The following is a 56,885-nucleotide window of genomic DNA, read 5'->3' on the forward strand; positions in this document are numbered from 1 at the left end:
AGGACGATCTTTCGAGCCACGGCAGACTTCTTGCGCTTCTTCTTCTGCCGTGGTTTCGCTCTGCCGCGGCTCGGGAACGGGTCCGACCTCCCCCGCCCCTCCGTTCGGATTTTCAGCCGCCGGCTGAAGGGATCGCAGGGATCAGGGGCGGGGGAGGTCTGGTGAGGTGTTTTGTCGCCTTGCGCTACCGGCCGGCCGCCGGCTTGCGCCGTTCATTCGGCCGCAGGCGTCGAGACAGCGAGAAGTACTCGTCCTTCCCGCAGACCAGTTTGGCCAGGAAGCCGATCGCGACTACGTTGCGTCCGGGTCGATCGGCGGGCGCTCGCCCGGCTTCAGCGGCTCCGGCGCCGACTGGGTCTGGCCGGCCAGGTAGCCGTTCGAACCGTTCGTCCCGTTCGCCGGGGTGCTGCTGCCGTTCGTGATGCCCTTCAGGCCGAGCGGATCGGCGTCGCCGTCGAACAGGTGCTGCGTCACGACTCGCTTCGGGTCGAAGTTCCGCAGCCCGCGGAGGTCTTCCAGGGGCTTGCGCAGCTGGTCGAACTCCGGGCCCATCTCCTCGCGGAGCTGCTCCTTGGCGCCGGTCGCGAACTCGCGGACCTTGCGCACGCTCTTCGCGAGCCAGGACGCCGCCTCCGGCAGCCGTTCCGGGCCGAGGATGAACAGACCGGCGATGATGAGGACGAGGATTTCGCCCCATCCGACACTCTCGAACACCAGTCAACCTCCGAAGAAGAACCTACCCGCCCAGGGTACCCGCCGACCGCCGCGCTCCGGCAGGCCGAACGCGGGAACTCAGTCGGAAGCCAGGGTTACGTCCACGACGAAACTGGCACCGTCGCGGGCCAGCTGCACCGGGACCACTTCTCCGACGTCGTGCGCGCGGACCGCGACCGTCAGCTCCGCGGAGTCGCGGACGAGCCGGTTGCCGATCTTCGTGATGACGTCGCCCTCCTTGATGCCCGCGTTCGCCGCCGGGCCACCGGGCGCGACGTTCTTCACCTGGGCACCCATCGTCGACGAGCCGGCGACCGTCGACGACGCGTTGATGCCGATGTCGGCATGCTGGACCTTGCCGTCCTTGATCAGCGCCTTGGCGATCTTGATCGCGTAGTCGCTCGGGATGGCGAAGCCGATGCCGATGCTGCCGCCGTCCGCGCCCGCCGAGCGGATCGACGAGTTGATGCCGACCAGAGCGCCGGTGGAGTCGACGAGCGCGCCGCCGGAGTTGCCGTGGTTGATCGCGGCGTCGGTCTGGATGGCCTCGTAGGTGACCGGCGGGGCGCCGTTGTCGCCGCCCGCGGTGATCGGCCGGTTCAGCGCGCTGACGATGCCGGCGGTCACCGAGTTCTGCAGCGCCAGCGGCGAGCCGATCGCCATCACGGTGTCGCCGACCTGCAGGTCCGCGGACTTGCCGACCTGCAGCACGGTCGGGTTGGTGACGTTGACCTTCACGACGGCGAGGTCGGTCTTCTGGTCGGCGCCGACGAGCTTGGCCTCGGTGCGCGTGCCGTCGATGAAGACGGCGGTGACCTTGACGCCCGGGTCCGCGGCGGCGGAGGCGATGACGTGTTCGTTGGTGAGGATGTAGCCCTGCGGGTCGATCATGACACCGGAGCCCTGTTCGCCGGATTCGGCGCCGGGCTTGAACACTTCGAGCGAGACGACGGCGGGCGCGACGCGCTTGGCGATTTCGGCGACGGACCCGGCGGGGCGTTCCTTGCCGGCCTCGGCTTCGGCGATGGTGGCGGAGCCGGTGAGCTCGGTGCCGGTGTCGGCGGCCCACCACCCGACGACGCCACCGGCGGCACCGATGAGCAAGGCGACGACGCCGAGCAGGACGAGCGCCTTCGGCTGCACGCGCCGTCCGAAGAGCACCTCGGGCAGGCTGAGCAGCGCGCCGGGAGGCCGGTTGGCGGGCTTTTCCTCGTCTTCGGCGGGCACGGCGGGCCCGGCGAGAACGGCGGCAGCCCCGGGATCACGCCAGGGATCGCGGGTGCCGGTCCACAGGGGCGGTTCGGCGTCGGACGGTTCACCGGTGGCTTCCCGCGGCCGTTCGAGCAGGACGCCCTCGGCCCCGGGCGGCCGCCGGAAGGCCTCGGCGAGCGACTCGGGAGCGGGCGGGGCGAGGTTGACGCCGTTGGCCTTCTGCGGGGAGTAGAGCTTGTCGAACGCCCCGTCGACCCCCTGCGGCCTGCCGAACACGGCGGCCTGCGCCGGATCGACGGCCGGCCGCGCGAGCGGCCGCGGGCCCAGCCGGTCGGCTTCACGCGCGCCGGGCTGCTCGGGATTCTCGTTCGGCTCGGTCATCATTCCCCGGTGCAGAAGATCAGGTGGCTGGGCGTGACGATACCCAAGCCCAGTGCTCCGAGTCTGCCGGTCCACGGGTGAAGTGGCTGTTTCTTGAGCCCCGATCCACAACGTGAGGGTGATGTGGACAAACCGCCTTGGAAGGCTTTCAGCGGCGGTTTCCGTCGGGGGGTGGGGATAGGCTGGACTTGGGGACGCCCCCCAGGGAGGGCGGGGGCCTGCGAGGTCTTGTTGTTTGCGGGTGCCGGTGCTTCTCGAAGGTCGCGAATGACTCATTCGGGACGTCCGAGGTCCCGAATGAGTCATTCGCGGCACCGCTGGCCGCCGCTGTGCACGAGTGGCCCGACTTTGCCGGGGCCCTGCCCAGGGAGGCCTGCGAGGTCTTGGTGGTACTCGCTGGCCCACCACCCCGAAGCCGCGATTGTCACGACGGACGGTGGTACCGCGTCAAGGCGGGAAAGCGTGCCTTGACGCGGCACCACCGTCCGCGTTCTGGCTTCGGATCGGGGTGGCGGGGGAGGTCTGGGTGGGTGTGCCGGTCATGCCGCCAGGCGCCTGAGACGCCACGGCCTTGCCGGAGCCCGCTCGGATGGGCGGAGGGGCTGCGCTGGCCATCAAGCCCTGGGCAGCGCCGCCACGGCGGCTGCGCGCAGGACCGCCACCGCGCGGGGCCGGACACACCGAAGGCCGCCGCGAGGAGGATTCGCAGCGGCCTTCAAAGTTCGCTCAGCGGATGCCCGCCGGTACCGCCACCGGGGTTGTCGTCGCCGGGGTCGAGACCGGGGCCGGTTGCTGGGGCACCGCCATCTGGGCCGGCAGCAGGTTCGCCGGCTGCGGGGCTCCGCCGCCCGTCTCCGGGGCTCCGTCGCCGTCCGCCGATGTGCCCACCAAAGCCAGCGCGCTCAGCACCAGGCCCGACACCACCACTCCGGCCCCCTGCGCCGCGCGGCGCTTGAAGCGGCCGCCACCGAGGACGTTCGGGGACTGGCCCAACGGCGCCGATGATCCCAACGGCGCCACGCCGCCCAACACGCCCGAATCGCGCAGGCCCGCGACGCGGTCGGGGCGCTGGACCGCGACCAGCTGGCCGTCGGCCGTGATGGCCAGGTTGTCCGGGGTGCTCGGCAGCTCCGTCTGCTGCGGGATCGACTGGAGGCTCGCCAGGAACCCCGCCGACATCGACGGCGCGCCCGCGCGGCGGATCGTCTCGACCGTCTGGCGCTGCGCGCGCACCTCGGCCGCGCACGCCGTGCAGCGCGTTATGTGCGACGCCGCCCGGTCGCGTGCGCCGTGGGACAGCTCGCCGTCGACGAACGCCACCACGACCTCCGGCAGCAAGTGCGACTCGGGGAGTGCCCAGCCTCGCGGTGCGGTCATACCGACACCTTCGCAGACTGCGGTGCGTAAGCGCGCCGTCGCTCGAGCGACGCGCGCAGCGCCTGGCGCCCGCGGTGGATGCGGCTGCGGACAGTGCCCAGCTTGACACCCAGCGTCGCGCCGATCTCCTCGTACGACAGCCCTTCGACGTCGCACAGCACGACGGCGGCGCGGAACTCCGGGGGCAGCTCGTCGAGCGCCGCCTGCAGGTCCGGGTCCAGGTGGGTGTCGGTGTAGACCTGCTCGGGGCTCGGGTCGTCGCCCACGATGCGGTCGGTGTCCTCGGGCAGGCCTTCCATCCGCACGCGCGAGCGGCGGCGGGCCATGTCCAGGAACAGGTTGGTGGTGATCCGGTGCAGCCAGCCCTCGAACGTGCCGGGCTTGTAGGACGCCAGCGAGCGGAAGACCCGGATGAAGGTCTCCTGCGTGAGGTCCTCGGCGTCGTGGGTGTTGCCGGTCAGGCGGTAGGCGAGCCGGTAGACCCGGTCACCGTGTTCGCGCACGACCTCGTCCCAGGACGGCGGCGTCCAGGCCGCTTCGTCCAGGGACACGGGCTGAGCCCCGGCGTCGGCTACGGCGTTCTGCATCGTGGGAGCAGGCACCTCCATCAGCGTTACTCCTGTCTGCTCCACCCAACGCGGGCCCTCGACACGGTGTTCCCGTGTGTTCGGATTTCAGTCTCTCCGGACTCCTTATGGTTCTAGTGAGACTGGACTGAGAGCAGGCTGAGAACTTCTTCCCGGGTGCTTCCAGGGAGCCTGCGCGGATTTATCGACAACCAACGCTAACCTCCGTGCGTGAACACGCCCACCCCTGCGGCCGCACCGGCCGATTCCGGGTTCGTCGACGGGTACCTGCCCGACGACGAGGTGCTGTCTTCGGCGCGGGCACGGGCCGAGGACCTGGGCTGCACCCCGCTCAGCGCGGGTGCGGGCGCGACGCTGCGCTTCCTGGCCGCGACGCTGTGCGCGAAGGCCGTCGTCGAGGTCGGCACGGGCGCCGGGGTGAGCGGGCTCAGCCTGCTGCGCGGCATGGCTCCCGACGGCGTGCTGACGTCGATCGACGTCGAGCCGGAGTACCAGCGGGCGGCGCGCGCGACGTTCCGCGAGGCCGGCTTCGCCCCGGGCCGGACGCGGCTGATCATCGGGCGCGCGCTGGACGTGCTCCAGCGGCTCACGCCGGGCGGCTACGACCTGGTGTTCGTCGACTCCGCGCACATCGAGTACCCGGGCTGCTACGAGCTGGGCGTGTCGCTGCTGCGGCGCGGCGGGATCATCGCGTTCCACAACGTGCTGGCGGGCGGCCGGGTGATCGACCCGGCGCACCGGGACCCGGAGACGCTGGCGCTGCGCGAGGTGGCGCGGGCGTTCCGGGAGGACGAGCGCCTGGTACCGGCGCTGCTGCCGGTGGGCGGCGGACTGCTGGTCGGCGCAGCGACCTGACCGCCTGTCCACAAGCCGGCTCGGCTGTGGACAACTGGCTGTCGGCCGGGGGTTTGGTCGGTGTGCGCCGATAGACTGGCCACGGGGACGCCCCCCTGGGAGTGGCGGGGGCTTGGCTGCGGACCGGCGGGGCCCGGCAAAGTTCTGCTGGTGCGGGTCCTGGCGCTCCTCGAAGGTCGCGAATGACTCATTCGGGACCTCGGACGTCCCGAATGAGTCATTCGCGACACCGCTGGCGCGCCCGACTTCGCCGGAACCGGCCGGCAAGGGTGGGAACACACCCGGCCACCACGGCACCCACACCCCCCGCAACCCCGATCCGAAGCCGGAACACGGCCGGCGGCGCCGGGTCAAGGCACGCTTTCCCGCCTTGACGCGGTGCCGCCGGCCGTAGTCACCATCGGGCTTCGGGGTGGCGGCACCCGCTCACCCGACGACTTCGGATACCGGAACGGAACTCCACCAAGACGCGACTCACCCGGCGTTCACCAGCTCGCGCCGCTCAACCCGGACCCGCGTCCCGGCCCCCACCGCGGCCACCGCCAGCAGCAGCCACACCGCCACCACCGCGATCAGCCACGACCACCCCGCATGCCCGTACACCCACGCCCCGGCAGCTCCGCCGACGCTGCTGCCCAGGTAATACGTCGCCGTGTACATGCCGCCCACCTGGCCGCGGGCCGTCTCCGGGGCGTCCGCCGCGGCCCAGCCGTTCGCCACTGCGTGGGCCGCGAAGAATGCGCAGGTCAGCACCAAGAATCCCGCGATGACCAGCGGCAACGAGTCCGGCAACGTCAGGGCCGCGCCCGTCGCCGTCAGCAGCAACGCTCCGATCAACGCCCGGCGGCGCCCCACCCGGGCCACCAGGCGCCCGGCCGCCGCCGACGACACCGAGCCCGTTGCGTAAGCCAGGAAGACCAGCGAAGCCACCGCCGGGGACAACTCCAACGGGGACCCCGTCAACCGGAAACCCGCCGCGTTGTACAGGGCGACGAACGAACCCATCGCCAGCAACGCGACCGCGTACTGCGCCAGCAGCACCGGCTTGCTCAGCGCCGTCAGCAGCCCGCGGCCGACGCCACCGGCACGGCCCGGGCGCGGGCCCGGCGGCAGCGTCACGACCGTCACCGCGGCACACACCGCCCCGACACAGGCCACGACCAGCAAGGCGCCGCGCCAGCCGAGGGGGCCTGCCGTGAAGCCGCTGGCCAGCCGGCCGAGCATGCCGCCGATCGTGTTGCCCGCGATCATCGCTCCGACCGCCGCCGCGACGCCCGCGCGGCCCAGGCGCTCCGCCAGGTACGCGGCCGCCACGCCGGGGAAGCCCGCGATCGCGACGCCCTGCAGCGCGCGCAACACCAGCAGGGCCGGGTACGTCGGCATCAGCGGCAGCAGCAGGCCGAACACCACCGACGCGATGACCGACGTCAGGATCACCGGACGGCGGCCGACCACCTCCGACAGCGCCGCGATCGGCAGCACCGCGATGGCCAGCGCGCCGGTCGCCACGCTCACCGCGAGCGCCGCGCCGCCTGGGTCCAGGTGGTACTGCGCCGCCAGCTGCGGCAGCACCGGCTGTGGCGCGTAGAGCAGGGCGAACGAGGAGATCCCGGCCGCGGCGACGGCCGTCTTGACTCGGCGGGTGGAGGTCACCTCCCGAAAGTAAGCAGGACTAACCAATACGTCTAATGCACCCGGGTGGCACAATCGATACGGTGCCGTATGACTCGCTGTCCGCGCAGGTCGCGCCGCACCTGCCATTGCTCGCCGCGCTCCGGGAGACGAGGAACGTCACACGCGCGGCCGAACTGCTGGGTGTCCCGCAACCGACCGTCAGCCGCCGGCTCGCGGCGCTGGCGGACGCGCTCGGGGCGCCACTGACCGTTCCGGACGGCCGTGGCATCCGGCTGACGCGCGCGGCAGAGCTGCTCGCCGAGGCGGCCGAGCGTGGGCTGGCGGCGCTCGACGCCGGCGTGCGGCTGGCGCGCGAGGAGGTGTCGCCGGAGTCGGGGCACGTCGTGCTCGGGTTCCTGCACCTGCTCGGGCGGTCGCTGGTGCCGTCGCTGCTGCGCGGGTACCGGGCGCGCTACCCCGGCGTGCGGTTCACGCTGGTCCAGGGTTCGCGCCAGGACATGGTCGACCGGCTGACCGGCGGCGAGCTGGACCTCGCCCTGGTGGCGCCGCTGCCCGACGTGCCGGTGTTGGCCGGCGCGGGCCTGGTGGACGAGGAGATCCTGCTGTCGGTCCCGGCGGGCCACCGGCTGGCGGGACGCCGGGAGGTGCGGGTGGCGGAACTCGCCGACAAGGAGTTCGTGCTGCTCGAGCAGGGGTACGGCGTCCGGACGCTGACGGACGAGCTCTGCGCGGCGGCGGGCTTCACGCCGCGGATCGCGTTCGAAGGCCAGGAGTCGGACACCGTGCGCGGCCTGGTGGCGGCGGGGCTGGGCGTGGCACTGCTGCCGCGGTTCGGGCCGGGCACGCCGGCCGGCGTGGCGGAGGTGCCGCTGGCGCCGCCGCCGTTCCGGACGATCGGGCTCGTGTGGCGGGCGGAGGAGCCGCTGACCCCGGCGGTCACCGGGTTCCGCGACCACGTCCTGGAAACGGCCGGCCGTCAGCCCAGCGAAGCCGCCAGCTCCACCAGCGTCCGCGCCGCGAAGCCCGTCGCGCCCGGGACCACCTCGTCGTAGTTCTTCTCCGACCGGGCCGGGCCCGCGATGTCCAGGTGCGCCCACGGCAGGCCTGAGGTGAACTCCCGCAGGAACAACGCCGCCGTGATACCGCCCGGGCCGCCGGGCGTCTGCCGGACGTCGCCGAACTCACCCCGGACGTTCTCCGCGTAGTCCTCCACCAGCGGCATCCGCCACCACGCCTCGCCCACGCGCGCGCCCGCCGAAACCACGGCGGCCGCCAGCGAAGAGTCCGAGGCGAACAGGCCGCCCGTGCGCAGGCCGAGCGAGACCTTCATCGCACCGGTCAGCGTCGCCGCGTCAACCACGTAGTCCGGTGAGAACCGGCGGATCCCGTAGACCAGCGCGTCGGCTAGGACCATCCGGCCCTCGGCGTCGGTGTTGCCCACCTCGGTCGTCTTGCCGCCGTAGTGCCGGACGATGTCGCCCGGCCGGTACGACGACCCCGACACGTGGTTCTCCGCGCACGGCACCAGCGCCGTCACCCGGACCGGCAGCCCCAGCGCCGCGATGGCCCGGATCGCCGAAATCACCGCCGCGCCGCCCGCCATGTCCGTGCGCATCAGGTGCATCCCGTCGGCCGGCTTGATCGACAGGCCGCCCGTGTCGAACGTGATGCCCTTGCCGACCAGGAGCAGGTGCGTCGAAGCCCCCGGCGGCTGGTACGCCATCTCGATCAGCCGCGGCGGCCGCGCGGAACCGCCGCCGACGGCCAGCACGCCGCCGAAACCCTCGGCCGCGAGCCACTTCTCGTCCCGCACCGTCACCTCGACGCGCGGGCCGGCCACGCGGGCGGCCGTGTCCGCCAGCCAGGCCGGGGTCTTCACGTTGGACGGCGTGTTCGCGAGGTCCCGCGTCAGCGCCGTCGCCGCGGCCAGCGCCGAAGCGCGCTCGACCAGCGCCGGCAACGCGGGGTCCTCCCCCACCAGCCGGATCGTCCGCACGGACGGCGAAGGCGCTTCGCCGGTCACCTTGTACCGGTAGCCGCCCAGCAGGAGGCCCAGCGCGAGTTCGGTGACGTGCTCGCCGGAGGCCTCCTCGGGCAGTTCCAGCTGCACCGCGCGAAACGCTTTTCCGCCGTTCTCGACGTCTTCGGCCAGCGCCGCGTTCAGCGCGCGGACCAGCGCCGCGCCCGTCTTGCGGTACTCCTTCGGCTCACCGCCGCCGAGGCCCGCGATCCAGCGCGGCCCGCTGCCGGGCACCGTCTGGACGTCGCCCGCCTTGCCGGTGATCCGGACGCCCTCGATCTCCAAGGGCTCGACGTCATCGTTGTCGGGCGCGGCCACCAGCCGGGCCGTCGGGACGCCGCGGCGGAGGTCGGCCGCGACTTCGATGTCGAGCAGAGTAGCCGGAACGGGCGGTAGCGGATTACGCACAGTGAGCAACCTTTGGGCGCAGAGGAACCGCGACCCCGGCCTCCGCAGGGAGACCGGGGTGCGACGGAAGGACGGATCGAGGGAGCCGGTTCAGCCGGTGACCTCCGCCAATGCGGCGCCGAGGTCCTTCGCTTCTTCCGCGGAGAGTTCGACGACGAGTCGCCCACCACCTTCGAGCGGTACGCGCATCACGAGGCCCCGCCCCTCCTTAGTCACTTCGAGGGGACCATCTCCGGTCCGGGGCTTCATGGCCGCCATAGCGTGCTCCCTCCGTCTCAACCGGCGCGCCCGGGTCGCGCTCGCGTGAAAGCCAGCCGGGTCTGGTGTCCATTGTCCCTCATCAGCGGCCGGGCGCATCAGCGGACCGATCTTTTGCCGCCGTATCGGTGCTGGTATGCGGCCCGCGCGAGGTGAAAGACTCTCGGCCGACCGAAGTTTTCCGCGCAAGGAGAAGACGTGACCACATCCGACGTCCTGTTGACCGCCGACGCCGACGGGGTGCGCACCCTCACCCTCAACCGGCCGCAGGCGTACAACTCGCTGACCGTGGAGCTGAAGGAAGCACTGCTCGCGGCACTGCGCGAGGCGTCCGGCGACGAGGGAGTCCGCGCGGTCGTGCTGACCGGTTCCGGCAAGGCGTTCTGCGCCGGCCAGGACTTGAAGGAGCACGTGGGGCTGCTGCAAGCGGGTGACCCCGCCCCGCTACACACCGTGAAGGAGCACTACAACCCGATCGTCAAAGCGATCGTGGCCATGCCCAAGCCGGTGATCGCGGCGGTCAACGGCACCGCCGCCGGCGCCGGGGCCGCCTTCGCCTACGCCAGCGACCTGCGGATCGCCGCCGAGTCGTCGTCGTTCCTGATGGCCTTCGCCAACGTCGGGCTCGGCCCGGACTCGGGCGCGTCCTGGACGCTGCAGCGGCTGGTCGGCTACGGCCGCGCCGCCGAGCTGATGCTGCTGGCCCGGACCGTCGACGCGGCCGAGGCGCTGCGGCTCGGCCTGGTCGGCGAGGTCGTGCCGGACGAAGAGCTCGCCGCCCGCGCCCAGAAGGTGGCGGCGAAGCTCGCGGCCGGCCCGACCGTCGCCTACGCGAAGATCAAGGGCGTGCTCAACCTGGCCGCGCAGTCGACGTTCGAGGAGGCCCTCGACGCCGAGGACGCCGCCCAGACCGCGCTCGGCGCGACCGCCGACCACACCGAGGCCGTCGAGGCCTTCGTCGGCAAGCGCAAGCCGGCCTTCCAGGGCAAGTGACGCCGCGGCTGCTTCCGGGCTCAGGCCGCCCGGAAGCAGCCGGCGACGTGGTCGTCGACCATCCCGGTGGCCTGCATCAGCGCGTAGCACGTGGTCGGGCCGAGGAAGACGAACCCGCGCTTCTTCAGCTCCTTGGCCATCGCCTTGGACTCGTCGGTGATGGCCGGGACGTCGGCCATCGTCTGCGGGCGCTTGTGCGAAGAAGGCGCGAAGGACCACAGCAGATCGTCCAGCGGGGTGTCCAGCGCGGCGATCGCCTGGGCGTTCTTGATCGCGGCCAGGATCTTCGCCCGGTTCCGCACGATCGAGGCGTCCTGCATCAGCCGCTCGACGTCGGCGTCGCCGAACTTCGCCACCTTCGCCGGCTTGAACTGCTTGAACGCCTTCCGGAAGCCTTCGCGCTTGCGCAGGATCGTGAGCCACGACAGCCCCGACTGGAACGACTCGAGGCACAGCCGCTCGTACAGCTCGTCCTGCCCGTGGAGCGGAACACCCCACTCCTCGTCGTGGTACGCAGCGTAATCCGGGGTCGAGTTGCCCCAGCTGCACCGCGCGACGCCGTCGGCGCCGAGAAGCTCACTCATCCCCACCCACCGAATAGTTTTCCGCGAACCGCGCGAACCGCCGTAGCGACAGGCGCACCCCCAGCGCGAACGCCGGCCGCACGACCGGCCAGCCGAGCCGGCCCAGCGGCCCGAACGGCAGCCGCAGGTGCTCGGCCCACACGAACGTCGAGCGCGCCGCGCCCTTCGGGACGACCTGGAACACGCCGGTGCCGGCCACGACGCTGCCGAGGTGCCGGACCCCGCACCGCACCGGCGGCTCCCAGCTGGTGATCTCCATGGTGTCGGTGAAGCCGACCCCGGCCACGCCGGTGAACGCCGAGAGCCGCGAGCCGACGCTGCGGCCGTTGCCCTCGACCACCTCGACGTCGGTGCCGAGCATCCACTCGCCCTGGCGCGCCCAGTCGGTCAGCGCGAGCCAGGTCGTCCCGGCCGGGGCGCGGACGTCGACCGAGAGGATCAGGTCCGTCACGGGGAAGCCTCGGGCGAGGGCGTGCTCTCCCGCTCGCGTTCGCGCTGCTCCAGTTCGGCGACGCGGGCGCGCAGCTCGTCGAGCTCGACGCCGAGCCGCCGCATCACCCAGTCCACTTCGGACATCTTGTAGCCGCGCAGCACCAGCTGGAACCGGACCTCGGTCAGGTCCTCGCCGGTGATGTCCTCGGCGGGCAGCCGGGTGGGCGAGCTGCCCGGCGGCAGCGGGGCGAGCTCCTCACCCCGGCCGAACACCACCGCGGCGAGCAGGAACACCACGGCCGCCACCAGCAGCATGACTACGAGGTAGATCAGCGCGGTCGTCACGCGACGATCGTGGCATACCCACCCCAGGATCGTCTCGCGAGCACGACGAGCCGGACGGAAAGCGCCACCCAGGCGACCATCAGCAGGACGCAGGGAACGCTCAGGAACAGCCGGGAGACGTCGACGAGGCCGGTCGAGCCGATCACCAGCCCCACCGAGGCCAGGTTGATGCCGACGGCCAGCGCGATCAGCGCGCCGCAGAACCGGGACAGCCGGACGGCGTCGAGCCGGCGCGACAGCCACCGGATGCCGACCAGGGCGATCAGGCCGATCACCGGCACGACGAACACGGCACCGTGCGTGGCGTGCGCGATCACGCGGTACCACTCCGGCGTCGGCGTCGAAAGTTTCGTCCACTCGCCGAAGGTGAGGATCCGCGCGTAGTCCCAGGCGATCTGCATCGCCGGGACGCCCAGCACCAGCTTCCACAGCGTCCGGACGCCGCTGAGCATGCCCAGCTCGGCCTGGTAGTCGCGGGCGACGACGGCCGCCGGGCCGAAGTCGGCGACGGCCCGGCGCTGCGCGTCCTCGTCGCTCCAGCCGCCCGCGCGGTAGGCGTCGGCGGCGTCGTGCAGCCCGTCGCGGGCCTCGCCGAGCAGGTCGGCCTTGAACCGGCCGCAGCCGTGCAGCCTGCGGTCCAGCTCCCCCAGGTACTCGTCGATCATGTCCCCAGCACTCCCCCGATGACCGTGGTGAACTCCCGCCACTCGGCGCGTTCCGCGGCCAGGGCCTGCTCGCCGGAGCGGGTGAGCCGGTAGGTCCGCCGCTTGCGGCCGGACACGACGTCCCATTCGCTGGCCAGCCAGCCGGCCCGCTCGAGCCGGCGCAGCGCCGGGTACACGGTGCCGGTGGGCAGGTCGAGCGCGCCGTCGCTGCGCAGCTGGAGGGCCTCGATGATCGCGTAGCCGTGCAGTTTCCGGCCGTCGAGCACGGCCAGCAGCAACGCGTCGAGGTGTCCGCGCAGGGTGTCCGCCTTCATGGGTATGCAGTCTACACGTCGGCTCGCTACATGTAGGCAGGCTATGTGTAGCCTGTCTACATGAACGCTCTTCCGATCGCGAGACTCCAGTTCGCGACGACGACCTCGTTCCACTTCCTGTTCGTGCTGCTCACGCTGGGGTTGGTCACGCTGGTGGCGGTGCTGCAGACGCGCTGGACGCTCGGCGGCAAGCCCGAGCTCCTGCGGATGACGCGCTTCTGGGGCCGCCTGTACGTGATCAACTACGCGCTCGGGATCGGCACCGGCATCGTGATGGAGTTCCAGTTCGGGCTGACCTGGACCGGCCTGTCCGCCTTCGCCGGCGACGTCTTCGGCGCGCCGCTGGCCATCGAGACGCTGGTCGCGTTCTTCCTCGAATCGACCTTCCTCGGCCTGTGGATCTTCGGCTTCGGGCGGATGAACAAGTGGCTGCACCTGACGCTGCTCTGGCTGGTCACGCTGACCGCGTACGCGTCGGCGCTGTTCATCATGCTGGCCAACTCGTTCCTCCAGAACCCGGTCGGCAGCCGGGTCGAGGACGGCAGCCTGCGCCTCGACGACTTCGGCGCGCTGTTCTCGAACCCGGCGCTGGTCGCGTCCCTGCCGCACGTCCTCAGCGCCGCGCTGGTGACCGGCGGGTTCTTCGTCGTCGGCGTCAGCGCCTGGCACTTCCTCAAGCGCACCACCGAGATCGAGTTCTTCCGGCGGTCGATGCGAATCGGTGTGGTGGCGGCGCTCGTCGGCTCGATCTTCGTCGTCAACCAGGGCTTCGCGCAGTTCGGCGAGCTGAAGACGTACCAGCCGGACAAGCTGGGCGAAAGCGCGGTCGGCGTGCCGCTCGGCGCCATGATCGGGCTGGGGTTCCTGATGTTCCTCTGCGCGCTCCTCGGCACGCTCCTGCTGTTCCGGAACTGGCTCACGAAGGCGCGGTTACTGCACTACCTGATGGTCGCGGCCATCCCGCTGCCGTTCGCCGCGGCGATCATGGGGTGGCTGGTGCGCGAGCTCGGCCGCCAGCCGTGGCTGGTCTGGGGGAAGCTGCGCACCGCCGACGCGATCGCGGACGTCCCGGCCGGCCAGATCCTGTTCTCCTTCATCGCTTTCACACTGCTGTTCGCCGCGCTCGCGGTGGCCGACTGGGTGCTCATGGCGCGCGTCGCCAAGCGCGGCCCGGAGCCGGCCGAGGCGCCCGCCGGACAGCCCGTCCTGAGCGGAGTCTGACCGATGACGACCTTCTGGTGGGGCATCCTGGGCCTGCTGACCTGCGGCTACTTCGCGCTGGCCGGGTGCGACTACGGCGTCGGCATGCTGCTGCCCGCGTTCGAGGCCGACGAGCGTCGGCGGCGTCAGACGCTCGGTGCGCTCGGGCCGTTCTTCCTGGCCAACGAGGTGTGGCTGATCGCGGCCGTCGGCCTGCTCTTCGGCGCGTTCCCGCACCTGGAGGGCAAGGTGTTCGCCGGGGCGTACGTCCTGGTCGTGACGCTCCTGCTCGGCCTGGTGACGTTCACCGCGTCGATGCAGCTGCGCAGCCGCCGCCCGGACGCCCGCCGCGGCGCCTGGACGGCGGGCATCGTCGGCGGTGCGCTGGTGACGGCGCTGTCGTGGGGCCTTTTTCTCGGCAACCTCGTCCTCGGGCTGCCGCTGTCCCCGGACGGCTCGCCTTCGGGAGACGTCCTCGCGTTGTTCTCCCCGTACGCGGTGCTGTGGGGACTCGGGTTCGTCGCGCTGTTCTGCTTGCAGGGCGCGGCTTTCCTGGCCGTGCGGGCCCCGGCCGAGCTGGCCGGCCGCGCGGTGCGGCTGGCGCGCGCCTTCTCGGCGCCGGTGCTGGCGTTCCTCGTGATCGCCGCGGTATGGGGCTTCCTCGCGCTCGACGGCGGTTCGGTGCTCGGTGCGGTCGTGGCCGCGGTGGCGTTCGCGGCGTTCGCCGTGGCGCGGCTCGGGCTGGCGGCGCGGCGGTACCGGGTCGCGCTCGTCGGGTCGATGGTCCTGGCCGCCTGCCCGGCGCTGCTCGCCGGGACGCTGCGGTTTCCCACCGTGCTGGCTTCGCCGGGGTACGCGCTGACGCTCGACCAGGCGGCGACGGCGGCGGAGACGTTCGCCGTGCTCGCCTGGTTCGCACCACCCGCGGTGCTGGTGCTGGTGGTGGTGCAGTGGCTGACCTGGCGCGCCCACCGCCGTCCCGTCGACCAGCGCTCGCTGCTGCACTTCTAGGGGGACGTCGTGCCTGCACTGCCCGGACTCCGGCGGTACCTGCTCGCGTTGGGATTGCTCGCGGTGCTCACCGCGGCTTCGGTGCTCCTCCAGGCCGAAGGGCTCGCCACGCTGCTCACCGGTGGCGGCGTATCGCTGCTCCTGGTCGTGGCCATCGCCGCGCGGACGTCGCTCGCGTGGGGACACGGCGTCCTCAGTGGACGGTTCGCGGCGTCGGTCCGCGGTGCGCTGCGGCGCCGGCTGCTCGGGTCGGTTTCGGACCGGGCCGGCGTCGTCGCGACGCAGATCACGCGCGGGGTCGACGCCACGGACAGCTACCTGACCGGGTACCTGCCGTCCCTGGTGGTGTCGGTGGTGGTGCCGGTCGCGGTGATCGTGCGGCTGTTCACCACGGACCTGACCTCGGCGCTGGTCGTGGTCGTCACCTTGCCGCTGATCCCGGTGTTCGCGGTCCTGGTCGGGAAGCAGGCGAAGGCGGCCGTCCAGTGGGAGCTGCTGACGAAGCTGGGCGGGCACTTCCTGGACGCCGTCCGCGGGCTCGGGACGTCGAAGGTGTTCGGCCGGGCCGCCGAGCAGGCCGCGACCGTACGTTCGATGGCGGCCGCGCACGCCGACGCGACCATGAAGACGTTGCGGGTGGCGTTCCTTTCGGCGCTGGTCCTGGAACTGGTGGCGACGCTCTCGGTCGCGCTGGTCGCGGTGCCGATCGGGTTCCGGCTGCTCTCGGGCGGGCTGGAAGCGCGGCCGGCGCTGCTGATCCTGCTGCTGACACCCGAGGCGTACCTGCCGCTGCGGGCGGCGGGCGCGAAGTTCCACGCGGCGGCGGAAGGGCTGGCGGCGCTGCGGGAGGCCCTCGCCGTGCCGGTCGTCCGGTCCCGCTCGGCGGTTCTCACCCGGCGGCGGGGTGCGCCTTCGGTCGTCTTCGAGCGGGTCTCGGTCGCCTACGACGGGGTGCCGGCACTGTCCGAAGTGGACCTTTCGGTGCCGGCCGGGGCGCGGGTGGCGCTGGCCGGGCCGAGCGGGGCGGGCAAGAGCACGGTGCTGGCGGTGCTGCTGGGATTCGTGCCGCCGTCCGCGGGCCGGGTCCTGGTCGACGGGGTGGACCTGCGTTCCCTGTCGCCCGCGGACTGGCTGGCCGACGTGGCGTGGGTGCCGCAGCGGCCGACGTTGTTCCGGGGGCCGCTGGCTTCGAACATCGCTCTCGGCGTCCCCTCGGCGGACATCCCGGCGGCGGCCCGGGCGGCGGCCCTGGACTCGGTGGCGGCGGGGCTCCCGGCGGGTTACCAGACGCCGGTGGGTGAGCTGGGCGAAGTCCTGTCGGCCGGGCAGCGGCAGCGGGTAGGTCTCGCGCGGGCGCTCGCCCGGACTTCGGCGGGCTTGCTCCTCCTCGACGAGCCGACGGCACGGCTGGACGCCAAGACCGAGGACACCGTGCTGTCGGCGACCCGGCGGCTGCTCCCGGGCCGGACGGCGGTTCTGGTGGCCCACCGCCCGGCGATGGTCTCCCTGGCCGACCGGGTCATCGAACTCCGGGGCGGCCGCGTCGGCGCGGAGGTGGCGGCGTGAACCCGTCCGCCAAGGACGTCCTCCGGCTCCTCCGCGCCGCCCTGCTCGGGGCCGCCGCCGAGCTGGCCGCCCTGGCCCTCATGGCCACCGCCGCCTGGCTGCTGCTGCGGGCCGCCGAACGGCCGCCGCTCGCCGCCCTCACCGTCGCCATCGTCGCCGTCCGCACCCTCGCCCTCCTCCGCGGTGGCCTCCGGTACGCCGAACGGCTCGCCGGGCACGACGTCGTCCTCCGGTGGCTCGGCGCGCTGCGGACCCGCGTCTACCAGGCTCTCGTCCCCGGGACCCGGTACTCCGGCGGCGACCTCGTCACCCGGCTGGTGTCCGATGTGGACGCTCTGCAGGACGCCGTCCTGCGGTGGCTGCTGCCTGCCGGGGTCGCCGGGCTCGTGGGGGCCGTCGCCGTCGGTGTCACGGCCACCGCGTCGCTGCCGGCCGCCGGGGCGCTGGCCGCCGGGCTGGTCGTCGCGGGGGTGGCTCTTCCGTGGCTGGTCGTCCGCCTCACCGCCGAGGCGGCGCGGGACAGTGCCCCGAAGCGGGCCGAACTCGCCGAGCGGGCCGTCGAGCTCGTCACCGGGCACCGGGAGCTCGTCGCCGCCGGAGCGCTCGAAGAACACCGGCAACGCGCCACGCACGTCGTCGCCGAGATCACCGCGGGCGAGCGGGTGGCCTCAGCCAAGACCGCCCTCCTCAGCTCGGCCGGCGTGCTCGTCCAGCTGGGCACCGCCGTCGCCGTCGCGCTGCTCTGCCACGCCTCGGTTCCGTGGACCGCGGCACTGACCCTGGCGGCGGTGACGGCCTTCGAGGTCGTCGTCCCGCTGATCGGCGCGGCCCGGCGCGTGCCCGAGATCCGCGCGTCCGCCGCCCGGGTGCGGGCCGTGCTCGCCGAACCCGCCGTCCCGGACGGCACCCGTACCGCGCGAGCGGGCCATTTCCGGCTCGAAAAGGCCGGTGTCCGGCACCCCGGACGGCCCCCGGCGCTCAAGGACGTCGACCTCGACCTGCCGCCCGGCAAGCGCGTCGGGATCCTCGGACCCAGCGGCGCCGGGAAGACGACGCTGCTCCGCCTCCTGCTCGGCACCCAGGCGCCCACCGACGGCCGGGTCACCCTCGACGGCCATCCACTGGGCGAGTACCGGGACCTGCCGGCGGTCGTCTCGGGCGCCGAAGCCGACGCCCACGTCTTCCACGCGACCGTCCGCGAGAACCTCCTGCTCGCCAAGCCGGACGCGACCGACGACGAGCTGCGGGAAGCCTGCGGAACCGCCGGCTTCGACCTGGACCTCGACCGCGACACCGGCCCCGACGGCGAGGCGCTGTCCGGCGGTCAGCGGCAGCGGCTGGTCCTCGCCAGGGCCGTCCTGGCCGCACCGAAGGTCCTGGTGCTCGACGAGCCCGTCGAAGGCCTCGACCCGGCCCACGGCGACGCCGTCCTGGCGCGGGTCCTCGCGAAGGCCGAAGGCAGCGTGGTGCTCGTCACCCACCGCCCCGAGCACCTCGCCGGCTTCGACGAGGTCCTCACCCTCGAGGACGGGCGAGTACGTCCCGCATCGGCGGCCGGTCGGCGACCCGGACCTCCGTGACGTCCGGCAGCCACTCCTCGTCGACCTGCACGAACTGCGTGAACGGCGCGTCGGCCGCCGGGACGCCGCAGCGGTCGAGCGCGGTGCCGAGGATCTGCCGGGACATCGCGCCCAGCTGGGCGAGCGACCGGTTCCGGTGCTTGCGGACGCCCAGGTTGACCTGCGCGAGCCCGTCGAGGCCGTACCGCGCCTCGGCGTCGAGCAGCAGGCCGATCTCGACGCCGTAGCCGGCCGCGAACGGCACCGACTCGAGGAACTCGCGGGTACCCGCGTACTCGCCGCCGAGGGGCTGGATCAGGCCGCCGAGCGCCGGGCGCAGCGCCGAGAGCACCGGCCGCGCCAGCAGCTCGGTGACGCGCCCGCCGCCGCTGCTCTCCAGCCGCAGCGGGCGGCGGTAGAAGCCCTTGACCAGGTGGACGCCGCTTTCGGTGACCAGCGGGCCGAGCAGCGAGGGCACGAACGCCGGGTCCGGGTCGACCAGGTCGGAGTCGAGGAAGACGACGAAGTCGCCGCTGGTCGCGGCCAGGGAGCGCCACAGCACCTCGCCCTTGCCGGGCACCGGCGGCAGGTCCGGCAGGACGTCCTCGCGGCGGACCACCCGCGCGCCCGCGGCCTCGGCGGTTTCCACCGTCTTGTCCGTGGAACCCGAATCGACGACGACGAGCTCGTCGACGACATGCCCGAGGAGGGGACGCACCGACGCGACGACGTCACCCACGGTTCGCTCTTCGTCCAGCGCCGGTAGCACGACCGAAACCGTCCGGTCACCCTTCGCGGCCACGATGTCCGCGGGCGTCCAACCGGGCTCCTGCCACGTACGCCGCTCGAACCAACTCACGAGTAACGATCGTGCCATGCTGGGGGCACCGCACCCGAGGAGGAGGACCACTTGATCGCGCTGTTTGTCCGGTTCGTGCTGGGACCGCTGGTCAGGGCGGTGTACCGGCCCGAAGTGCACGGCGTGGAGAACGTGCCGCTCACCGGCCCGGTACTGTTGGCGGCCAACCACCGGGCCGCCCTCGACACCGGCGTGATCACGTTCGCGACCCCGCGGCAGGTCAAGTTCCTCGGCAAGGCGGAGTACTTCGTCGGCAAGGGCCTCAAGGGCAAGGCCTTGGCGGGCTTCCTCGGCGGCCTCGGCTACGTCCCGGTCGAGCGCGGCAACGCCCAGGCCGGGCTGGCGGCCCTGGAGGCGGCCCGCAAGGTCCTCGACGCGGGCGGCGTCTTCGCGATCTACCCGGAGGGCACGCGGTCGCTGGACGGCCGGCTGCACCGGGGCCACACCGGTGTCGCGGCCCTGGCCCTGGCGACCGGCGCGAAGGTGGTCCCGGTCGCGCTGACGGGCACGGAGAAGCTCCAGCCGGGCGGCGCCCGCATCCCCCGGCTGGCGAAGATCGGCATCACGTTCGGAAAGCCCCTGGACTTTTCGCGCTACGAGGGCCAGGACTACGCCCCGGCGATCCGGCGGTCGGTCACCGACGAGGTGATGTACGCGATCCTGGAGATTTCGGGGCAGGAGTACGTGGACACCTACCACAAGCGGCCGAGCGAGGGCGTGGCTTAGTCCGCGAGGGCCGCAACCAACGCGGCGACGTTGTCCGCGTCCTCGGCACGCACTTCGGCCGCCCGGGTGCCCCGGCGGACGTCCACGTCCGAACCGGGGTGGCGCGAGGTCCAGTCCGCCACCGTCGCGAGGACGACCCCGACTTCGGCCTCCGTCAGGTTGCCGATGCGGACTTCGTCGGTCCCCTGCCGGGTCAAGATCCAGCCGGCCCGCTCGCCCGAGTGGCCGGTGAGGGCGTTGAGCACCTCGAGGACGGCGCCCTCGACGTCGGCCCAGACCGGCCGGCCCAGGATCAGATCCCGGTCGAGGCGGTCGAAGGCGTCGCGGACTTGCGCACCCGCGGGGGTGAGGAGGAGCGGAGGCCCCCGAGCCGCTGATCAGGCCGTCACGCTGCAGCCGCCGGAGCATGGCGTTCGTGGCTGGTCCGGAATGCCCGAACCGCTCGGCCAAGCGCGCGGGCGTCGCCCTTCGCCAGCAGTTTCAGTCCGGCCACCCGCTTCGCCGGCGACTCGGAGAGGGCGAGCTCCGACGCCCACGTGAACCGCCGCCACCGCTCCTCCCGGCGGCCGGCCAGCCGACCCGCGGGTTCACGACGTCAGATCCCCGGCGGTTCCTTCGCCCATTTCGGCGGGGCCGGCGGTTCGTACGCCTCGAACTTGTCCAGCAGCGCGGCCGGGTCGGCGTCGGTCAGCAGGAGCTTCCGGTAGCCGTCCTGGACGAAGCCCTCCGTCACCATGTGGTCGGCGAACGCCAGCAGCGGCGCGTAGTACCCGTCGACGTCGACCAGGCCGATCGGCTTCCCGTGCAGGCCGAGCTGGGCCCACGTCCAGACCTCGAACAGCTCCTCCAGGGTGCCCGCGCCGCCCGGCAGCGCCACGAAGCCGTCGGAGAGGGCCGCCATCTTGGCCTTGCGCTGGTGCATGTCCGCGACCACGTGCAGCTCCGACAGCCCGGCGTGGGCGATCTCGACCGACGACAGCGCCTCCGGGATCACGCCGATCACCTCGCCGCCCGCGGCCAGGGCGGCGTCGGCGACCACGCCCATCGTGCCGACGCTCGCGCCGCCGTACACCAGGCCGATGCCGCGCTGGGCCAGCAGCTTCCCGAGCGCCGCCGCCTGCTCCGCGTACCGGGGCGAAAAGCCCATGGACGAGCCGCAGAAGACACAGATCCGCCGCATCAGTGCGTGTCCTCCCACGCCTGGTAGGACTCCTGGACCACGCGGACGGCGTCGTCGATGTCGTCGGTGACGTGCAGCAGGTCCAGGTCGTGCGGGCTGATCTTGCCCTCGGCCATGACCGAGTTCTTGATCCAGTCGTAGAGGCCGCCCCAGTAGTCGCTGCCGAACAGCACCACCGGGAACTTCGTGACCTTCTTCGTCTGCACCAGGGTCAGCGCCTCGAACAGCTCGTCGAGCGTGCCGAAGCCGCCGGGGAGGCAGATGAAGGCCTGCGAATACTTGATGAACATCGTCTTGCGGGCGAAGAAGTAGCGGAAGTTGACGCCGAGGTCGACCCACGGGTTCAGGCCCTGCTCGAACGGCAGCTCGATACCGAGCCCGACGGAGAAGCCGCCGGCCTCGGCCGCGCCGCGGTTGACCGCCTCCATCGCGCCCGGCCCGCCGCCGGTCATCACCGCGAACCCGGCGTTGGCCAGCGCCCCGCCGATCTTGCGGCCGAGCTCGTACTCCGGGTTGTCGCGCTTGGTGCGGGCCGAGCCGAACACGGTCACCGCCCGCGGGACCTCGGCGAGCGCGCCGAAGCCTTCGACGAACTCGGCCTGGATCCGCAGCACGCGCCACGGGTCGGTGTGCACCCAGTCGCTCGGGCCGCGCGAGTCCAGGAGCCGCTGGTCGGTGGTGCTGCCCTGGTCGCGGCGGTCGCGGCGCAGCACGACCGGGCCCTTGTGCCGCTCCACCGGGCGTTCGGGGTACTGGCCGTCCGGCCATTCAGACTGTTCGCTCACTTCCCCATGCTACGGCCTGCCCGCCAGCGAGAATGCCAACAGCGCCGTGGAGGTGAAGTCGATGGCGGGCTCGTTGCTGGGCCATGAACTCAGGTCGTCGGCGTAGCGGCTTCCCCGGCCGTCGAAGGATTCATACGGACGGGTGCACTCCTTCGCGCCCGCCGGGAACGGCAGGTCGGCGAAGTTGTCCGCGCCGTTCGGGCCGTTCACGACCGCGCCGTACAGCACTTTCGAAGGTCCGGCGAGGTTCGCGGCCTGGTGGTGCGGGCACTGCGGCGACGTCGTGCCGACGCCGACCACGAGGGAGACGCCCCAGGCGTTGGCCCCGAGGGTGAAGTTCCGTTGCCGCGCGCCGAACGCGGCGTACCGCGCATCGCCGGTGACGCGCTGGTACAGCCGCGCGGTGGCGGCGAAGCCGAAGCTCTTGCTGGCCGCGTCGAAGTCGGTGACGTCGACCGCTGTCCGGAATGGACTCGTCTTCGCCGCCTCGACACCGGAGTCGAGCTGGCGCCGCAGGTCGGCGGCCAGGTCGCGAACGCCGAGCGCCGCGCCCGGGACGCCGGTGCGCAGCAGGCCGGCCAGGTCGGCGTGGGCGAGCGCGCTCGTGTCGTAGAGGTTCAGCGTGCTCGTGTCACCGCTGCCGATGTAGGCCTTCGCCCACTTCGCCGCGTCGCGGGCCCAGCCGTCGGCTCGCGGGTCCTTCAAGGCCCGGGCCGCCAGGGCGAGCTGGGTCGCGCCCAGCTCCAAGTCGTCCTCCCACGACGATTCCGGGTAGTAGGCGTGCGGGAACGCGGTGACGAGCTCGCCGACGCCAGTCGTCTTGGCCTGCGCGAAGACGGCCGCCGCCTCGGTCAGGTAGTGGCGGGCGAGCCGCGGGTCGCGGTGTGCGGACACCTGCGCACCCAGCGCGAACGCCGCCGCGACGCGGCCGGCCAGGTTCGGCGACAGCGGCGCGCCCGCCGGGGCCGCGGGGAACACCGGCCGGTACTTGACGAAGTAGGCGGGGTCGCCGGGCTTGACGTCGAGCGCGTCGTCGTCCTGCGGGTTGCGCCAGACGTCGTGGTCGCCGAGGAAGCCGAACTCCTCGCTGCCGGTACCGATGCCGACCTGGGCGTACAGCGTCTTCGTGCGGCCGTCCCAGACCTTGTCGAGCCAGTCGAGGCCGAAGCGGACCTCCTTGGCCAGCACCGGATCCGGGTCCTCACGCAGCACGAAACCGAGCTCGGCCAGCGAATACGCGGTGTTGGAGGTGAACTTCACGAAGTCGCCTGCGTCGACCCAGCCGCCTTCGACGTCGACCGGGCCGCCCTGCGGCTTCAGCGGTTCGACGATCTCGTCCCCGCCTTCACCTTCGAACTTCGGCTCCGCGTAGACGGTCGCCGTCCGGTCGGCCAGGTGCGACGGCTTGCGGTCGAGCCGGCCGGGGATGACGTCGTGGCCGTCGCGCTGGGCCTGGAAGAACTCGGTGGTGGCCCGCACCAGCGGGCGGAACAGGCGGCGTGCGGTGTCGATCCGGAACGGCGGCGACGTCGCTCCGGCGGCCGTGACCCGGTAGGTGCCCGGTCTGTCCACACCGGACAGATCCAGGTCGAACACCGCCGGGTACCGTGCGTTCCAGGCGCCCAGGCTCGCGCCGGTGCGGCCTTCGCGCACCACCCGGCCGCGCTCGTCGACGACGGCGAACTTCCCGGCCGTGCCGCCGAGCAGGTACGCGTGCTTCGCCTCGCCCAGCGCGTAGCCGACTTGGTCGACCCGGACCTCGGCCGGCGTCGCGGCCTCGGCCGGGGTGGCCGTGAGGGGCACGGCGAGCACGGCCGCCGTCGCGAGGGGAAGCAGGCGCATGATCGGCCTCCACTTTGTTAGGAAAGTTTCCTATTTAGCGGAGAACGCTATCCCGGGGTGCCCGGAGGCGTCAATATGTCCGTTTCCGCGGCCGCGGCGCCGATGACCTACCGTGGGGAGATGACCAGTGCCCCCGCCGAACCGCTCGGAGCGCGGATCCGGCGGCTGCGCACCGGCCGCGGGTGGACCCAGCGCGAGCTGGCCGAGCCGGGGTACGACCGGGGGTTCCTGGCGAAGGTCGAAACCGGCAGCCGCCCGCCGTCGGAGGAGATGCTCGCCTACCTGGCCGGCCGGCTCGGGCTGACCGTCGACGAGCTGCGGTTCGGCCGGCCACCCGGCGTCGCCGACGAGCTGCGCGCCGCGCTGGACGAGGGCTACCGCGACCTGGAGCAGGGCCGGATCGCCGCCGCCGAGGAGCGGTTCGCGGCCGCGGGCAAGCAGGCGGCGGGCTACCGCCTCGACGACGTCGAGTGCTACGCCCGGTTCTGCCAGGCCGAGGTGAAGTGGCAGCTCTTCGACGTCTCGGGAGCGCAGGAGGCACTGGAGCACGCCGAAGAACTGGCCGGCGCGGCACCGCCGTGGCTGCGGGCGATGATCGTGCACCGGTGGTCGGGCTGCCGGTTCCAGCGCGGCGACGCGGGCACGGCGATCGCGCGGGTCGAGGCCGAGCTGGCCGCGCGGCCGGCCGACCCGGATGCCGAACTGTGCCTGCTCACGGCGTTGATCCACCCGCTGATGGAGATGGGCGGCCTGCACCGGGCCCGCCGCGCGGCCGAGGACGGGCGGCGGCTGGCGCGGGCGGCGACCCGGCCGGACTTCGTCGCGCGGTTCCACCGGCAGGCCTCGCAGGTCTGGCAGGCGACCGGCCGCGCGGACCGGGCGGACGAGGACCTCACCGAGGCGTGCCGGCTGTTCGCGTCCGTCGGGTTCGACCGCGACGCCGCCCGCTGCCGCTGGGCCCGCGGCTACCTGCTGCGCCACCTGAACCGCCTCGACGAGGCCCGCGCGGAACTGACGGCGGCCCGTGACCAGCTGGCGGCGATCGGCTCCGACGAGGGCTTCGCCGGAGCGACGCTCGAACTGGCCGAGGTCCGGCTCCGGCAGGGAGCGCCGGAGGAGGCGGCCTCGCTCGTTTCCGAGGTCCGCGAGCTGCTGTCCCGGGACGTCGAGTCGCTGGGCGAGGCGACCAGCCTGCTGGGCCAGATCGCCGCGGCCCGGGGGGACGCCGAGACGGCCACCCGCCTGCTGCGCGAGGCCTTCGAGATCCAGACGGGGGCATCCCTGCACGGCGCGGCGGTTTCGACCGCCCTGCGACTCGGTGACGCGCTCCGACAACGTGGTCATCTCGACGAAGCCGTCGAGGCCTACCGGCGCGGCCTGGACTCGGCGACCGGCGCCGAGCCGTAACGGACGACACGCGTACCTGGATGGACGACACGCGCATCCAGACGGACGACACATGCGGGAGGGGCGCCGGCTTCGTGTCGTCCAGCTGTGTACGCGTGTCGTCCCTTGGGGTACGCGTGTCGTCCGGTGCGGACCAGCGGGCTCAGTGGTCCGAACCAAAGCAACTTTCCTACGAAAGTCTGTGAATTGGTTCAGACCAGTCTTCCTTTTGCCCGCGACCTGCGGTTTTGTCCGGCTCCGGCCGATCGCCGCCGAGCCGCGCTGCTCCGTTCGGCCCATTGACCCGTCCGCGGGCGGAACCTTTACTCGGACGCGTCCGGCGCAATAACAGCAGTTATTCCTCTGGGCACACTCCTCCCCGGTCCCCGGAAAGGTTCCCCATGAGATCCCCACGTGGGCTGGCGGCGATCGCCGGCCTGGCCCTGACGTTCGCGGTGCCGGCGATCCCGGCCGCCGCCGCCCCCCATCCTCCCGCCGCCACCCCGCCCGAGGCGCTCGCCGCCCGCGCCGCCGACCAGGCCGCCCTCAGCGGCGCCGACCGGCTCGCGAAGGGTGCCGGGGAGGCCTTCGTCCGCACCGGAGTCACCCCGGGTGGCGGCGGGCTCTACTACGCCTCCTACCAGCGCACCTACCACGGCCTGCCGGTCATCGGCGGGGACGCGGTGGTCGTGGCCGACGGCGCCGGGCACGTCCGCGGCACCGAAGCCGCGCACACCGCTCCGCTCACCGTCGGCACGCAGGCCACGCTGAAGGCCGAGCAGGCCACGAAGGTCGCCAAGAGCCAGGTCTCCGCCGTGGACAAGGCCGAGGCGCCGAAGCTGGTCGTCCTGGCCGGGGACGCCCCGAAGCTCGCCTACGAGGTCGTCGTCAGCGGCCGCACGAACGGCAAACCCACCCGCCTGCACGTCTTCGTCGACGGCGCGACGGGGAAGGTCCTCGACACGCGGGACGACGTCCGCGAGGCCGGCACCGGCAACTCCTACTACGCCGGCACCGTCTCGATCGACACCTCCGGCTCCGGCAGCTCGTACTCGATGACCGACCCCGGCCGCCGCGGCATCGCCTGCGGCCGCGAAGGCGGCTCGATCTTCACGAAGAGCACCAACACCTGGGGCAACGGCTCGGGCACCGACCTCGAGACCGGCTGCGTCGACGTCCTCTACAGCGTCCAGACCGAGTGGAAGATGCTCGGCGAGTGGCTCGGCCGCACCGGCATCGACGGGGCGGGCGGCGGGTTCCGCGCGAGCGTCGGCCTCAACGACGTCAACGCCTACTGGGACGGCTCGTCGACGCACTTCGGACACTCGCAGGACAACCGCCGCCAGGCGACGCCGATGGACGTCGTCGGCCACGAGTTCGGGCACGCGATCTTCCAGACCACGCCGGGCGGCGCGGGCTCGGGCAACGAGAACGGCGGGCTCAACGAGTCCACCGGCGACATCTTCGGCGCGCTCACCGAGTTCTACGCCAACAACCCGAAGGACACGCCGGACTTCAGCGTCGGCGAGGGCGTCAACCTGGTCGGCCAGGGCCCGATCCGCTACATGGACAACCCGTCGAAGGTCGGCGACCCGAACTGCTACTCCTCGTCGATCCCGAGCACCGAGGTGCACGCCGCCGCGGGCCCGCAGAACCACTGGTTCTACCTGCTGTCCCAGGGCAGCGCGGCCAGCCCGACGTGCAACAACTCGTCGGTCACCGGTGTCGGCATCCAGAAGGCCGGCAAGATCTTCTACAACGGCCTGCTGAAGAAGACGTCGTCGTGGAACCACCGCGCGGCCCGCAAGGCCACCCTGGAAGCCGCGGTCGCGCTGTTCCCCGGCAGCTGCGCCGAGTTCGCCAGCACCAAGGCCGCGTGGGACGCGGTGAGCGTGCCCGCGGTCAGCGGGGAGCCGACCTGCACCGGCCAGCCGCCCGCCGGCAACGACTACTCGCTGACGCTCTCGCCGGCCTCGGCGTCCGTCCAACCCGGACAGACCGCGACCACCACGGTGACCACCCGGATCACCTCCGGCAACGCCCAGACCGTGCAGATGGAGGCCACCGGCCTGCCCGAGGGCGCGAAGGCGACGATCAGCCCGGCGAGCATCTCCTCCGGCGGCACCGCGACGCTGACCATCACCACCTCGGCGACCACGCCGGAGGGCACCAGCCAGGTGACGGTCAGCGGTGACGGCACCGACGCCGACCACACCGCGCAGTTCTCGCTCACCGTCGGCACCGGCACCCCGCCGACCGGCTGCGACGGGCTCGCCGAGTGGGACTCCGCCAAGGCCTACGTGCCCAACGACGTCGTCGGGCACAACGGTCACAAGTGGACGTCGCTGTGGTACTCGACCGGCGCCGAGCCGGGCGCGCCCACCTCGTGGGCCGTCTGGAGCGACGGCGGCGCCTGCTGAACACCCACCGCGCGGTGGCCGGCCCACGCCGGCCACCGCGCGGCTTACCCTGAACCGGTGGAAAGGCGGCCTGTGTGAGCGAGAGCGTCGGCGAACGCCTGCGTGAGCTGCGCACCGAACGCGGGCTCACGCAGCGCGAACTCGCCGGGCCGCAGTACTCGGCGGCGTACGTGTCGTCGGTCGAGACCGGCGCGCGGACGCCGTCGGGCGACGCGCTGCGGTTCTTCGCCCAGCAGCTCGGCATCGACCCCGACGAGCTGCTCGGCGGCCGGTCCCCGCGGGAGCTGATCGAGCTGGACCTCGAGCTGATCGAGACCGCGGAACGGTTCCTGGCCGGCGACGCCCGCCGCGCGACCCCGCGGATGCAGCGGATCCGGCGGCGCGCCGAGCGCCTCGACCGGCCGCGGCAGGCCGGGATCGCGCTGCTGTGGCTGGCCGGGTATTCGACCGGCGACGTCCGCACGAAGTACGTCTCGGACGCCGAAACGGCGCTCTCGGGTGAGCCGCCGCCGGTGCGGGCGATGGTCGTCCCGCTGCGCGCGGCCGTGCTGACCGGCTGGGGCGAGGTGCAGTATTCGGTGCACCTGCTGGAAACCTGCCACGCCGAGCTGCTGCGGGACGGCTACCCGCAGCCGTCGATGCTGCTGACGCTGCGGGCCTGCCTGGCCGAGCGGCACCTGCGCCAGGGCGACCTGGAACGGGCGGCCGAGTACGCCGACTCCGCGCTGCGGCTCACCCGGGGCAGCCCGGCGGTGCTCGCCGAGCTGACCCGCAGCCACGTCGAGGTCTGCCGCAGCCACCTGGCGGCGGACCGGTTCGCCGACGCCGCCGCCTCGGTCGCCGCGGCTTACGACCTGATGCAGGAACGGGCCCTGCACCCGGCGATGGCGTACTGCCTGCTGGCCCGGGCCCGGGTGCGCGGCCGGTCGGGCGACGTCGAAGGGGCGCTGGCCGACCTCGCGGCGGCCCGGGAGACGGCGTGGCCGGACGACGTCCCGGCGATCACCGTCGAGCTCGCCGGGGAGTACCTCGCGGCGGGCCGGCTGGAGACGGCGGCGGCCCTGCTCGACCAGATCCGCCCGGTGGTCGTGGCGGGCACGCCGCTGGCCGCGGAGCTGCGGCTCCAGCTCGGCTCGCTGGCCAAGGCCCGCGGGGACGCCCGGCGCGCGGCCGAGGACCTGCGGGCCGCCGTCGAGCTCGCCACCGGGCTGGGCGCGCGCGGGGTGCTCGTGCGCGCCCTGCGGCCGTTGAGCGAGTTGCTCGGCGAGACCGGGAAGCAGGCGGAGGCGGCGGACGTGCTGCGGAATGGCCTGCTCGCGCTGGGTGCGGAGGACGGGTAACCGGTTTCTGAGCAGTACTAACGAATCCCGATGATCGAGATCGTCCGGCGTTCGGATGGTGTCGCCGACAATCCCTACGAAAGTCGTTCCGACGCGGAACGCGGCGAGAATCCCCTGCTGCAGCGGGGTTTGTACGAATTGATTCGATAATCCGGAACGCGTCGTTGGTCCGTTCGGCGCATTGACGCCCGGTTGAGCTGATCCTTTACTCGGATGCGTCCGGACGCATACCTGCTGTTAGCACGCCGGACACGTCTCCCCTTTCCCTTACCGGACCTCGATTCTGCCTTCATGGAAGGAAGACCTCGATGACCCATCGTGGGTTCAGCACGGGCTTGGCGGCCGCCGCCGGGCTCGCCATGACGCTCGCGTTACCGGTGACCCCGGCGAGCGCAGCGCCCCAAGCACAGCCCGCCGCTCCGGAAGCGGCCGCCGCCCGCGCCGCCGACCAGGCGGCCGCCAGCGGTCTCGACGCCCTGCGCCGCGGCCCGGCCGAATCGTTCCAGCGCGTCGGTCTGACCGCCGGCGGCGGTGGCCTCTTCTACGGCGCCTACCAGCGCACCTACCAGGGCCTGCGGGTCGTGGGCGGGGACGCGGTGGTCGTCGCCGACGGCGCCGGCCGCGTGCGCGGCACCAGCGCCGCGGAGACCGCGGCCATCACCGTGGGGACGCAGGCGCTGGTCGACGCGGCGAAGGCCGCCGCCACCGCGCGCGCTCAACTGCCCACTGTGGACAGTGTAAGCACGCCGGAGAAGGTCGTGCTGGCCGGGGCGAGCCCGAAGCTGGCCTACGAGGTCGTCGTCGCCGGGCGCACCGCCACGGCACCGAGCAACCTGCACGTGTTCGTCGACGCGGCGACCGGCGCGGTGCTCGACAAGCGGGACGACGTGAAGACGTTCGCTTCCGGCGCTCGCACCCAGGCCCAGCCGTCGACGGTGAACGTGGCCGGCACCGGAAACAGCTACTACGTCGGCAACGTCTCCATCGACACGACGCAGTCCGGCAGCACCTACACGCTGCGCGACCCCGGCCGCACCGGCATCAGCTGCGGCCGCGAGGGCGGCTCCGTCTACAGTGGACCGGACAACAACTGGGGCAACGGCTCCGGCACGGACCTCGAGACCGGCTGCGTCGACGTCCTCTACAGCGTCCAGACCGAGTGGAAGATGCTCGCCGACTGGCTCGGCCGCAACGGCATCAACGGCAGCGGCACCGGCTACCCGGCGTCCGTCGGCCTCAACGACGTCAACGCCTACTGGAACGGTTCCTCGACGCACTTCGGCCACTCGCAGGACAACCAGCGCCAGGCCACCTCGATGGACGTCGTCGGCCACGAGTTCGGGCACGGCATCTTCCAGTTCACCCCGGGCGGTGCCGGTTCCGGCAACGAGAACGGCGGCATGAACGAGTCGACCGGTGACATCTTCGGCGCGCTGACCGAGGCGTACGCGAACAACGCCAAGGACACCCCGGACTACGAGGTCGGCGAGGGCGTCAACCTGGTCGGCCAGGGCCCGATCCGCTACATGTACCAGCCGTCGAAGGCAGGCGACCCGAACTGTTACTCGTCGTCGATCCCGAGCACCGAGGTGCACGCGGCGGCCGGCCCGCAGAACCACTGGTTCTACCTGCTGGCCGAGGGCTCGAACCCGGGTGGCGGCAAGCCGGCCAGCCCGACCTGCAACAACTCGACCGTCACCGGTCTGGGCATCCAGAAGGCCGGCAAGATCTTCTACAACGGCCTGCTGAAGAAGACCTCGTCGTGGAACCACAAGGCCGCCCGCAAGGCGACCCTCGAAGCCGCGATCGCCCTCTTCCCGGGCAGCTGCGTCGAGTACAACACCACCAAGGCCGCGTGGGACGCCATCTCCGTCACCGCCGCGAGCGGTGAGCCGACCTCGTGCAGCGGCGGCGGGCCGGACTTCTCGGTCGCGCTGAACCCGGCTTCGGGTTCGGTCCAGCCGGGCGCCTCGGCGACCACCACGATCAGCACCGCGATCACCTCGGGCGCGGCGCAGTCGATCACGCTGTCCGCTTCGGGCCTGCCCGCCGGCGCGACCGCGACGTTCAACCCGGCCACCATCTCCTCGGGTGGCTCCTCGACGCTGACCATCGCGACGTCCGCGTCGACCCCGACCGGCAGCTACCCCGTCACCATCACCGCCGACGGGGCCAGCACCGACCACACCGCGACCTACACGCTGTCCGTCGGCACCACCGGCTCGTGCGCCGCGGTGACCAACTCGACCCGCTTGAACATCCCGGACTACCCGGCGAGCGCGGTCAACAGCACCAACACCGTCAGCGGCTGTGCCCGCAACGCGTCGGGCACCACCAAGGTCGAGGTGCACATCACCCACACCTACCGCGGTGACCTGGTCCTCGACCTGGTCGCGCCGGACGGCACGGCGTACCGGCTGAAGAACTCCAGCAGCGACTCCGCCGACAACATCGACACCACCTACACCGTGAACGCCTCCTCCGAGGCCGCCAACGGCGCGTGGCAGCTCCGCATCCGAGACGTCGGCCCCGCCGACACCGGTTACCTGTCCTCCTGGACGTTGACCGTGTAACACGCCCCACCCCGTGAAGGCCGCACCCGCCAGGTGCGGCCTTCACGGCCGTTCTCCCCAACCCCCACCGAAGGAATTCACCGCCATGAAGTGGAAGACACGACTCGGCGCCGGGGTCACCGCCCTGGCGACCGTGCTGGGCGTCGCAGCCGCGCCCGCGGCCACCGCCGCGCCCGCCACGGCGCTCGCCGCGCCGGACATCTCCCTGGCCAACGTCAAGGCCCACCTCAACCAGCTGCAGACCATCGCCAACAACAACGGCGGCACGCGCTCGCCGCGGGGCGGCGGGTACGCGGCCTCGGTGTCCTATGTGGAAAACCTGCTGAAGAACGCCGGCTACACGACCAGCCGGCAGACCTGCACCAGCTGCATCGGGCAGTCGCAGAACCTGATCGCCGAGTGGCCGCAGGGCGACGCGAGCCAGGTCATCATGCTCGGCGCGCACCTCGACAGCGTGAGCGCCGGCCCCGGCATCAACGACAACGGCTCGGGCAGCGCGTCGATCCTCGAGGTCGCGCTGACGCTGGCCCGCACGAACCCGGCGATGGCCAAGCGCGTCCGGTTCGGCTGGTGGGCCGACGAGGAGTCCGGCCTGGTCGGCTCCAAGTACTACGTCAACAACCTGCCGAGCAGCGAGCGCACGAAGATCAAGACCTACCTCAACTTCGACATGATCGGCTCGAAGAACTGGGGCTACTTCGTCTACGACGACGTCGCTTCGATCAAGGCCGTCTTCGACGAGTACTTCGGCTCCATCGGCATCCAGACCGAGGGCGACAGCGAAGGCGACGGCCGGTCCGACCACGCGTCCTTCAAGAGCGCGGGCATCCCGGTCGGCGGCCTGGCCACCGGCGCCGGCGACATCAAGAGCTCGGCGCAGGCGCAGAAGTGGGGCGGCACCGCGGGTTCGCCGTTCGACAACTGCTACCACCGCGCCTGCGACACGACGTCCAACATCCCGGACGCGCCGCTGGAGAAGAACAGCGACGCCATCGCCTACGCGCTGTGGAAGCTGGCCGTCGGCACGCCGCAGGGCAACGACTTCTCCGTGTCGCTGAACCCGACGTCGGGCACTGTCCAACCGGGACAGTCGCTGCAGGTCGCGGTCAGCACCGCGACGACGTCCGGCTCGGCGCAGTCGATCTCGCTGTCCGCTTCGGGCCTGCCCGCGGGCGCGACGGCGTCGTTCAGCCCGGCCACCGTGCAGTCGGGCGGCTCCTCGACGCTGACCATCACGACCACGTCGTCGACACCGACCGGCACGTTCCCGGTCACGGTGACCGCGGACGGCGCGAACGCCGACCACACGGCGACGTTCTCCCTCGGCGTCGGCAGCTCGTCGTGCGCGCCGGTGACCAACTCGACGCGGCTGGACATCCCGGACTACCCGGGTGCCGCGGTGAACAGCGCCGCGAACGTGGCGGGCTGCGCGCGCAACGCGTCCGGCACCACCAAGGTCGAGGTGCACATCACCCACACCTACCGCGGTGACCTCGTCCTCGACCTCGTCGCGCCCGACGGCACCGCCTACCGGCTGAAGAACTCCAGCAGCGACTCCGCCGACAACATCGACACCACCTACACCGTGAACGCCTCCTCCGAGGCCGCCAACGGTGCCTGGCAGCTCCGCATCCGAGACGTCGGCCCCGCCGACACCGGTTACCTGTCCTCCTGGACGCTGACCGTCTGACCGGCCGCTCGGGGGCGTCCTCCGCGGGACGCCCCCGAGTTGTCTAGACCACCCGTTCGTAGGTAGTCACCGGCTCCCCGCGGCGCTTATGTTGGGCGGACACGCCGCGTCCACCCTTCAATGACGATGGGAGCCGGGATGTCCGGTCGCTTGTTCGCAACCCTGCTGGCCACGGTATTGGCCGTCCCGCTGTTCGTCTCGGCCCCCGCGCAGGGGGCGGTGCAGGCCGACACGTGCGCGGTGAAATCGCGGCCCGCCGGCAAGGTCCTGCAGGGGTACTGGGAGAACTGGGACGGCGCCGCCAACGGCGTCCACCCCGGGCTGGGCTGGATCCCGATCACCGACAGCCGGATGGCCCAGCACGGCTACAACGTCGTCAACGCCGCCTTCCCGGTGATCCGGTCCGACGGGACCGTGTTGTGGGAGAACGGGATGGACGCCGGCGTCAAGGTGTCCACGCCGGCCGAGATGTGCGCGGCGAAGGCCGCGGGCGCGACGATCCTGCTGTCCATCGGCGGCGCGGCCGCCGGGATCGACCTCTCGTCGTCGGCGGTGGCCGACCGGTTCGTCGCCACCGTCGTGCCGATCCTCAAGCAGTACAACTTCGACGGGATCGACATCGACATCGAGACCGGGCTGACCGGCAGCGGGAACATCAAGACGCTTTCGGCGTCGCAGAGCAACCTGATCCGGATCATCGACGGCGTGCTCGCGCAGATGCCCTCGAACTTCGGGCTCACGATGGCGCCGGAAACCGCGTACGTGACCGGCGGCAGCATCACCTACGGCTCGATTTGGGGCGCGTACCTGCCGATCATCAAGAAGTACGCGGACAACGGCCGCCTGTGGTGGCTGAACATGCAGTACTACAACGGATCCATGTACGGCTGCTCCGGCGATTCCTACCAGGCCGGGACCGTGCAGGGCTTCACCGTGCAGACGCAGTGCCTGAACAACGGCCTGGTCGTCCAGGGCACGACGATCCGCGTCCCCTACGACAAGCAGGTCCCGGGCCTGCCCGCCCAGCCGGGCGCGGGCGGCGGGTACATGTCGCCGAGCCTGGTGTCCCAGGCGTGGCGATCGGTGCCGGGCCTGAAGGGCCTGATGGACTGGTCGATCAACTGGGACGGCTCGAAGGGCTGGACGTTCGGCAACAACGTCAAGTCCCTGCAGGGCCGGTAGGTCAGGAGTCGCCCGCCGGGATGGGGTCGTTGTACTCGCCCGGCGGGCCGGCGTATTCCCGGCCGCCGGCGTCCGGGAAGGGCCACGGGTTCGGGACGCAGCCGTGCAACCCCAGCGTCTGCTGCTCCATCACCGGCGCCGGCTTGCCCGGGCCGGGGCACAGCTCGTGGCCCTGGCCCAGCCGGTGGCCGGTTTCGTGGGTGACCATGTACTGGCGGTAGACGTCGAGCGGGGCGCCGTAGTCCGGGACGGCGTTGGCCCAGCGGGCGACGTTGAGCACGACGTTGCTGCCGTTGCGGCAGGAGGTGTAGCTGTCCGGGGTGCCGCCGCACAGCTTGTCGCGGCTGGCCGGTGTGGCGAGGTAGAGGGTGAAGTCGGCGTTGTCCTGCGGGCCGACCTGCTGCAGCCGCCACTGCCCGCCGGCGGTCCAGCCACGCGGGTCGCCGAGGATGGCGCGGATCTTCTTGGCGAACTCGCCGGGCCCGACGCCGTCGATGTCGGTCTCGATGGCGATCCGGTAGCGCATCAGCCGGCCCGACGTCCCGGCGACCTCGTCGCTGCCGGGGGTGAACATCCACTGGCCGGACCCGGTCCGCGGGAAGCTGATGGCGACCTCGACGGGCGGCGCGCTCTGCGTCACGGGCTCCCGCTCGGCCGGCGGCGGCGGGACCGAGGTGGCCTCGCCGATGGCGGTGAGGACCGGCCCGGCGGCGGGCGCGGCCACCGGCTGTCTTTCCCCACCGCACCCGCTCACCGCCAGGACGAGCACGGCCACGGCCGCGGCTCGTCGAGCGGTTTTCGGCATGGGTCCTCCCGGGGCGCGCGGCTTCAGAAGGACATACGGACCGCGGCCGCGAAAAGTTGCGGTGACCTGCGGTCGCGCAGCGTCACCGCAGCTCAGGCCGCCGGATGTGACCACGACCACAGCACCCGCTGCGACGTTCGGTGCAGCGGGCTCAGCTCAGGAACTTGCGCAGCACCTCGGTGACCTGGCGGATCTCCGCCGTCCGGACGTTCTCCTGCTTCGTGTGCGCCAGGGTCGGGTTGCCCGGGCCGAAGTTCACCGCCGGCATGCCGCGCGCCGCGAAGCGGGCCACGTCCGTCCAGCCGAGCTTGGCCGCCGCGCGGCCGCCCGCCGCCGCCACCAGTTCCGCCGCCGCCGGGGCCGACAGGCCCGGCAGCGCTCCCGGCGACAGGTCCACAACGGACAGATCGAACCCGGCGAACACCTCGCGCAGGTGCCGCTCGGCCGCCGCCGCGTCGCGGTCGGGGGCGAAGCGGTGGTTCACCGTCAGCACGGCCGCGTCCGGGACCACGTTGCCCGCGACGCCACCGCTGATCGACGTCGCCTGGAGGCCTTCGCGGTAGGTCAGGCCGTCGATGTCGACGATCCGCGGCGTGTACTCCCCCAGCCGTCGCAGCGGCTCGGCCAGCGCGTGGATCGCGTTCTCGCCCATCCACGCCCGCGCGGTGTGCGCCCGCTTGCCCGAAAGCCGCAGCTCGACGCGCATGGTGCCCTGGCAGCCGGCCTCGATCACGCCGTTCGACGGCTCGCCGACGATCGCCAGGTCGCCGGCCAGCCACTCCGGCAGCTCGCGCTCGATCCGGCCGAGGCCGTTCTTGACCGCTTCGACCTCTTCGTTGTCGTAGAAGACGAAGGTGACGTCGTGCTTCGGCTCAGGCAGCGTCGCCGCCAGGTGCAGGAAGACCGCGTCGCCGCCCTTCATGTCGACCGTGCCGAGGCCGTGCAGGATTTCCTCGTCGCCGGAGCCTTCGCGCCGCGACGGGAGGTTGCCGTTCTCCGGCACGGTGTCCAGGTGCCCGGCGAGCACGACCCGCGACTCGCGGCCGAGGTTGGTCCGCGCGAGGACGGCGTCGCCGTTCCGGACGACCTCGAGGTGCGGGGCCTGCGTCCGCAGCGCGTCCTGGACCGCGGTCGCGATCTCCGCCTCGGCGCCGGACACGCTGAAGATGTCCACCAGCGCTGCGGTCAGGTCCACCGGATCGGCGTGCAGGTCGAGGCTCATGACCCGCACGCTACCGTGGGGGTGTGCGTAGGTTCGGAGTCGCCGTCGGCGGCGCGGTGCTGGTCCTGGTCCTCTCGGGCTGCGGGAAAGAGGCCGGTCCGACGCCCCCGCGTCAAGGCGGCGAGCCCGGTCCGGACGCGCTGCCGACCAAGCTCGACGCGCTGACCGTCGACCAGTGCTACGCGAGCCCGCGCACCCAGCTGCCCAAGGGCTGTGAGAAGTACGTCACCGAGGTCGGCAACGTGCCGGGCGCGGCCCGCAAGCGCGCGGACGACCGCGACCCGCAGCTGACCGCCGAGGCCGGCAAGCTGGACCAGGCGGTCGGGGAGTTCCGGAGTGCGGGCTGCACGACCGTCCCGGCCGCGGGCGGCCCGTGTTCGCAGGCGCTGGTCGACATCGCCGCTGCTCTGTCTGGCCTGAAGAAGCAGGTAGACGCGCGGCCCACGAGTGGTTGATCGCCGTCACTCGACTACCGTGTCGGGCGTGAGTGAGCAGAGCCCGAACCCCGAAACGACCGGCGCCAGCGGCGTCGGGCTGGCCACCGTCACCACCGACGGGACGGTCCTCGACACCTGGTACCCGCACCCCAAGCTGGTCGAGGGGGGCACCCCCGGCACCGAGCGCCTGAGCGCCGAAGAGGCCACCGAGCTGCTCGGCGAAGCCGCCGCGGCGCTGCTCGGCCCGGACACCGACCGCGGGGTCGAGGTCGTCGCCGTGCGCACCACGATCGGCAAGCTGGCCGACGCGCCCGCGGACACCCACGACATGTACCTGCGGCTGCACCTGCTCTCGCACCGGCTGGTCCGGCCGCACGGCCAGAACCTCGACGGCATGTTCGGCCTGCTGGCCAACGTCGTCTGGACCAACCACGGCCCGTGCCCGGTCGAAGGCTTCGAGACGACCCGGCTGCGGCTGCGGGCACGCGGTCCGGTGACCGTCTACAGCGTCGACAAGTTCCCGCGGATGGTCGACTACGTCCTGCCGTCGGGCGTCCGGATCGGCGACGCCGACCGCGTCCGGCTCGGCGCGCACCTCGCGTCCGGCACGACCGTGATGCACGAGGGTTTCGTCAACTTCAACGCCGGCACGCTCGGCGCGTCGATGGTCGAGGGCCGGATCTCGGCCGGCGTGGTCGTCGGCGACGGCTCGGACGTCGGCGGCGGCGCGTCGATCATGGGCACGCTGTCGGGCGGCGGCAAGGAAACGATCTCGCTGGGCGAGCGCTGCCTGATCGGCGCGAACGGCGGCGTCGGGATCTCGCTGGGCGACGACACGGTCGTCGAGGCGGGCCTGTACGTGACGGCGGGCACGAAGGTCGTCGTCGAGGGCAAGGTCGTCAAGGCCCGCGAGCTCAACGGCATCTCGGGCGCGGTGTTCCGCCGCAACTCGGGCACCGGCGCGGTCGAGGTCGTGCCCCGCACCGGCTCCGGTGTCGAGCTGAACGCGGCGCTGCACGCCAACGATTGAGCACGATCGTTCACCTACTATTCATGAGGTGACCACCGAATCGTTGCGTCGCACGCCGGCCGAGCTGGGCTTGCCGGACGCGCCCGTCGAAGCGCGTCCGGCCGACCCGGCCGGCCACCACGTGCGGGCCAAGCTCGACCGTGAGATCCGCGCGCTGCTCGCGCACGAACCGGGCACGCGCTCGGGCGCGGATCCGGAGGACCTGCACCAGATGCGCGTCGCGCTGCGGCGGATGCGCAGCGTGCTGAAGCTGTCCGGCAAGCTGGTCGGCGACGGCGCCGAGCCGGTGCGCGCGGAGCTGGGCTGGCTGGGCCAGTCCCTCGGCGAGGTGCGCGACTACGACGTGCTGATCGGGCACCTGCGCGAGGTCATCGCGGACTTCGAGGTCCGCGACCAGGCCCCCGGCCGCCGTCTCGTGTCGAAGTTCGTCAGCGAGCGGGCCACGGCGAAGCGGCGCCTGACGCGGGCGCTGTCGAGTGCCCGGTATTCGACGTTGCTGCGCGAGGTGAGCCTGCTGACGCGGGCGGAGACCGTCCCGCTGTCCGACCGGCCGCACGACCTGATCGCGGGCCTGGCGAAGCCGCACCGGAAGCTGGCGAAGGCGGTCGGTGCGCTGCCCGCGGACCCGCCGGACGACGACCTGCACGCGCTGCGCATCCACGGCAAGAAGCTGCGTTACGCGGCGGAGCTGGCCCAGACGTCCGCGAAGAAGAAGCAGGCGCCGAAGATCAAGCGGCTGCTGAAGGCGACGAAGGACTTCCAGACGGTGCTGGGCGACCACCAGGACGCCGTGATCGCGGCCGAGCGGATGCGTTCGGTCCTGGAGTCGGCGGACGGCCCGATGGGGTTCGTCGCGGGCCGCATCGCCGAGCGCGAGCTGGCCCGCCGAGCCGACGCCCGCGCGGCTTGGCGGAATTCCTGGGCAGCGGTCGACGCCGCCGCCAAGGCCCTCCACGCCTGACCACGCCCCCGCCTCGCCTCTCCCGCGCCCCGCCTCGCCTCGCCCGCCCCCGCCCTGCTCCGCCCCCGCGCCCCGCCTCGCCCGCGCCGCACCCCCTCCCCGCCTCGCCCGCGCCCCGCGCCTCGCCCACGCCCTGCTCCGCCCAGCGCCCCGCCCGCGCCCCGCCCCCGCCCCGCCCCCGCCTCGCCTCGCCCGCGCCGCCCGCCCCCAAGGTCGCGAATGACTCATTCGGGACCTCCCACGTCCCGAATGAGTCATTCGCGACACCCGGTGGGCCGGCCCCGTCAGGCGATCGACCAGACGTAGCCGTCCGGGCGGATGAGCACCCGGCGGCCCGTCGAAGCCTCGTACGCCGCGTACGCGTGGCCGCCCTCGTCCACCAGGTCCGTGCCCGTCGCCGCGCTGCCCGCCGGCAGGATCCGGTACCCCGTTGTCTCGCCCTCGCCGAAGAGCAGCTCGGTCGCGTGCGGGCCGCGGAACAGCTCGAACAGCCGCACGCGCTTGCCGTTCGCGTCCACCAGCGGCGCGTCCGGTGCCCGGTCCCCCGGCCGCAGCTCCCCGGTCCCCGCCGGGGACAGCGGGCCGCCCCGGTAGGTGATGTCGAGCTGCTGCGTGTCCTCTCCACGCCGGTGGGCGTCCTCGTCGCCGTCGACGTACTTCTGCAGCAGGCCCGCCGAGACCCCCAGCACGCGGGCCGCGACCGTGCGCCGCTCGATCTCGTAGCTGTCCAGCAGCTCCGGTGACCCGTCCGCGAGCTTCCAGCCGAGGTTGTAGCCGTCCTGGATCCCGGTGTTCAGGCCCTGCCCGCCCGTCGGCGGGTGGACGTGCGCCGCGTCGCCGGCCAGGAACACGCGGCCGTCGCGGAAGCTCGCCGCCAGCCGGATGTTCGGCCGCCACACCGTCGACCAGGCCAGGTCCGACAGCTTGACCTGGCCGCCGCTCAGCGCGTCGAGCCGGGCCTGGACCGCGGGCAACGCCGTTTCGACGTCGGTCTCGCCGTCGCCGAGCGCGGCGCCGAACTGGAAGTGCGGCGTCCCCGGCAGCGGGCTGAACATCATGCCGCTCATCGGCTCGTCCGGCGCCGCGAACCAGTGGCCGAAGTTCCGGTCGAGGCCCTCGGCCACGACGTCGCCGAGCAGCATCCGGATCGACTCGTCGGTGGTGCCCTCGAACGCGATCCCCAGCGTCTTGCGCACGAAGCTCTTGCCGCCGTCGACGCCGACCAGGTACTCCGCGCGGACGGTCTCGCCCGTGCTCAGGGTCGCCGTGACGCCGTCGCCGTACTGCTCGAAGCCGGTCAGCGCGGTGTTCAGCTCGACGGGCACGCCGAACTCGGCCAGCCGGTCGCGCAGGATGCCCTCGGTCTGCGACTGGCCCAGGAACCAGCCGGTCGGGTACGGCCGCGACGGCGTCGGCTCGACCGGGTCGAACATCATCCGCTCACCGACCACCTCGCCGCCGAGGTGGATCTTCATCGGCACCGGGGCCATGCCCGCGGCCAGCACCGCGTCGAGCACGCCCAGGTCCTCGAACACCTCCAGCGTGCGCGGCTGCATCCCGTCGCCGCGCGAGCCGACGAAGTACGTCTCGGCCTTGTCGATGATCCGCACGGCGACGTCCCGCCGCGCCAGCTCGATGGCCAGCGTCAGCCCGGTCGGTCCGGCTCCGGCGATCAGCACCCGAGTATCCATGTCACCCTCCCAGTGAATTCAAATTCAGTGAATCTGGATTCAGAATGGCGCTGCTAGCGTCCCGTGTCAAGGGAGGTGCCGATGACGGCGACGAGCCGCAAGGAAAAGGCCGCGGAGACCGAGGCCGCGCTCAAGGCCGCGGCCAAGCGCGTCTTCGCCCGGAAGGGCTACCTGAACACGAAGATCACCGACATCACCGCGGAGGCGGGCCGGGCCGCGGGGTCGTTCTACAACCACTTCGCGGGCAAGGAAGAGCTCCTGGAAGCGCTGATGGCCGACATCGCGGCCTCAGGCGACGAGAGCGCCGACAGCGAAGACCACCTGGCCGACTTCAGCGACCCCGCGGCCGTGCGCTGGCACGTCAAGCAGTACTGGGACTTCTACCGCGACAACGCGGCCACCATGCTGGCCCTGCGCCAGGCGGCGATGGTCAGCGAGTCGTTCGCGCGCACGGTGGCCCGGTTCGGCGCGTCCCAGGCCGCCGACCTCGACGACCACCTCGCGTACATCACCCGCGCCGGCATGCGCCTCCCGGCGGACCCGGACCGCTGCGGAATGCTGATCTACAACCTGGTCGACGCCTTCGCGGCGACGTGGCTGCACGACGCGCCGGCGGGCTGGACACCGCCGACCGACGAAGAGGCGATCGAACTGCTCACCCGGTTCGTCTACCGGGGCCTGACCGGCCGCGATTACTGAGTCAGCCGCTCCACGGCCGCGTCGACGCGCTCGTCCGTCGCGGTCAGCGCGACGCGGACGTGCTTGCTGCCCGTCGGGCCGTAGAACGTGCCGGGCGCGACCAGGATCCCCCGCTCGGCCAGCCAGCCGACCGTCGCCGAGGCGTCCTCGTCGCGAGTGGCCCAGAGGTAGAGCCCCGCTTCGGAGTGGTCGATGCGGAACCCGTTGTCCAGCAACGCCTTCCGCAGCACCAGCCGACGGCGGGCGTACCGCTCGCGCTGCCCGCGCAGCGCCTCGTCGTCGGACAGCGCGGCGACCATCGCCTCCTGGACCGGCCGCGGCACGATCATGCCCGCGTGCTTGCGCACTTCGAGCAGCTGCTTGATCAGGCGCGGGTCGCCGGTCAGGAAGCCGGCGCGGTAGCTGGCCAGGTTGGCCGACTTCGACAGCGAGTGCACCGCGATCAGGCCGTCGGTCCGGCCGCCGCAGACGTCCGGGTGCAGGATCGACAGAGGATCGGACTCCCAGCCCAGGGCCAGGTAGCACTCGTCGGAGACCACGACGACCTCGCGCTCGCGGGCCCACTCGACGACCTTGCGCAGGTGCTCCACCGGCAGCACCCGGCCGGTCGGGTTGGACGGCGAGTTCAGCCAGATCATCGCCGGCTTCTGCGGGCCGAGCGCGACCGTGCTGTCGGCGCGCAGGAGCGACGCGCCCGCCAGCAGCACGCCGACCTCGTACGTCGGGTACGCCAGCTCCGGGATGACGACGAGGTCGCCGGGGCCGAAGCCGAGCAGGCGCGGCAGCCAGGCCACGGCCTCCTTGGACCCGATCGTCGGCAGCACGGCGTCCGGCTCGACGCCGTCGACGCCGTGCCGCCGGGACAGCGCGCCGCGCGCGGCTTCCCGCAGTTCCGGAATGCCGTGGGTGGTCGGGTACCCGGGGATCTCCGAGACCGACGCGAGGGCCTCGCGGATGCCCGCCGGGACCGGGTCGACCGGGGTGCCGATGGAGAGGTCGACGACCCCGCCGGGATGCGCTTGGGCCGTGGCCTTGACCTCGGCGAGCGAATCCCAGGGGAAGTCGGGCAGCGCGATCCGGTTCATTCGCCCTGCGGGGGCAGCGCCTTGATGAAGGCCGGGTCGTGCGCGGTCTTGCCCACCTTGGACGCGCCGCCGGGCGAACCCAGCTCGTCGAAGAAGTCGACGTTCGCCTTGGTGTAGTCCGACCAGTTGTCCGGGACGTCGTCCTCGTAGTAGATCGCCTCGACCGGGCAGACCGGCTCGCAGGCGCCGCAGTCGACGCACTCGTCCGGGTGGATGTACAGCATCCGCTCGCCCTCGTAGATGCAGTCCACGGGGCACTCGTCGATACACGCCTTGTCGAGCACGTCGACGCAGGGCTCGGCGATCACGTAGGTCACTGCGCACTCCTGCTTTTCTCTGCAAACAGCCAGTCCGTGCCGACATTACGCGGCGTCGGCACCCGTTCGGTTGGTGAGGCAAGCCTTAGCCATACCCCGGGTATGGAGCTCACCTCTCCCGGCGGCGCGGGGGCGGGGTCGCCCGGGCGTCACCGGTGATGACGAAGCGCGGTTTGGGCGCCTCGCCTGTGTCACTTTCGGGCTTCTTCTCCCCCACGGCTCGGTTGAACCCTTCGGCGATCTCGTCGACCAGCTTCTCGTTGTGCCGCTCGTCCTTGCGCTGGATACCCACGGTCACCTCCTGCCGAAATCCGCTCCCGCGACTTTCACCGCCTCCGTCACAATCTAGCGGTGAACGCCGCCGAGAAGCTCGAAATCACGTGCAGCAAAGCATGGCCGCCCCTGGTGGAGGATCCCCTGGGTGAGTGGCGCCTGCGCTGGGCGGACGGCTTCACCGGCCGCGCCAACAGCGCGCTGGCCGTCGGCGACCCGGTCCGCCCGCTCGGCGGGGCCCTGCGCGCGGTGTGTGATTTCGCCCACGATCGGGGGATCACCCCGATGGTGCAGGTCGTCCGCGACAGCCCGAACGAACACGCCATCGCCGCGGCCGGCTGGCACCCGGCCACCGGGCACGGCGCCGGTCACGAGGTCGTGGTGCTCACCGCGCCGCTGGAGCCCGGGCCCGCGGTGGCAGGCGGAGAGGTCGGCCGAAAGCCCGCGGTCCCGGGAGTCACGGTGAGCGAGAAGCGCGCGTTCGCCGCCCCCGGCGTCACGGTCCGCGACCAGCCCGCCCCGGCGAACCCGGCCGTCACCATCGGCGACGAACCCGCCCCCGGCTGGTGGGCGCTCGCCATGCGGCCCACCGAGGACTCCCCGGCCGCGCGGCAGGTCCTCAGCGGCGGGAAGACCGGCTACGGCGCCGCCCTGGTCGACGGGGTCCTCGCCGGGGTCGTCCGCGGCGCCCTGGTCGACGACTGGCTGCACATCGGCCGCCTCGAAGTCGCCCCCGCCTTCCGCCGCCGCGGGCTGGCGTCCGCGCTGATGGGCGCGGTGCACGCGTGGGGCGTGGAACACGGGGCGGGCCACGCGGTGTTGCAGGTCGCGGAACGGAATTCGGGCGCGCTCGCGCTCTACGCGGGGCTCGGCTACGCCCCGCACCACAAATACCGGTACTGGGTGCCCGCACCCGGCTCGTGCGAGGATTCGACGTCGTGAAGATCGTGGTAGTGGTCGGCGGAGTGGGCGGGGCCCGCTTCCTGCTGGGTGTCAAGGCAGCGCTGGGCATGGCACCCGAGGGTGCCTCCGAGTCGGAGCACGAGGTGACGGCGCTGGTCAACACCGGCGACGACGTCTGGATGCACGGGCTGCGGATCTGTCCCGACCTGGACACCTGCATGTACACCCTGGGCGGCGGGATCGACTCCGAACGCGGCTGGGGGCACTCGGGCGAGACCTGGGTCGTCAAGGAGGAGCTGGCCGCCTACGGCGCCGACCCGGACTGGTTCGGGCTCGGCGACAAGGACATCGCCACCCACCTGATCCGGTCGCGGATGCTGCGCGCGGGCTACCCGCTCTCGGCGGTCACCGAGGCCCTGTGCGACCGCTGGCAGCCCGGCGTCCGGCTGCTGCCGATGTCCGACGACCGCGTCGAGACGCACGTCGTCATCGACGACCCGGAGCAGGACGGCCAGCAGAAGGCGATCCACTTCCAGGAGTGGTGGGTGCGCTACCGCGCCGAGCCGAAGGCGCACTCGATCGTCGCGGTCGGCGCCGACGAGGCCAAGCCCGCCCCCGGCGTGCTGGAAGCGATCAAGGACGCCGACGCCGTGCTGTTCGCGCCGTCGAACCCGGTCGTGTCGGTCGGCACCGTGCTGGGCGTGCCCGGGGTGCGGGAGGCGCTGCGGAACAGCACTGCCCGCGTCGTCGGGGTGTCGCCGATCATCGGCGGCAAGGCGCTGCGCGGGATGGCCGACGCGTGCCTGACCGCGATCGGCGTCGAGACGTCGGCCGAGGCGGTGGGCCGGCACTACGGCTCGCGCCAGGACGGCGGCGTGCTCGACGGCTGGCTGATCGCGGAAGGCGAGACGGCCGACGTGCCGGGCGTGACCGTCCGCGACGTCCCGCTGCTGATGTCCGATGTGGACGCGACCGCGGCGATGGCCCGCGCCGCCCTGGAACTGGCTGGAGCCCCCGTTGAGTGACCACGCTGCCCCCAAGCTGGAGATCCTGCCCGTCACCGGGCTGCCGGAGTTCCGCCCGGGCGACGACCTGACCGGCGCGATCGTGGCCGCCGCGCCCTGGCTGCGGTCGGGGGACGTCCTGGTCGTGACCAGCAAGATCGTCTCGAAGGCCGAGGGCAGGCTGGTGCGCGTGCCGTCGGACCCGGAGGCCCGCGACGCCGAACGCCGGAAGCTCGTCGAGCAGGAGGCCGTGCGGATCGTCGCGCGGATCGCCCGGACCGTGATCACCCAGAACCACCTGGGGATCGTGCAGGCGGCGTCCGGGATCGACGCGTCCAATGTGGCCGGTGACGAGGTCGCGCTGCTGCCCGCCGACCCGGACGCGTCGGCGCTGGCGCTGCGCAACGGGCTGCGGGAGCGGCTCGGCGTCGAGGTCGCCGTCGTCGTCACCGACACCATGGGCCGGGCCTGGCGGGTGGGGCAGACCGACGCCGCCATCGGGTCTTCGGGGCTGCGCGTGCTGCACGCCTACCGCGGGGAGGTCGACGGGCAGGGCAACGAGCTGGCCGTCACCGAGGTCGCGATCGCCGACGAGCTCGCCGCGGCCGCCGACCTGGTCAAGGGCAAGCTGGGCGGGACGCCGGTCGCGGTCGTCCGCGGGTTCTTCCCGGAGGACGACGGCTCGACCGCGCGGGACCTGGTCCGCCCGCTGGAGGAGGACCTCTTCCGGCTGGGCGCGAACGAAGCCGTCGCGCAGGGCAGGCGCGAGGCCGTGCCGGCCCGGCGTTCGGTGCGGCACTTCGCGGACGAGCCGGTCTCCCCCACCTCGATCCGGCGGGCGGTGGGGTCGGCGCTGACCGCGCCCGCGCCGCACCACACGCACCCGGTCCGGTTCATCTGGCTGCGCGATTCCGGCGTCCGGAAGAAGCTGCTGGACGCGATGCGCGAGTCGTGGCAGGCCGACCTGGCCGGCGACGAGTTCACGCCGGAGCAGATCGCGAAGCGGCTCAGCCGGGGCGACATCCTGTACCGGGCGTCCGAGATCGTCCTCCCGTTCCTGGTGCCGGACGGCGCGCACACCTACCGCGACGACCGCCGCAACGAGTGCGAGAAGACGATGTTCACGGTGGCCGGCGGTGCCGCGGTCCAGGGTTTGCTGGTCGCGCTGGCGGCCGAGGGCCTCGGGTCGTGCTGGATCGGCTCGACGATCTTCGCCGCGGACGTCGTCCGCGAGGTCCTCGGTCTCGGCGAGCGCTGGCAGCCGCTGGGCTCGGTCGCCGTCGGCGTGCCGCTCACCGAGCCGGACCCGCGTGGCCCGGCCCTGGCCGGGGAAGGACTGCTGGAGCTGTGAGCCTGCACGCGGACGCCGTCACGACGCTGTCGTCGTGGCGGCCTGCGGTCGCGTCCCAGGAGTCGCTGCGCCAGGCGTTCCTCGGGTTCCTGGCCGCGCGCGACGATTCCTGTCAGCGTTCGTGCGCGGCGGGGCACCTGACGGCGTCGGCGGTGGTGCTGGACCACACCGGCACGCGGGTGCTGCTGACGCTGCACCCGCGGGTCGGCCGCTGGCTGCAGCTCGGCGGCCACTGCGAGCCGTCGGACGAGTCGCTGGCCGGGGCGGCACTGCGGGAGGCCACCGAGGAGTCCGGGATCGCCGGGCTGCGTCTCGTCGCGGAGCCGGTGCACCTGGACGTCCACCCGATCACGTGCTCGCTCGGGGTGCCGACCCGGCACTTCGACGTCCGCTTCGCGGTACACGCGCCGGCCGGTGCGGAGCCGGTGCGCAGCGACGAGTCCGACGACCTGCGGTGGTGGCCGGCGGACGCGCTGCCGGAGGGGTCCGAAGATCTCGCCGATCTGGTGAAAGCGGCCGTTCCTGTCGGTGCCGGGCGATAACCTGGTCCGCGGACAGGGAGGGACCACATGGCTACACAGTTCCCGGAGCGGGTGCACTACCACTCCGGCGGTGGCGGCGACACCGGCGTGTTCGGGTACATCGTGCTCGGGCTCATCGTCCTGGGCATCATCGTGTTCGTCATCGCGGTGATCGTGCGGGTGTCGAAGATGCGCCGCGAAGAGGCGATGAAGAAGAGCGGGCAGTTCCCGGCTTTCCCGCCCCAGCAAGGTTTTGCGGCGCCACCGCAGGGAATTGCGGGCGGGGGTGCGGCGGCGCCGGGGTTTGCCCCTGCGGGTTCTGCGGCGCCGGGATTCGCGCCGCCGTCGCAGGGATTTGCGGCCGCGGGTTCTGGGCCGCCGTCGCAGGGGTTCGCCGCGCCGCAGCCGGGCTTCGCGCCGGCCCAGCAGCCGGGGTACCCACCTTCGCCGCAGCAGGGTTTCCCGCAGCAGCCGGGGTATCCGCCGGCGCCGCAGCAGTACGCGCCGCAGGGGCCGTCGTTCCCGCAGCAGCAACAGCTGCCGGGGCCGGGAGCGGGTCCGCAGAGCTGGTGATCGTCCCCTTCGACAGCGGTTCGCCGGTCCCGCCGTACGAGCAGGTCCGGTCCGGCCTCGCGACGCGGATCAACGACCGGACCCTGGCCGTGGGCACCAAGCTGCCCACGGTGCGCCGCCTGGCGGCCGACCTGGGCATAGCGCCGAACACGGTGGCGAGGGCGTACCGCGAGCTGGAGGAGGTGGGCCTGATCGAAACCCGAGGCCGGGCCGGAAGCTTCGTCGCGGCGGCGGGCGACCAGTCCCGCCGCAAGGCCCAGCAGGCGGCGGCGGAGTACGCGAAGACGACCCGTAAGCTCGGCCTCGCCGACGCCGAGGCACTGTCGATCGTCCGCGCGGCACTCGACGAGGGGGAGAGCTGATGGTGAGCGTGCTGATGCTGCTGATCATCCTGGTGGTGCTCGCCGGCATCGTCGGGGTGGTGCTGCTCGTCGTGAACTCGAACAAGCCGAAGCAGCCGCCGTACCCGCCGCAGTACCCGGGCTACCAGCAGCCGGGCTTCGGGGCGCCGCAGCAGGGCTACCCGGGCCAGCAGCCGCCGGGTTACCCGCCGCAGCAGGGCTTCGGCGGGCCGGGTTATCCGGGGCAGCAGCCGCCGGGGTTCCCGGGACAGCAGCCGCCGTACCCGCCGCCGCCGGATGGCTACCCTCCCCAGCAGTAGGCCGGAGCTTCGCGGCCGTGCCAGTCCTGCGGCCGCACCAGCCCCACGGGCACCTTTCGCGAGCTGGCGGGCACCTTTCGCCGCTGGCGGGCCATGTCACCCACACGGGACCGAGCGCCCATCGCAGCCCTCTCCACGACCGCGGCCACCCCCGCACTGCCGCAGCGCACGTCACCCACACGAGACCGCGGGCCCGCCACAACCTGCCTAGGCGCCGCGGCGAGACACCTCACCCGCGAAGCGGGGCGTGCCCGCGCCAGCAACGCACGTCACCCACACGAGACCGCGCGCCCGCCGCAACCCGCCTACCCGCCGCCGCGAGACACCCCACCCGCAAAGCGAGGCGCGCCCGCCCCAGCAGCGCACATCACCCACACGAGACCGCGCCGCCAGCTCCAGAACCGCGCAGATCCCCGCAGCGCCCGTCACCCACACGGGCACCCGCGGCCACTGCCGTCACATCGCGCGATAGTCCCGCAGTTCGATCCTCGGCCCGAACCGTGGCCGCGTGTGCCCCGCAGCCTCCAGATACCGCACCACCCGCTGCCGCTGCGGCGCGTACGGCGCCAGGACCTCCGCCATCCCCACGTCGTCCAGCTTCGTGCCCAGCACCGCGTTGCCCACCATCGACGGGATGTTGTAGTCGCCGAAGCTCACCGCGTCCGGGTCGCCCCAGGCGCGCTGGGCGATCTCCGCCGCCGTCCACACTCCGATGCCCGGGACCTGGCGCAGCCAATGCCTTCCCTCGAGCCCGCCCAGCTCCACCGCCCGCTCCAGGTGACCCGCCACGCGCGCGGCGTTCACCAGGGCCGTCCGCCGCTTGATGTCGACCCCCGCTCGGTGCCAGTGCCAGTCCGGCAGCGTGCTCAACGTCGAGGGCGTCGGCGGCACGCGCAGCCGCTCCGGCGCCGGCCCCGGGGCGTGCGTGCCGAAGCGGCGGCACAGCTCCGCCCACGACCGGATCGCCTCCTTGCCCGCCACCTTCTGCTCCAGCACCGCGAGCACCAGCCAGTCCCACACCACCCCGGTCGCCCCCAGCCGCAGGCCCGGGTTCGCCCGCCGGGCCCGCGCGACGACGTCGTGGTGCGCGACGAACCCCGAATCGTCGTCGTCCGCCCCCAGCAACGCCGGCACTCCCGTGAGCAGCCGGTCCTTCGCCGGGCCCCAGGCCGCGGCCTCGATGCGGCCGTCGGACAGCCGCCGCAACGCCAGGGTTCCCGGTCCGTCCGGCGTGTTCGACGCCAGCCAGGTGATGCCGCGCTCGTCCGTGAGGATGTTGAGCGACCCGCGGCCGCGCTTCAGCGGACCCAGGACCCGGCCCAGGTCGACTTCGAACGCGGGACGCCAGAACATCGGGTTACGCGTCGCTCGAGAAGCGGACGGATCCGTCGGGCAGGACGACGTCCGGCCACACGCGGGCGCCGTCCAGGAGCTCGCAGCCGGCTCCCACCGACACGCCGTCGCCCAGCACCACGCCGCGCAGCACCGCGCCGGCGCCGACGCGGGCGCCGTGGCCGAGCACCGAGCGCTCGACGATCGCGCCCTCGGAGACCGCCGCGCCGTCGAACAGCACCGAGCCGTCGATCTTCGCACCCGGCCCCACCACCGCCGCGACGCCGATCGTCGAACCGCCGGACAGCTGGGCGTCCTCGGCCACCGACGCGCCGTCGAGCACCAGGAAGTCACCGGGACGGCCGGGCAGCGCCGACGTCGGCGCCAGGCCGCGCACGAGGTCGGCCGAGCCGCGCACGAACGCCTCCGGCGTGCCGACGTCCAGCCAGTAGGACTCGTCGACGAAGCCCTGGATGTGCGCGCCCTGCTCCAGCAGCTGCGGGAACGTCTCGCGCTCGACCGATACCCGCCGCCCGGTCGGGATGGCCTCGATCACCGGACGGCGGAAGACGTAGCACCCGGCGTTGATCTGGTCGGTCGGCGGGTTCGGCGTCTTCTCGAGGAACGCCTGGACGCGCCCGGTCTCGTCGGTCGGCACCGACCCGAACCGGCTGGGGTCCGGCACGCGCTGCAGGTGCAGTGTGACGTCGGCCTCGGATTCGCGGTGGATGCGCAGCTGCTCGCCGAGGTCCGAGCCGGAGATGATGTCGCCGTTGAAGACGATCACGTGGTCGGCGCGCAGCATGTCGTGGACGTTCCGGATCGCGCCCGCGGTGTCGAGCGGCTCCTCCTCGACCACGTACTCCAGGTCCAGGCCGATGGCCTTGCCGTCGCCGAAGTACTCCTCGAACACCTCCGCCCGGTAGCTCGTGCCCAGCACGACGTGCCGGATGCCGGCCTCGCGGATGCGGGAGAACAGGTGGCTCAGGTAGGGCGTCCCGGCGGTCGGGAGCATCGGCTTCGGCGCCGACAGGGTCAGTGGACGCAGGCGGGTGCCCTTGCCCCCGACCAGCACGACGGCATCGACCTCAACCTCGGACGTCACGGAAATCTCCTCCTGTATCACGCACCGCTGAGCGACAAGCCGCGGGAAACCCTGACGGAGGTCGCCCGGAGGGCCTACCCTAGACAGGAAACAGGCGGGCCTTTCCCCAGAGGGCCCCGGGTCAGTCGGGAGGCCGAGGGGATGGACCCCCGCGATCGGGCGGACGCCCTGCTCGCACGAGCCCAGGCGCGCGGTGTGTTCGTCGTGACACCCGACAGCGCGACGTCACCGATGGACTCGGCGAACACCCAGCAGATCCCGCGCGCGCAGATCGACGGGCTCGACCGCAGCCGCGACCCCGACACGACCACGCAGCTGCCGGCGTCGCTGATCGAGGAGAACGACCACCCGCTGGCCGGCGCGGCGCCGACCCGCCGGATGGAGGTCCAGGGCGGCCGCCGTCCGCAGGCGACGACACCGCTGAGCACGCCGTCGCCGACGACGCCGATGTCCACGCCGCTGTCGCGCCGGCCCCAGGCCGAGCAGATCACGAGCCCGCTGAAGGAGCCCGATCCGGAGGACACCGGCCTGGTGCCGACGGTGACGCAGAACATCGGCAAGTCCGACCTTTCGCGCCGGCTCGACGGGATCTAGCGGGTCTCGAGCTTCAGCCGCACCGCGAGGCCGAGCTTCACGGCGGCCAGCACCGGCTTCCAGGCGAGCCCCTGGTGCCGGTCGGCGAGGTAGCGGTAGGCGCTGGCGTGGTGGGCGGCCAGCATCTTCTTCGACGCCTGTGACGTCGAGTGCCCGCCTTCGTGCGTGACGCGCGCGGTCGGCGCGTAGACGTTCAGCCAGCCGGCCTTGGCGAGCCGGTCGCCGAGGTCGACGTCCTCGAAGTACATGAAGTAGCGCGTGTCGAAGCCGCCGACGGAGTCGAACGCCTCCCGGCGGAACAGCTGGCACGAGCCGGACAGCCAGCCCGAGACGCGCTCGGCCGGGGTGCCGGTCTCCTGCCGGTACTGCTTCGTCCAGGGGTTGCCGGGCCAGACCTTCGCGAAGAGGGCGTGCCCGATCCCGCGCCCGAAGGAGGGAAGCAGCCGCGCCGAGGGGTAGACGGTCCCGCCGACGTCGTGGATCAGCGGCCCGAAGGCACCCCCGCGCGGCCACCGCCGGGCGACCTCGAGCAGCGCGTCGAGCGACCCGGGCTCCCATTCGAGGTCGGGGTTGACGACGACGACCCAGCCGTAGGAGTCATCGAGCTCGGCGACGCCCCGGTTCGCGGCGGTCCCGTAGCCGACGTTCTCCCCGATGGGGAGCAGCTGGACGTTCTTCCGATCGGCGGTGACCCGCTCGAGCGCGCCTTCGACGGACGCGTTGTCCGCGATGACCACCTTGACCTCGCGCTCGGTGGCCTTCTCGAGGGTGTCGAGGAACCGCTCGATGGTGTCCTCGGAGAAGTAGGTCACGGTCACGACGCCGACATCGTCGCCATAGCGGGAGTGCTCAGTCACCCGGCCATTGTCCACGCGTCACGCAGGGCAACCCCGCCACCCCGCAGCCCGTGACGGAACAGTCGACACGCGTGATCAGGAGGTCGACACGCGTGATTGCAAAGCCGACACACCGCACGACGCCGTGTCGACCTCTGAATCACGCGTGTCGGCTCTCGGATCACGGTTCAGCGGGTGCGGAGGTGGCGGGACCAGGCCTTGGCGTACGCCTCCCGGTGCCGTTCCGCGGTCGTGGCCCACGAGAACTCCTTGGCCCGCTGCTGCGCCGCCGTCGCCAGCTCGGCTCGGCGGCCCGGGTCGGCCAGCAGCTCGCTCAACGCCGCCGCGACGTCACCCGCCCCCACTCCGCAGTACGCCACCGCGTCGCCGCCCACCTCGGGCAGGGACAGCCGGCGCGTCGTCAGCACGCACGCGCCGCACGCCATCGCCTCCAGGACCGGCAACCCGAACCCCTCGCCCAGCGATGGGTACGCGACCAGCGAAGCACCGCCCAGGAAGCCCGCCAGCGTCCCGAACGGCAGGTACCCCGCCCGGATCACGCGGAGCCGGTGCGGCACCGCGTCCAGCGCCCGCTCCACCTGCGTGTCCCAGCCCGGCTGACCGGCCAGCACCAACGCCGGCGCGTCGGCACGCCCGGCCACCGCCCGCGCGAAGCCGCGGATCAACGCCGGCACGTTCTTCCGCGGCTCCAGCGCCCCCAGGAACGCCACATACGGCGTCCGCCCCAGGCCGACCGCCGCGCGCGCCGCCGCGACCTCCGCCGGGGAGGGCGGGTGGAAACGCTCGCTGTCGACTCCGTGGTGAATCACTTCCAGGGAAGCGTGCCGCACCGGGGCCACGCGGGTCAGCTCCGCGGCCGTCGCCGCCGAAGGCACGACGCACAGCGTTGCCCGCCGGAGCGCCGTCGCCGTCCAGGCGCGGAAGAAACGGGCCTTCACCGACGAGTGCAGCACCGCGTCGGTGAAGAACGTCGCGTCGTGCAGCGTGACCACCGATGCCGCCGACGTCGCCAGCGGCATCGTGTAGTGCGGCGAATGGACGACGTCCGCGCCGAGGCGGCGGGCCAGGCGGGGCAGGGTCGCCTGTTCCCAGGTCAGGCGGGCCGTGCGGGTGGTCGTCGCCGGGGAGGCAGGCACGACCCGGGAGCGCGGTGCCAGCTGATCGTAAAGCTGCAGGTCGCGGGGCTGGCAGACGACGGTGATCCGCGCCCCGTCCGCGTCGAGCGCGGCGACGAGCGAATCCACGTACCGGCCGACCCCGCCGCGGTCCGCGGGAACCGCGGTCGCGTCGATCAGCACCCGGGGGTCATCGCTCACCCCAGCAGAGTACGGCGACGCCCCCGCGCCATGGTGAGGAACTGGCAAACCGGGCTGGTCAGTGCGCGGAACGAGGTTCAGTCGTGCGCGCGGCGGTGGATCGCCCACACGGCCTCCGCCGCTCGACGCCACGTGAAGGTCCGGGCCCGCTCCCGCCCCGCCCGGGTCAGCTCCGCCGCCCTCGACGGCGACCCCAGCACCTCGCGCAGCGCGGCCGTCAACGCCGCCGCGTCCCCTCGCGGCACCATCAGCCCGGCCCCGCCCGCCACCTCGGCCAGCGCCGGGACGTCGGTGTGCACCACCGGGATCCCGGCCGCCATCGCTTCCAGGAGGCCCAGGCCGAACCCCTCGGCGAGGCTCGGCACGGCCAGCACGTCGGCGCGGCGCAGCACGGTCGCCAGCTCGGCGTCCGACACCTTCCCGAGCACCTGCAGCCGCTCGGCGGGCAGGCCGCGCTCGGCCGCCAGCGCCACCGGGTCGACGCCGCCCCAGCCCGGCTGGCCGGCCAGCACCAGCACCGTGCCCTCCAACGCCGCGACCGCGTCGACCAGCACGTCGATGCCCTTGCGCGGCTCGATCGTGCCGACCGCCAGCACGTACCGCGCCGGCAGCTCCAGGTCCGCGTCACCGGCCGGCACCCGGACGCCGTGCGGCACCACCCGCACCGGGACGTCGACGTCGATGAGCACCGCCAGCTCGTCGGCGACCGCCCGGGTCGGCACGACCAGCCCGGACGCCCGCCGCGCGGCCCGCGCGATCATCGACCGGTGCCAGCTGACCCCGCGCGCGGTGAGCGTCTCGGGGTGGGTCCACGGCACGGTGTCGTGCACGGTCACGCTCAGCGTTTTCCCGGCGGGCGCGCGCGGCGGCGCGAACGGCGTCGGCGCGTGCACGGCGTCGCCGCCCGGCCACCAGAGCAGGCCCAGCTGCCACGCCGCGACCAGCGCCCGCGGCGGGATCCGCAGTACCCGCGGCCCGTCGACGCCGTCCAGCCGCGCCGCGTCGACGTCGGCGTGCCGCGCGACCACGCTGGACACCGTCCAGCCCGGCGGCGCGGTCTTCGCGAGCGCGGGCAGCAGCTCGGCCGTGTAGCGCCCGGTGCCACCGGGCACCGGCGCGAGGAGCTGCTCGGCGAGCACGACCAGTTCGGGCACGCGGCTATTGTGCGGGACGTGACCGCGAATCCCGCCACCACGGTGGTAGTCGTGACCTGGCGGGGCGCCGGGCAGATCACGGCCTGCCTCGACGCGCTCGCCGCGCAGACCCGTCCACATCGGACGCTCGTGGTCGACAACGCCTCCGCCGACGGCACGGCCGCCCTGCTCGCGGCCCACTCTTCGCATCCGCAAGTCGTCCGGCTGCCGCGCAACACCGGGTACGCGGGCGCGCTCGCCGTCGCCCTGGAAAAGGTCCAGACCCCGCTCATGGCGTGGCTGAACGACGACGCCGAGCCCGCACCGGACTGGCTCGCCACGCTGGAGGACACCCTCGTAAAGGCGCCGCTGGCCGCCGCGGCGACGTCCCGGCTCGTGCGTCCCGACGGCACCACGCAGTCCGCCGGCGTGCGGCTGACCGCCGACGGCCACGGCGCCGACGTCACCGAACCCGCCGGCGAGGTGTTCGGCTTCTGCGGCGGCGCGGCCCTGCTGCGCACCGACGCGCTCAGGAGCGTGCACGGCGTTCCGGCCGGATTCTTCTGTTATTACGAGGACACCGACACGGCGTGGCGGCTGCGGCTGGCCGGGTGGGACGTCGTCGCGGCGCCCGACGCCCGCGTCCGGCACGCCCACGGCGTCAGCAGCGAGCTGGGCTCGCCCCTGTTCCACCGCTGGAACGAGCGCAACCGCCTGCTCATGCTGCTGCGCTGTGCGCCCCGCGGCGTCGCGGTGAACCAGCTGCTCCGATTCGCCGTGTTGACAGCGGTGCTGCCGCTGCGCCCCGGGCGGCCGGCGGCGGCGAACTTCCGGTTCGGCCTGCGCTGCCGCGTGCTGGCCGAGGTGGGTGTGCGGCTACCAGCGACGTTGCGGACCCGGCGCAAGATCACCCGCCGCGCGGCTCTCGGCCGAGGCGCGGTCTGGGAGGCATGGGCGGGCCTTTAAGCTTGCTGGCAATCCGACGACAGGAGCTGGCTTTGGCGCAGGGGGAACCGCAACCGCTCGTCTCGGTGATCGTGGTCAACTACCACGGCGCCGACGACACGATCACCTGCCTGCGCGCGCTCGCCGAGCACGACTACCCCGAGCTCGAGCTGATCTGCGTCGACAACTCCGCCGACCCGGCCGAAGCCGCGCGCCTCCGCGAGGCCGTCCCGCAGGCCCAGGTCGTCGAGGCCGGCCGCAACACCGGTTTCGCGGGCGGCTGCAACCTCGGCGCTAAGCACGCGAAGGGCACCGTCCTCGGCTTCCTCAACAACGACGCCCGCCCCGCGCCCGGCTGGGTCTCCGCCGCCGTCGCCGAGCTGCGCGCCCAGCCCGGCGTGGCCGCCGTGGCCAGCAAGGTCCTCGACTGGGACGGCACCGGCACCGACTTCGTCGACGGCGGCCTCACCTGGTTCGGCATGGGCTACAAGCGCCACGCCGGCACGCCGCTGGCCGACGTCCCGGCCGCCGAGCACGAGGCCGCCAAGGACGTCCTGTTCGGCACCGGCTCGGCGATGTTCGTCCGGGCGGGCGTGTTCGCCGAGCTCGGCGGCTTCGACGAGCGGTTCTTCATGTTCTACGAGGACGTCGACCTCGGCTGGCGGCTCAACCTGCGCGGCTGGCGCGTCCGGTACGTGCCGGAGTCGCTGACGTTCCACCGCCACCACGCCACGATGGCCTCGGTCGACGCCCCGGAAACCGGCCGCGAGACGTTCCTCCTGGAACGCAACGCCCTGGCCGCGCTCTACAAGAACCTCTCCGACGAGACCCTGGTCAGGGCGCTGCCCGCGGCGCTCGCCCTGGCCGTGCGCCGGGCCACCGCCCGCGGCGAGCTGGACGCCACCCAGCTGGACCTCGAACACGGCGTCGGCCCGGTCGAATCCGGCGACGTCGCCATCCCGCGCACCACGCTCGCCGGGCTCCTCGCGATCGACCAGTTCGTCGAGCAGCTGCCGTCGCTGGCCGAGTCGCGGGCGGTCGAACAGGCCGCCCGCGTCCGCACCGACGCCGACCTGCTTCCGTTGCTGCGCAAGGCGTTGGAGCCCGCGTACCCGCTGCCGCGCTACCTGGCCGCGCACGACATCCTCGTCGAGGCGTTCGGCATCGAGAAGGCGTTCGGGCAGCGCCGGAAGATCCTGGTGATCACCGGCGACGCGCTCACCGAGCGGATGGCCGGCCCGGCGATCCGCGCCTGGAACATCGCCCTCGCGCTCGCCGCCGAGCACGACGTCCACCTCATCACCACCAACCCCCTGGCCACGCCGCCGCCCGCGCCGTTCCGGGTCGGCGCGGGCAAGCACCGCGAGCTGGACGCGCCGATCGCCTGGGCCGACGTCGTCGTCCTGCAGGGGCACGTGCTGGAGCTGGCGCCGTCGCTGAAGAAGCAGCACAGCGGCAAGATCGTCGTCGCCGACCTGTACGACCCGATGCACCTGGAACTGCTGGAGCAGGGCAAGGGCGTCCCCGACGACCAGCGCGCGGCCGACCTCGCCGGCGTCACCCGCGTCCTCGACGCCCAGCTCGAACGCGGCGACTTCTTCCTCTGCGCGTCCGAGCGGCAGCGGCACTTCTGGCTCGGCCACCTCGCCGCGATGGGCCGGCTTTCGCCGCGCCTCTACGACGCCGACCCGACGACGCAGTCGCTGCTCGCGGTCGTCCCCTTCGGCCTGCCCCCGGAAGCGCCGGTGCGCACCGGGCCGGGGCTGCGCTCGTCGCTGGGCATCGGCGGCACCGACCACGTCGTGCTGTGGGCGGGCGGGGTGTACAGCTGGTTCGACCCGCTGACCCTGGTCCGCGCGATCGATCGCCTGCGGCGCAACCGCAGCGACGTCCGGCTCGTGTTCCTCGGCATGAAGCACCCGAACCCCGAGGTCGCCGAGATGGACATCGGCGTGCGGACGATCCGGCTGG

Annotated in this window: 56 protein-coding genes and 1 pseudogene (1 of these 57 running past the window's edge); 28 read left to right on the forward strand and 29 right to left on the reverse strand. The window is 72.6% G+C overall.

Going from position 1 to position 56,885, the window contains the following annotated elements:
- Positions 1–291 precede the first annotated feature (291 nt).
- From tatB to sigE, 4 genes are all read right to left on the reverse strand, one after another.
- Positions 292–714, reverse strand: coding sequence for a Sec-independent protein translocase protein TatB (tatB, locus tag H5965_RS16665; protein ID WP_043784308.1), 423 nt, complete (start codon positions 712–714; stop codon positions 292–294).
- Between the two features lie 78 nt (positions 715–792).
- Positions 793–2,310 carry a trypsin-like peptidase domain-containing protein gene (locus H5965_RS16670; RefSeq protein ID WP_310970824.1) on the reverse strand — a complete coding sequence of 506 codons (1,518 nt, stop codon included), beginning with the start codon at positions 2,308–2,310 and terminating at the stop codon, positions 793–795.
- Between the two features lie 723 nt (positions 2,311–3,033).
- The gene (locus H5965_RS16675) at positions 3,034–3,684 is read right to left on the reverse strand and encodes a hypothetical protein (RefSeq protein WP_310970826.1); all 651 of its coding nucleotides are present in this window, start codon (positions 3,682–3,684) and stop codon (positions 3,034–3,036) included.
- On the reverse strand, positions 3,681–4,271 hold the full coding sequence (sigE, locus tag H5965_RS16680; protein WP_310971363.1) for an RNA polymerase sigma factor SigE: 591 nt from the start codon (positions 4,269–4,271) through the stop codon (positions 3,681–3,683). Before sigE ends, H5965_RS16675 begins: the two co-directional genes overlap by 4 nt.
- A gap of 210 nt (positions 4,272–4,481) precedes the next feature.
- On the opposite strand from sigE, the gene H5965_RS16685 reads away from it, so the two are divergent.
- Positions 4,482–5,126: an O-methyltransferase gene (locus H5965_RS16685; RefSeq protein WP_308670016.1), complete on the forward strand. Its 645-nt coding sequence runs from the start codon at positions 4,482–4,484 to the stop codon at positions 5,124–5,126.
- Positions 5,127–5,600: 474 nt separating this feature from the next.
- Here H5965_RS16685 and H5965_RS16690 read toward each other — a convergent pair whose 3' ends face one another.
- Positions 5,601–6,779 carry an MFS transporter gene (locus H5965_RS16690; RefSeq protein ID WP_310970827.1) on the reverse strand — a complete coding sequence of 393 codons (1,179 nt, stop codon included), beginning with the start codon at positions 6,777–6,779 and terminating at the stop codon, positions 5,601–5,603.
- Between the two features lie 62 nt (positions 6,780–6,841).
- Between H5965_RS16690 and H5965_RS16695 the strand changes: the two genes are divergently transcribed.
- Positions 6,842–7,813: a LysR family transcriptional regulator gene (locus tag H5965_RS16695; protein ID WP_310970828.1), complete on the forward strand. Its 972-nt coding sequence runs from the start codon at positions 6,842–6,844 to the stop codon at positions 7,811–7,813.
- Here the strand turns inward: H5965_RS16695 and H5965_RS16700 are convergent.
- Positions 7,738–9,189, reverse strand: a complete 1,452-nt coding sequence (locus H5965_RS16700; protein ID WP_310970829.1) for a M17 family metallopeptidase — start codon at positions 9,187–9,189, stop codon at positions 7,738–7,740. The two genes, H5965_RS16695 and H5965_RS16700, sit on opposite strands and share 76 nt — an antisense overlap.
- A 90-nt stretch (positions 9,190–9,279) precedes the next feature.
- Positions 9,280–9,447, reverse strand: a complete 168-nt coding sequence (locus tag H5965_RS16705) for a DUF3117 domain-containing protein (protein ID WP_013222969.1) — start codon at positions 9,445–9,447, stop codon at positions 9,280–9,282.
- 198 nt (positions 9,448–9,645) lie between these two features.
- On the opposite strand from H5965_RS16705, the gene H5965_RS16710 reads away from it, so the two are divergent.
- On the forward strand, positions 9,646–10,440 hold the full coding sequence (locus tag H5965_RS16710) for an enoyl-CoA hydratase-related protein (RefSeq protein ID WP_310970834.1): 795 nt from the start codon (positions 9,646–9,648) through the stop codon (positions 10,438–10,440).
- Positions 10,441–10,460: 20 nt separating this feature from the next.
- On the opposite strand, the gene H5965_RS16715 is transcribed toward H5965_RS16710, so the two are convergent.
- From H5965_RS16715 to H5965_RS16735, 5 genes are read right to left on the reverse strand one after another with little or no spacing between them, the layout of a single operon-like run.
- Entirely contained in the window at positions 10,461–11,024 is a 564-nt protein-coding gene (locus tag H5965_RS16715; protein WP_310970835.1) for a DNA-3-methyladenine glycosylase I, read from the reverse strand.
- On the reverse strand, positions 11,017–11,475 hold the full coding sequence (locus tag H5965_RS16720; RefSeq protein WP_310970837.1) for an SRPBCC family protein: 459 nt from the start codon (positions 11,473–11,475) through the stop codon (positions 11,017–11,019). The genes H5965_RS16715 and H5965_RS16720 overlap by 8 nt, the downstream gene beginning before the upstream one ends.
- Positions 11,472–11,801, reverse strand: a complete 330-nt coding sequence (locus H5965_RS16725) for a DivIVA domain-containing protein (RefSeq protein WP_310970839.1) — start codon at positions 11,799–11,801, stop codon at positions 11,472–11,474. The genes H5965_RS16720 and H5965_RS16725 overlap by 4 nt, the downstream gene beginning before the upstream one ends.
- A complete protein-coding gene (locus tag H5965_RS16730) occupies positions 11,798–12,466 on the reverse strand; it encodes a permease prefix domain 1-containing protein (protein ID WP_310970841.1) in 669 nt (222 codons plus the stop codon). Before H5965_RS16730 ends, H5965_RS16725 begins: the two co-directional genes overlap by 4 nt.
- Positions 12,463–12,780, reverse strand: a complete 318-nt coding sequence (locus H5965_RS16735; RefSeq protein WP_091304396.1) for a helix-turn-helix transcriptional regulator — start codon at positions 12,778–12,780, stop codon at positions 12,463–12,465. The genes H5965_RS16730 and H5965_RS16735 overlap by 4 nt, the downstream gene beginning before the upstream one ends.
- Before the next feature lie 60 nt (positions 12,781–12,840).
- Here H5965_RS16735 and H5965_RS16740 point away from each other — a divergent pair, with 60 nt between their 5' ends.
- From H5965_RS16740 to cydC, 4 genes are read left to right on the forward strand one after another with little or no spacing between them, the layout of a single operon-like run.
- The gene (locus H5965_RS16740) at positions 12,841–14,001 is read left to right on the forward strand and encodes a cytochrome ubiquinol oxidase subunit I (RefSeq protein ID WP_310970842.1); all 1,161 of its coding nucleotides are present in this window, start codon (positions 12,841–12,843) and stop codon (positions 13,999–14,001) included.
- Between the two features lie 3 nt (positions 14,002–14,004).
- Complete coding sequence (locus tag H5965_RS16745; RefSeq protein ID WP_310970844.1) at positions 14,005–14,991, forward strand: cytochrome d ubiquinol oxidase subunit II; 987 nt, start codon at positions 14,005–14,007, stop codon at positions 14,989–14,991.
- Between the two features lie 9 nt (positions 14,992–15,000).
- Positions 15,001–16,557: a thiol reductant ABC exporter subunit CydD gene (gene cydD, locus H5965_RS16750; protein WP_310970846.1), complete on the forward strand. Its 1,557-nt coding sequence runs from the start codon at positions 15,001–15,003 to the stop codon at positions 16,555–16,557.
- Complete coding sequence (cydC, locus tag H5965_RS16755) at positions 16,554–18,137, forward strand: thiol reductant ABC exporter subunit CydC (protein WP_310970848.1); 1,584 nt, start codon at positions 16,554–16,556, stop codon at positions 18,135–18,137. The genes cydD and cydC overlap by 4 nt, the downstream gene beginning before the upstream one ends.
- Here the strand turns inward: cydC and H5965_RS16760 are convergent.
- Positions 18,073–18,975 (reverse strand): glucosyl-3-phosphoglycerate synthase, encoded by a 903-nt coding sequence (locus tag H5965_RS16760; protein ID WP_310970850.1) that lies wholly within the window; start codon positions 18,973–18,975, stop codon positions 18,073–18,075. The two genes, cydC and H5965_RS16760, sit on opposite strands and share 65 nt — an antisense overlap.
- A 51-nt stretch (positions 18,976–19,026) precedes the next feature.
- On the opposite strand from H5965_RS16760, the gene H5965_RS16765 reads away from it, so the two are divergent.
- A complete protein-coding gene (locus H5965_RS16765) occupies positions 19,027–19,701 on the forward strand; it encodes a lysophospholipid acyltransferase family protein (RefSeq protein WP_310970852.1) in 675 nt (224 codons plus the stop codon).
- On the opposite strand, the gene H5965_RS16770 is transcribed toward H5965_RS16765, so the two are convergent.
- The 5 genes and pseudogenes from H5965_RS16770 to H5965_RS16785 all read right to left on the reverse strand — a co-directional run bounded on the left by H5965_RS16770 (position 19,698) and on the right by H5965_RS16785 (position 23,508).
- Positions 19,698–19,946 carry a hypothetical protein gene (locus tag H5965_RS16770; RefSeq protein ID WP_310970854.1) on the reverse strand — a complete coding sequence of 83 codons (249 nt, stop codon included), beginning with the start codon at positions 19,944–19,946 and terminating at the stop codon, positions 19,698–19,700. The two genes, H5965_RS16765 and H5965_RS16770, sit on opposite strands and share 4 nt — an antisense overlap.
- A 142-nt stretch (positions 19,947–20,088) precedes the next feature.
- Positions 20,089–20,157, reverse strand: a pseudogene (locus tag H5965_RS46155) (hypothetical protein); the annotation flags it as partial.
- A gap of 139 nt (positions 20,158–20,296) precedes the next feature.
- Entirely contained in the window at positions 20,297–20,881 is a 585-nt protein-coding gene (locus tag H5965_RS16775) for a TIGR00730 family Rossman fold protein (protein WP_310970856.1), read from the reverse strand.
- On the reverse strand, positions 20,881–21,666 hold the full coding sequence (locus tag H5965_RS16780) for a TIGR00730 family Rossman fold protein (protein WP_091304403.1): 786 nt from the start codon (positions 21,664–21,666) through the stop codon (positions 20,881–20,883). Before H5965_RS16780 ends, H5965_RS16775 begins: the two co-directional genes overlap by 1 nt.
- A gap of 9 nt (positions 21,667–21,675) precedes the next feature.
- A complete protein-coding gene (locus H5965_RS16785; protein ID WP_310970859.1) occupies positions 21,676–23,508 on the reverse strand; it encodes a glycoside hydrolase family 9 protein in 1,833 nt (610 codons plus the stop codon).
- Positions 23,509–23,628: 120 nt separating this feature from the next.
- Between H5965_RS16785 and H5965_RS16790 the strand changes: the two genes are divergently transcribed.
- The 6 genes from H5965_RS16790 to H5965_RS16815 all read left to right on the forward strand — a co-directional run bounded on the left by H5965_RS16790 (position 23,629) and on the right by H5965_RS16815 (position 34,099).
- On the forward strand, positions 23,629–24,915 hold the full coding sequence (locus H5965_RS16790; protein ID WP_310970861.1) for a helix-turn-helix domain-containing protein: 1,287 nt from the start codon (positions 23,629–23,631) through the stop codon (positions 24,913–24,915).
- Between the two features lie 380 nt (positions 24,916–25,295).
- Positions 25,296–27,314 (forward strand): M4 family metallopeptidase, encoded by a 2,019-nt coding sequence (locus tag H5965_RS16795; RefSeq protein WP_310970863.1) that lies wholly within the window; start codon positions 25,296–25,298, stop codon positions 27,312–27,314.
- A 74-nt stretch (positions 27,315–27,388) separates the two neighbouring features.
- Positions 27,389–28,654: a helix-turn-helix domain-containing protein gene (locus tag H5965_RS16800; protein ID WP_310970864.1), complete on the forward strand. Its 1,266-nt coding sequence runs from the start codon at positions 27,389–27,391 to the stop codon at positions 28,652–28,654.
- Positions 28,655–28,962: 308 nt separating this feature from the next.
- Positions 28,963–31,227, forward strand: a complete 2,265-nt coding sequence (locus H5965_RS16805) for a M4 family metallopeptidase (protein ID WP_310970865.1) — start codon at positions 28,963–28,965, stop codon at positions 31,225–31,227.
- A gap of 85 nt (positions 31,228–31,312) precedes the next feature.
- Complete coding sequence (locus H5965_RS16810; protein WP_310970867.1) at positions 31,313–32,917, forward strand: M28 family metallopeptidase; 1,605 nt, start codon at positions 31,313–31,315, stop codon at positions 32,915–32,917.
- A gap of 138 nt (positions 32,918–33,055) precedes the next feature.
- On the forward strand, positions 33,056–34,099 hold the full coding sequence (locus H5965_RS16815; protein WP_310970868.1) for a chitinase: 1,044 nt from the start codon (positions 33,056–33,058) through the stop codon (positions 34,097–34,099).
- A gap of 1 nt (position 34,100) precedes the next feature.
- Here H5965_RS16815 and H5965_RS16820 read toward each other — a convergent pair whose 3' ends face one another.
- Positions 34,101–34,904, reverse strand: coding sequence for a DUF3152 domain-containing protein (locus tag H5965_RS16820; RefSeq protein WP_310970870.1), 804 nt, complete (start codon positions 34,902–34,904; stop codon positions 34,101–34,103).
- Positions 34,905–35,055: 151 nt separating this feature from the next.
- On the reverse strand, positions 35,056–36,126 hold the full coding sequence (dapE, locus tag H5965_RS16825; protein WP_310970871.1) for a succinyl-diaminopimelate desuccinylase: 1,071 nt from the start codon (positions 36,124–36,126) through the stop codon (positions 35,056–35,058).
- Positions 36,127–36,149: 23 nt separating this feature from the next.
- Between dapE and H5965_RS16830 the strand changes: the two genes are divergently transcribed.
- From H5965_RS16830 to H5965_RS16840, 3 genes are read left to right on the forward strand one after another with little or no spacing between them, the layout of a single operon-like run.
- Positions 36,150–36,581 (forward strand): hypothetical protein, encoded by a 432-nt coding sequence (locus H5965_RS16830; protein WP_310970872.1) that lies wholly within the window; start codon positions 36,150–36,152, stop codon positions 36,579–36,581.
- Between the two features lie 28 nt (positions 36,582–36,609).
- Entirely contained in the window at positions 36,610–37,593 is a 984-nt protein-coding gene (gene dapD, locus H5965_RS16835) for a 2,3,4,5-tetrahydropyridine-2,6-dicarboxylate N-succinyltransferase (protein WP_310970874.1), read from the forward strand.
- A 28-nt stretch (positions 37,594–37,621) separates the two neighbouring features.
- The gene (locus H5965_RS16840; protein WP_310970876.1) at positions 37,622–38,554 is read left to right on the forward strand and encodes a CHAD domain-containing protein; all 933 of its coding nucleotides are present in this window, start codon (positions 37,622–37,624) and stop codon (positions 38,552–38,554) included.
- A 284-nt stretch (positions 38,555–38,838) separates the two neighbouring features.
- Here H5965_RS16840 and H5965_RS16845 read toward each other — a convergent pair whose 3' ends face one another.
- Complete coding sequence (locus H5965_RS16845) at positions 38,839–40,245, reverse strand: FAD-dependent monooxygenase (RefSeq protein WP_310970877.1); 1,407 nt, start codon at positions 40,243–40,245, stop codon at positions 38,839–38,841.
- 81 nt (positions 40,246–40,326) lie between these two features.
- Here H5965_RS16845 and H5965_RS16850 point away from each other — a divergent pair, with 81 nt between their 5' ends.
- Positions 40,327–40,944 carry a TetR/AcrR family transcriptional regulator gene (locus H5965_RS16850; protein ID WP_310970879.1) on the forward strand — a complete coding sequence of 206 codons (618 nt, stop codon included), beginning with the start codon at positions 40,327–40,329 and terminating at the stop codon, positions 40,942–40,944.
- Here H5965_RS16850 and dapC read toward each other — a convergent pair.
- The 3 genes from dapC to H5965_RS16865 all read right to left on the reverse strand — a co-directional run bounded on the left by dapC (position 40,938) and on the right by H5965_RS16865 (position 42,638).
- Positions 40,938–42,029, reverse strand: a complete 1,092-nt coding sequence (dapC, locus tag H5965_RS16855) for a succinyldiaminopimelate transaminase (protein WP_310970882.1) — start codon at positions 42,027–42,029, stop codon at positions 40,938–40,940. The two genes, H5965_RS16850 and dapC, sit on opposite strands and share 7 nt — an antisense overlap.
- Entirely contained in the window at positions 42,026–42,346 is a 321-nt protein-coding gene (fdxA, locus tag H5965_RS16860) for a ferredoxin (protein WP_003083029.1), read from the reverse strand. The genes dapC and fdxA overlap by 4 nt, the downstream gene beginning before the upstream one ends.
- Before the next feature lie 109 nt (positions 42,347–42,455).
- The gene (locus H5965_RS16865) at positions 42,456–42,638 is read right to left on the reverse strand and encodes a hypothetical protein (RefSeq protein WP_206795643.1); all 183 of its coding nucleotides are present in this window, start codon (positions 42,636–42,638) and stop codon (positions 42,456–42,458) included.
- 59 nt (positions 42,639–42,697) lie between these two features.
- On the opposite strand from H5965_RS16865, the gene H5965_RS16870 reads away from it, so the two are divergent.
- Genes H5965_RS16870 through H5965_RS16900 form a run of 7 tightly spaced genes read left to right on the forward strand, consistent with a single transcriptional unit; the run spans position 42,698 to position 47,632 of the window.
- A complete protein-coding gene (locus tag H5965_RS16870) occupies positions 42,698–43,561 on the forward strand; it encodes a GNAT family N-acetyltransferase (RefSeq protein ID WP_310970887.1) in 864 nt (287 codons plus the stop codon).
- The gene (gene cofD, locus H5965_RS16875) at positions 43,558–44,547 is read left to right on the forward strand and encodes a 2-phospho-L-lactate transferase (protein ID WP_310970889.1); all 990 of its coding nucleotides are present in this window, start codon (positions 43,558–43,560) and stop codon (positions 44,545–44,547) included. The genes H5965_RS16870 and cofD overlap by 4 nt, the downstream gene beginning before the upstream one ends.
- Complete coding sequence (locus H5965_RS16880; protein ID WP_310970891.1) at positions 44,483–45,877, forward strand: coenzyme F420-0:L-glutamate ligase; 1,395 nt, start codon at positions 44,483–44,485, stop codon at positions 45,875–45,877. Before cofD ends, H5965_RS16880 begins: the two co-directional genes overlap by 65 nt.
- Positions 45,874–46,419 (forward strand): NUDIX hydrolase, encoded by a 546-nt coding sequence (locus H5965_RS16885; RefSeq protein WP_310970893.1) that lies wholly within the window; start codon positions 45,874–45,876, stop codon positions 46,417–46,419. The genes H5965_RS16880 and H5965_RS16885 overlap by 4 nt, the downstream gene beginning before the upstream one ends.
- A gap of 27 nt (positions 46,420–46,446) precedes the next feature.
- Entirely contained in the window at positions 46,447–46,971 is a 525-nt protein-coding gene (locus tag H5965_RS16890; RefSeq protein WP_310970895.1) for a hypothetical protein, read from the forward strand.
- Positions 46,968–47,333 carry a GntR family transcriptional regulator gene (locus tag H5965_RS16895; protein WP_310970897.1) on the forward strand — a complete coding sequence of 122 codons (366 nt, stop codon included), beginning with the start codon at positions 46,968–46,970 and terminating at the stop codon, positions 47,331–47,333. The genes H5965_RS16890 and H5965_RS16895 overlap by 4 nt, the downstream gene beginning before the upstream one ends.
- Entirely contained in the window at positions 47,333–47,632 is a 300-nt protein-coding gene (locus H5965_RS16900; protein WP_310970898.1) for a hypothetical protein, read from the forward strand. Before H5965_RS16895 ends, H5965_RS16900 begins: the two co-directional genes overlap by 1 nt.
- A 456-nt stretch (positions 47,633–48,088) precedes the next feature.
- Here H5965_RS16900 and H5965_RS16905 read toward each other — a convergent pair whose 3' ends face one another.
- Together H5965_RS16905 and H5965_RS16910 are read right to left on the reverse strand one after the other, a co-directional pair.
- On the reverse strand, positions 48,089–48,985 hold the full coding sequence (locus tag H5965_RS16905; protein ID WP_310970900.1) for a DNA-3-methyladenine glycosylase 2 family protein: 897 nt from the start codon (positions 48,983–48,985) through the stop codon (positions 48,089–48,091).
- 4 nt (positions 48,986–48,989) lie between these two features.
- Positions 48,990–50,069, reverse strand: a complete 1,080-nt coding sequence (locus tag H5965_RS16910; protein ID WP_310970902.1) for an NDP-sugar synthase — start codon at positions 50,067–50,069, stop codon at positions 48,990–48,992.
- Between the two features lie 141 nt (positions 50,070–50,210).
- On the opposite strand from H5965_RS16910, the gene H5965_RS16915 reads away from it, so the two are divergent.
- Entirely contained in the window at positions 50,211–50,663 is a 453-nt protein-coding gene (locus tag H5965_RS16915) for a hypothetical protein (RefSeq protein WP_310970903.1), read from the forward strand.
- On the opposite strand, the gene H5965_RS16920 is transcribed toward H5965_RS16915, so the two are convergent.
- From H5965_RS16920 to H5965_RS16930, 3 genes are all read right to left on the reverse strand, one after another.
- Positions 50,660–51,520, reverse strand: coding sequence for a glycosyltransferase family 2 protein (locus tag H5965_RS16920; protein WP_310970905.1), 861 nt, complete (start codon positions 51,518–51,520; stop codon positions 50,660–50,662). The two genes, H5965_RS16915 and H5965_RS16920, sit on opposite strands and share 4 nt — an antisense overlap.
- Positions 51,521–51,687: 167 nt before the next feature.
- Entirely contained in the window at positions 51,688–52,818 is a 1,131-nt protein-coding gene (locus tag H5965_RS16925) for a glycosyltransferase family 1 protein (RefSeq protein WP_310971364.1), read from the reverse strand.
- A 95-nt stretch (positions 52,819–52,913) separates the two neighbouring features.
- Positions 52,914–53,990: a glycosyltransferase family 1 protein gene (locus tag H5965_RS16930; RefSeq protein ID WP_310970906.1), complete on the reverse strand. Its 1,077-nt coding sequence runs from the start codon at positions 53,988–53,990 to the stop codon at positions 52,914–52,916.
- Between the two features lie 9 nt (positions 53,991–53,999).
- On the opposite strand from H5965_RS16930, the gene H5965_RS16935 reads away from it, so the two are divergent.
- A complete protein-coding gene (locus H5965_RS16935) occupies positions 54,000–54,935 on the forward strand; it encodes a glycosyltransferase family 2 protein (protein WP_310970908.1) in 936 nt (311 codons plus the stop codon).
- Between the two features lie 32 nt (positions 54,936–54,967).
- A protein-coding gene (locus H5965_RS16940) for a glycosyltransferase (RefSeq protein WP_310970909.1) crosses the window boundary here: on the forward strand, positions 54,968–56,885 show its 5' portion. It continues 593 nt past the right edge of the window; the window shows 1,918 of its 2,511 coding nt (coding positions 1–1,918); the start codon lies at positions 54,968–54,970; its stop codon lies beyond the right edge, outside the window.

The organism is Amycolatopsis sp. 505 (assembly GCF_031625235.1).
Taxonomy (GTDB): Bacteria; Actinomycetota; Actinomycetes; order Mycobacteriales; family Pseudonocardiaceae; genus Amycolatopsis.

Coding starts and splice junctions, on each gene's coding strand:
- sigE (WP_310971363.1), bottom strand. CDS start 4,271: ATGCAGAACGCCGTAGCCGACGCCGGGGCTCAGCCCGTGTCCCTGGAC.
- H5965_RS16820 (WP_310970870.1), bottom strand. CDS start 34,904: ATGCCGAAAACCGCTCGACGAGCCGCGGCCGTGGCCGTGCTCGTCCTG.
- H5965_RS16745 (WP_310970844.1), top strand. CDS start 14,005: ATGACGACCTTCTGGTGGGGCATCCTGGGCCTGCTGACCTGCGGCTAC.
- H5965_RS16805 (WP_310970865.1), top strand. CDS start 28,963: ATGACCCATCGTGGGTTCAGCACGGGCTTGGCGGCCGCCGCCGGGCTC.
- H5965_RS16915 (WP_310970903.1), top strand. CDS start 50,211: ATGGACCCCCGCGATCGGGCGGACGCCCTGCTCGCACGAGCCCAGGCG.
- dapC (WP_310970882.1), bottom strand. CDS start 42,029: ATGAACCGGATCGCGCTGCCCGACTTCCCCTGGGATTCGCTCGCCGAG.
- dapE (WP_310970871.1), bottom strand. CDS start 36,126: ATGAGCCTCGACCTGCACGCCGATCCGGTGGACCTGACCGCAGCGCTG.
- H5965_RS16880 (WP_310970891.1), top strand. CDS start 44,483: ATGTGGACGCGACCGCGGCGATGGCCCGCGCCGCCCTGGAACTGGCTG.
- H5965_RS16730 (WP_310970841.1), bottom strand. CDS start 12,466: ATGATCGACGAGTACCTGGGGGAGCTGGACCGCAGGCTGCACGGCTGC.
- H5965_RS16675 (WP_310970826.1), bottom strand. CDS start 3,684: ATGACCGCACCGCGAGGCTGGGCACTCCCCGAGTCGCACTTGCTGCCG.
- H5965_RS16845 (WP_310970877.1), bottom strand. CDS start 40,245: ATGGATACTCGGGTGCTGATCGCCGGAGCCGGACCGACCGGGCTGACG.
- H5965_RS16905 (WP_310970900.1), bottom strand. CDS start 48,985: ATGTTCTGGCGTCCCGCGTTCGAAGTCGACCTGGGCCGGGTCCTGGGT.
- H5965_RS16735 (WP_091304396.1), bottom strand. CDS start 12,780: ATGAAGGCGGACACCCTGCGCGGACACCTCGACGCGTTGCTGCTGGCC.
- H5965_RS16795 (WP_310970863.1), top strand. CDS start 25,296: ATGAGATCCCCACGTGGGCTGGCGGCGATCGCCGGCCTGGCCCTGACG.
- H5965_RS16715 (WP_310970835.1), bottom strand. CDS start 11,024: ATGAGTGAGCTTCTCGGCGCCGACGGCGTCGCGCGGTGCAGCTGGGGC.
- H5965_RS16810 (WP_310970867.1), top strand. CDS start 31,313: ATGAAGTGGAAGACACGACTCGGCGCCGGGGTCACCGCCCTGGCGACC.
- H5965_RS16815 (WP_310970868.1), top strand. CDS start 33,056: ATGTCCGGTCGCTTGTTCGCAACCCTGCTGGCCACGGTATTGGCCGTC.
- H5965_RS16890 (WP_310970895.1), top strand. CDS start 46,447: ATGGCTACACAGTTCCCGGAGCGGGTGCACTACCACTCCGGCGGTGGC.
- H5965_RS16850 (WP_310970879.1), top strand. CDS start 40,327: ATGACGGCGACGAGCCGCAAGGAAAAGGCCGCGGAGACCGAGGCCGCG.
- H5965_RS16785 (WP_310970859.1), bottom strand. CDS start 23,508: ATGCGCCTGCTTCCCCTCGCGACGGCGGCCGTGCTCGCCGTGCCCCTC.
- H5965_RS16705 (WP_013222969.1), bottom strand. CDS start 9,447: ATGGCGGCCATGAAGCCCCGGACCGGAGATGGTCCCCTCGAAGTGACT.
- H5965_RS16740 (WP_310970842.1), top strand. CDS start 12,841: ATGAACGCTCTTCCGATCGCGAGACTCCAGTTCGCGACGACGACCTCG.
- H5965_RS16670 (WP_310970824.1), bottom strand. CDS start 2,310: ATGATGACCGAGCCGAACGAGAATCCCGAGCAGCCCGGCGCGCGTGAA.
- H5965_RS16900 (WP_310970898.1), top strand. CDS start 47,333: ATGGTGAGCGTGCTGATGCTGCTGATCATCCTGGTGGTGCTCGCCGGC.
- H5965_RS16775 (WP_310970856.1), bottom strand. CDS start 20,881: ATGCGGCGGATCTGTGTCTTCTGCGGCTCGTCCATGGGCTTTTCGCCC.
- H5965_RS16790 (WP_310970861.1), top strand. CDS start 23,629: ATGACCAGTGCCCCCGCCGAACCGCTCGGAGCGCGGATCCGGCGGCTG.